Source organism: Nonomuraea sp. NPDC050202 (assembly GCF_040656115.1).
In the GTDB taxonomy this organism is placed as follows: domain Bacteria; phylum Actinomycetota; class Actinomycetes; order Streptosporangiales; family Streptosporangiaceae; genus Nonomuraea.
Genome location: NZ_JBFALF010000005.1, coordinates 339,308 through 395,393, shown reverse-complemented (window position 1 = coordinate 395,393; position 56,086 = coordinate 339,308). Strand labels below are relative to the sequence as shown.

Annotated in this window: 52 protein-coding genes (2 of these 52 cut by a window edge); 30 read left to right on the top strand and 22 right to left on the bottom strand. The window is 73.0% G+C overall.

What is annotated here, in order from left to right:
* From otnK to AB0I79_RS18510, 4 genes are all read left to right on the top strand, one after another.
* Positions 1-212, top strand: partial view of a 3-oxo-tetronate kinase gene (gene otnK, locus AB0I79_RS18525; RefSeq protein ID WP_357874120.1) — the final stretch only. Its footprint begins 1,036 nt before the window's first position; 212 of the gene's 1,248 nt are visible here — the last part of the coding sequence; the start codon falls outside the window, past its left edge; the stop codon is at positions 210-212.
* Positions 213-351: 139 nt separating this feature from the next.
* Positions 352-1,083: an ABC transporter permease subunit gene (locus tag AB0I79_RS18520; protein WP_357874117.1), complete on the top strand. Its 732-nt coding sequence runs from the start codon at positions 352-354 to the stop codon at positions 1,081-1,083.
* Complete coding sequence (locus AB0I79_RS18515; RefSeq protein ID WP_357874114.1) at positions 1,080-1,868, top strand: ABC transporter permease; 789 nt, start codon at positions 1,080-1,082, stop codon at positions 1,866-1,868. Before AB0I79_RS18520 ends, AB0I79_RS18515 begins: the two co-directional genes overlap by 4 nt.
* 122 nt (positions 1,869-1,990) lie before the next feature.
* Positions 1,991-2,914, top strand: coding sequence for an ABC transporter substrate-binding protein (locus AB0I79_RS18510; RefSeq protein ID WP_357874284.1), 924 nt, complete (start codon positions 1,991-1,993; stop codon positions 2,912-2,914).
* 29 nt (positions 2,915-2,943) lie between these two features.
* Here the strand turns inward: AB0I79_RS18510 and AB0I79_RS18505 are convergent, their stop codons facing one another.
* A complete protein-coding gene (locus tag AB0I79_RS18505; RefSeq protein ID WP_357874111.1) occupies positions 2,944-5,697 on the bottom strand; it encodes an AAA family ATPase in 2,754 nt (917 codons plus the stop codon).
* A 102-nt stretch (positions 5,698-5,799) separates the two neighbouring features.
* On the opposite strand from AB0I79_RS18505, the gene AB0I79_RS18500 reads away from it, so the two are divergent.
* From AB0I79_RS18500 to AB0I79_RS18490, 3 genes are all read left to right on the top strand, one after another.
* A complete protein-coding gene (locus AB0I79_RS18500; RefSeq protein WP_357874108.1) occupies positions 5,800-6,414 on the top strand; it encodes a LysE family translocator in 615 nt (204 codons plus the stop codon).
* A gap of 5 nt (positions 6,415-6,419) precedes the next feature.
* Entirely contained in the window at positions 6,420-6,959 is a 540-nt protein-coding gene (locus tag AB0I79_RS18495; protein ID WP_357874105.1) for a TetR/AcrR family transcriptional regulator, read from the top strand.
* Between the two features lie 157 nt (positions 6,960-7,116).
* Positions 7,117-7,962: an alpha/beta hydrolase gene (locus AB0I79_RS18490; protein WP_357874102.1), complete on the top strand. Its 846-nt coding sequence runs from the start codon at positions 7,117-7,119 to the stop codon at positions 7,960-7,962.
* Between the two features lie 4 nt (positions 7,963-7,966).
* Here the strand turns inward: AB0I79_RS18490 and AB0I79_RS18485 are convergent, their stop codons facing one another.
* The 6 genes from AB0I79_RS18485 to AB0I79_RS18460 are packed head-to-tail and all read right to left on the bottom strand — an operon-like array spanning position 7,967 to position 16,377.
* Positions 7,967-9,157 (bottom strand): hypothetical protein, encoded by a 1,191-nt coding sequence (locus AB0I79_RS18485; protein WP_357874099.1) that lies wholly within the window; start codon positions 9,155-9,157, stop codon positions 7,967-7,969.
* 9 nt (positions 9,158-9,166) lie between these two features.
* Positions 9,167-9,547: a Rid family detoxifying hydrolase gene (locus tag AB0I79_RS18480; protein ID WP_357874096.1), complete on the bottom strand. Its 381-nt coding sequence runs from the start codon at positions 9,545-9,547 to the stop codon at positions 9,167-9,169.
* A gap of 8 nt (positions 9,548-9,555) precedes the next feature.
* Positions 9,556-10,632, bottom strand: coding sequence for an alanine racemase (locus AB0I79_RS18475; RefSeq protein WP_357874092.1), 1,077 nt, complete (start codon positions 10,630-10,632; stop codon positions 9,556-9,558).
* Between the two features lie 35 nt (positions 10,633-10,667).
* Positions 10,668-12,197 (bottom strand): amidohydrolase family protein, encoded by a 1,530-nt coding sequence (locus tag AB0I79_RS18470; RefSeq protein ID WP_357874089.1) that lies wholly within the window; start codon positions 12,195-12,197, stop codon positions 10,668-10,670.
* 8 nt (positions 12,198-12,205) lie between these two features.
* The gene (locus AB0I79_RS18465) at positions 12,206-15,697 is read right to left on the bottom strand and encodes a DUF4153 domain-containing protein (RefSeq protein ID WP_357874085.1); all 3,492 of its coding nucleotides are present in this window, start codon (positions 15,695-15,697) and stop codon (positions 12,206-12,208) included.
* The gene (locus AB0I79_RS18460; RefSeq protein WP_168008205.1) at positions 15,694-16,377 is read right to left on the bottom strand and encodes a response regulator transcription factor; all 684 of its coding nucleotides are present in this window, start codon (positions 16,375-16,377) and stop codon (positions 15,694-15,696) included. The genes AB0I79_RS18465 and AB0I79_RS18460 overlap by 4 nt, the downstream gene beginning before the upstream one ends.
* Before the next feature lie 71 nt (positions 16,378-16,448).
* On the opposite strand from AB0I79_RS18460, the gene AB0I79_RS18455 reads away from it, so the two are divergent.
* The 3 genes from AB0I79_RS18455 (at position 16,449) to AB0I79_RS18445 (ending at position 18,704) form a co-directional block, all read left to right on the top strand.
* Positions 16,449-17,303 carry an arylamine N-acetyltransferase gene (locus tag AB0I79_RS18455; RefSeq protein ID WP_357874080.1) on the top strand — a complete coding sequence of 285 codons (855 nt, stop codon included), beginning with the start codon at positions 16,449-16,451 and terminating at the stop codon, positions 17,301-17,303.
* A gap of 18 nt (positions 17,304-17,321) precedes the next feature.
* Entirely contained in the window at positions 17,322-18,389 is a 1,068-nt protein-coding gene (locus AB0I79_RS18450; RefSeq protein WP_357874077.1) for a protein kinase, read from the top strand.
* Positions 18,390-18,512: 123 nt separating this feature from the next.
* A complete protein-coding gene (locus AB0I79_RS18445; RefSeq protein ID WP_357874074.1) occupies positions 18,513-18,704 on the top strand; it encodes a hypothetical protein in 192 nt (63 codons plus the stop codon).
* A 28-nt stretch (positions 18,705-18,732) separates the two neighbouring features.
* Here the strand turns inward: AB0I79_RS18445 and AB0I79_RS18440 are convergent, their stop codons facing one another.
* Together AB0I79_RS18440 and AB0I79_RS18435 are read right to left on the bottom strand one after the other, a co-directional pair.
* The gene (locus AB0I79_RS18440) at positions 18,733-19,044 is read right to left on the bottom strand and encodes a DUF3817 domain-containing protein (protein WP_225271828.1); all 312 of its coding nucleotides are present in this window, start codon (positions 19,042-19,044) and stop codon (positions 18,733-18,735) included.
* A gap of 2 nt (positions 19,045-19,046) precedes the next feature.
* Positions 19,047-19,832, bottom strand: a complete 786-nt coding sequence (locus tag AB0I79_RS18435; RefSeq protein ID WP_357874071.1) for an SURF1 family protein — start codon at positions 19,830-19,832, stop codon at positions 19,047-19,049.
* A 105-nt stretch (positions 19,833-19,937) separates the two neighbouring features.
* On the opposite strand from AB0I79_RS18435, the gene AB0I79_RS18430 reads away from it, so the two are divergent.
* The gene (locus AB0I79_RS18430) at positions 19,938-20,111 is read left to right on the top strand and encodes a hypothetical protein (RefSeq protein ID WP_357874068.1); all 174 of its coding nucleotides are present in this window, start codon (positions 19,938-19,940) and stop codon (positions 20,109-20,111) included.
* A gap of 102 nt (positions 20,112-20,213) precedes the next feature.
* Positions 20,214-21,662, top strand: a complete 1,449-nt coding sequence (locus AB0I79_RS18425; RefSeq protein WP_357874065.1) for an NAD(P)/FAD-dependent oxidoreductase — start codon at positions 20,214-20,216, stop codon at positions 21,660-21,662.
* On the opposite strand, the gene AB0I79_RS18420 is transcribed toward AB0I79_RS18425, so the two are convergent.
* A complete protein-coding gene (locus tag AB0I79_RS18420) occupies positions 21,652-23,400 on the bottom strand; it encodes a gamma-glutamyltransferase family protein (RefSeq protein WP_357874063.1) in 1,749 nt (582 codons plus the stop codon). The two genes, AB0I79_RS18425 and AB0I79_RS18420, sit on opposite strands and share 11 nt — an antisense overlap.
* A 95-nt stretch (positions 23,401-23,495) precedes the next feature.
* Between AB0I79_RS18420 and AB0I79_RS18415 the strand changes: the two genes are divergently transcribed.
* A complete protein-coding gene (locus AB0I79_RS18415; protein ID WP_357874060.1) occupies positions 23,496-24,602 on the top strand; it encodes a histidine kinase in 1,107 nt (368 codons plus the stop codon).
* Positions 24,599-25,246, top strand: coding sequence for a response regulator transcription factor (locus AB0I79_RS18410; RefSeq protein ID WP_357874057.1), 648 nt, complete (start codon positions 24,599-24,601; stop codon positions 25,244-25,246). Before AB0I79_RS18415 ends, AB0I79_RS18410 begins: the two co-directional genes overlap by 4 nt.
* Here AB0I79_RS18410 and AB0I79_RS18405 read toward each other — a convergent pair.
* The gene (locus AB0I79_RS18405) at positions 25,227-26,750 is read right to left on the bottom strand and encodes an FAD-dependent monooxygenase (RefSeq protein WP_357874054.1); all 1,524 of its coding nucleotides are present in this window, start codon (positions 26,748-26,750) and stop codon (positions 25,227-25,229) included. The genes AB0I79_RS18410 and AB0I79_RS18405 overlap by 20 nt on opposite strands.
* 99 nt (positions 26,751-26,849) lie before the next feature.
* Between AB0I79_RS18405 and AB0I79_RS18400 the strand changes: the two genes are divergently transcribed.
* The 8 genes from AB0I79_RS18400 to AB0I79_RS18365 all read left to right on the top strand — a co-directional run bounded on the left by AB0I79_RS18400 (position 26,850) and on the right by AB0I79_RS18365 (position 31,695).
* The gene (locus AB0I79_RS18400) at positions 26,850-27,005 is read left to right on the top strand and encodes a helix-turn-helix domain-containing protein (RefSeq protein WP_091081925.1); all 156 of its coding nucleotides are present in this window, start codon (positions 26,850-26,852) and stop codon (positions 27,003-27,005) included.
* An 11-nt stretch (positions 27,006-27,016) separates the two neighbouring features.
* Entirely contained in the window at positions 27,017-27,472 is a 456-nt protein-coding gene (locus AB0I79_RS18395; RefSeq protein WP_357874050.1) for a Clp protease N-terminal domain-containing protein, read from the top strand.
* Between the two features lie 46 nt (positions 27,473-27,518).
* Positions 27,519-28,283: a class I SAM-dependent methyltransferase gene (locus AB0I79_RS18390; RefSeq protein ID WP_357874047.1), complete on the top strand. Its 765-nt coding sequence runs from the start codon at positions 27,519-27,521 to the stop codon at positions 28,281-28,283.
* Complete coding sequence (locus AB0I79_RS18385) at positions 28,267-28,638, top strand: VOC family protein (RefSeq protein ID WP_357874044.1); 372 nt, start codon at positions 28,267-28,269, stop codon at positions 28,636-28,638. Before AB0I79_RS18390 ends, AB0I79_RS18385 begins: the two co-directional genes overlap by 17 nt.
* Positions 28,639-28,776: 138 nt before the next feature.
* Entirely contained in the window at positions 28,777-29,079 is a 303-nt protein-coding gene (locus AB0I79_RS18380; protein ID WP_357874041.1) for an SHOCT domain-containing protein, read from the top strand.
* Between the two features lie 92 nt (positions 29,080-29,171).
* Positions 29,172-29,372, top strand: a complete 201-nt coding sequence (locus AB0I79_RS18375) for a hypothetical protein (RefSeq protein ID WP_357874038.1) — start codon at positions 29,172-29,174, stop codon at positions 29,370-29,372.
* A gap of 2 nt (positions 29,373-29,374) precedes the next feature.
* Positions 29,375-30,256, top strand: a complete 882-nt coding sequence (locus AB0I79_RS18370; RefSeq protein WP_357874035.1) for a sulfite exporter TauE/SafE family protein — start codon at positions 29,375-29,377, stop codon at positions 30,254-30,256.
* A gap of 53 nt (positions 30,257-30,309) precedes the next feature.
* Positions 30,310-31,695, top strand: a complete 1,386-nt coding sequence (locus tag AB0I79_RS18365) for a sel1 repeat family protein (protein WP_357874032.1) — start codon at positions 30,310-30,312, stop codon at positions 31,693-31,695.
* On the opposite strand, the gene AB0I79_RS18360 is transcribed toward AB0I79_RS18365, so the two are convergent.
* Genes AB0I79_RS18360 through AB0I79_RS18350 form a run of 3 tightly spaced genes read right to left on the bottom strand, consistent with a single transcriptional unit; the run spans position 31,696 to position 34,667 of the window.
* Entirely contained in the window at positions 31,696-32,064 is a 369-nt protein-coding gene (locus AB0I79_RS18360) for a VOC family protein (protein WP_357874029.1), read from the bottom strand.
* Between the two features lie 58 nt (positions 32,065-32,122).
* Entirely contained in the window at positions 32,123-33,232 is a 1,110-nt protein-coding gene (gene ald / locus AB0I79_RS18355; protein ID WP_357874026.1) for an alanine dehydrogenase, read from the bottom strand.
* A 52-nt stretch (positions 33,233-33,284) separates the two neighbouring features.
* Complete coding sequence (locus AB0I79_RS18350; RefSeq protein WP_357874023.1) at positions 33,285-34,667, bottom strand: aspartate aminotransferase family protein; 1,383 nt, start codon at positions 34,665-34,667, stop codon at positions 33,285-33,287.
* A gap of 253 nt (positions 34,668-34,920) precedes the next feature.
* On the opposite strand from AB0I79_RS18350, the gene AB0I79_RS18345 reads away from it, so the two are divergent.
* Positions 34,921-36,276, top strand: coding sequence for a dipeptidase (locus AB0I79_RS18345; protein ID WP_357874020.1), 1,356 nt, complete (start codon positions 34,921-34,923; stop codon positions 36,274-36,276).
* A gap of 92 nt (positions 36,277-36,368) precedes the next feature.
* On the opposite strand, the gene AB0I79_RS18340 is transcribed toward AB0I79_RS18345, so the two are convergent.
* Complete coding sequence (locus AB0I79_RS18340) at positions 36,369-36,854, bottom strand: carboxymuconolactone decarboxylase family protein (RefSeq protein WP_357874017.1); 486 nt, start codon at positions 36,852-36,854, stop codon at positions 36,369-36,371.
* A gap of 258 nt (positions 36,855-37,112) precedes the next feature.
* On the opposite strand from AB0I79_RS18340, the gene AB0I79_RS18335 reads away from it, so the two are divergent.
* From AB0I79_RS18335 to AB0I79_RS18325, 3 genes are all read left to right on the top strand, one after another.
* Complete coding sequence (locus AB0I79_RS18335) at positions 37,113-37,991, top strand: RNA polymerase sigma-70 factor (RefSeq protein ID WP_357874282.1); 879 nt, start codon at positions 37,113-37,115, stop codon at positions 37,989-37,991.
* A gap of 104 nt (positions 37,992-38,095) precedes the next feature.
* Positions 38,096-39,196 (top strand): MerR family transcriptional regulator, encoded by a 1,101-nt coding sequence (locus AB0I79_RS18330; protein WP_357874015.1) that lies wholly within the window; start codon positions 38,096-38,098, stop codon positions 39,194-39,196.
* Positions 39,193-40,434, top strand: a complete 1,242-nt coding sequence (locus tag AB0I79_RS18325; RefSeq protein WP_357874012.1) for an MFS transporter — start codon at positions 39,193-39,195, stop codon at positions 40,432-40,434. The genes AB0I79_RS18330 and AB0I79_RS18325 overlap by 4 nt, the downstream gene beginning before the upstream one ends.
* On the opposite strand, the gene AB0I79_RS18320 is transcribed toward AB0I79_RS18325, so the two are convergent.
* A complete protein-coding gene (locus tag AB0I79_RS18320) occupies positions 40,373-41,266 on the bottom strand; it encodes a methyltransferase domain-containing protein (protein ID WP_357874009.1) in 894 nt (297 codons plus the stop codon). The genes AB0I79_RS18325 and AB0I79_RS18320 overlap by 62 nt on opposite strands.
* Positions 41,267-41,403: 137 nt before the next feature.
* Positions 41,404-42,183, bottom strand: coding sequence for a polyprenol monophosphomannose synthase (locus tag AB0I79_RS18315; protein ID WP_357874006.1), 780 nt, complete (start codon positions 42,181-42,183; stop codon positions 41,404-41,406).
* 146 nt (positions 42,184-42,329) lie between these two features.
* Between AB0I79_RS18315 and AB0I79_RS18310 the strand changes: the two genes are divergently transcribed.
* Entirely contained in the window at positions 42,330-42,635 is a 306-nt protein-coding gene (locus AB0I79_RS18310) for a hypothetical protein (protein ID WP_357874003.1), read from the top strand.
* A 197-nt stretch (positions 42,636-42,832) separates the two neighbouring features.
* Here AB0I79_RS18310 and AB0I79_RS18305 read toward each other — a convergent pair whose 3' ends face one another.
* The 3 genes from AB0I79_RS18305 to AB0I79_RS18295 form a co-directional block, all read right to left on the bottom strand.
* Positions 42,833-44,140 (bottom strand): ferric reductase-like transmembrane domain-containing protein, encoded by a 1,308-nt coding sequence (locus AB0I79_RS18305; protein ID WP_357874000.1) that lies wholly within the window; start codon positions 44,138-44,140, stop codon positions 42,833-42,835.
* Positions 44,141-44,503: 363 nt separating this feature from the next.
* Positions 44,504-45,007: a pyridoxamine 5'-phosphate oxidase family protein gene (locus AB0I79_RS18300; RefSeq protein WP_357873997.1), complete on the bottom strand. Its 504-nt coding sequence runs from the start codon at positions 45,005-45,007 to the stop codon at positions 44,504-44,506.
* Positions 45,008-45,060: 53 nt separating this feature from the next.
* Entirely contained in the window at positions 45,061-45,591 is a 531-nt protein-coding gene (locus tag AB0I79_RS18295) for a cysteine dioxygenase family protein (protein ID WP_357873994.1), read from the bottom strand.
* Positions 45,592-45,701: 110 nt separating this feature from the next.
* Between AB0I79_RS18295 and AB0I79_RS18290 the strand changes: the two genes are divergently transcribed.
* The 3 genes from AB0I79_RS18290 (at position 45,702) to AB0I79_RS18280 (ending at position 54,327) form a co-directional block, all read left to right on the top strand.
* A complete protein-coding gene (locus AB0I79_RS18290; protein ID WP_357873991.1) occupies positions 45,702-46,562 on the top strand; it encodes a LysR family transcriptional regulator in 861 nt (286 codons plus the stop codon).
* A gap of 64 nt (positions 46,563-46,626) precedes the next feature.
* Positions 46,627-47,253, top strand: coding sequence for a LysE family translocator (locus tag AB0I79_RS18285; protein ID WP_357873988.1), 627 nt, complete (start codon positions 46,627-46,629; stop codon positions 47,251-47,253).
* Positions 47,254-47,352: 99 nt separating this feature from the next.
* Entirely contained in the window at positions 47,353-54,327 is a 6,975-nt protein-coding gene (locus tag AB0I79_RS18280; protein ID WP_357873985.1) for a hypothetical protein, read from the top strand.
* An 11-nt stretch (positions 54,328-54,338) separates the two neighbouring features.
* On the opposite strand, the gene AB0I79_RS18275 is transcribed toward AB0I79_RS18280, so the two are convergent.
* Together AB0I79_RS18275 and AB0I79_RS18270 are read right to left on the bottom strand one after the other, a co-directional pair.
* The gene (locus AB0I79_RS18275; RefSeq protein WP_357873982.1) at positions 54,339-55,199 is read right to left on the bottom strand and encodes an alpha/beta hydrolase; all 861 of its coding nucleotides are present in this window, start codon (positions 55,197-55,199) and stop codon (positions 54,339-54,341) included.
* A 39-nt stretch (positions 55,200-55,238) separates the two neighbouring features.
* Positions 55,239-56,086 carry the 3' portion of an acyl-CoA synthetase gene (locus tag AB0I79_RS18270; RefSeq protein WP_357873979.1) on the bottom strand. It continues 751 nt past the right edge of the window, so the window shows 848 of its 1,599 coding nt (coding positions 752-1,599); the start codon falls outside the window, past its right edge; its stop codon occupies positions 55,239-55,241.

Sequence of the window (56,086 nt, the reverse complement as noted above, 5' to 3'; positions counted from 1 at the left end):
GGGGCGTCACCCGGCTGATCACGGCGGGCGGCGAGACGTCCGGCGCGGTCGTGAGCGCGCTCGGCGTGCCCGGCGGCGTGATCGGGGCCGAGGCGGCGCGCGGCGTCCCGTGGATCTTCACCCCGTCCGGGCCGGCGCTGCTGCTGAAGTCCGGCAACTTCGGCGATCCCGACCTGCTGCTGCGGGCCTCGCTCGCCGATCCCCGTAATTGATCGTTACGCTGGCTCCATATTCGCCGTCTCGAAGGAATATGGAGAGCTTCATGGCGTTTCTCCTCACCGGGGCGATCTTTTGATCCCCCGGCTGTTTTCCCGCCCCTTCGACAGCGCGTTATTCTGCGGATTTCTCGGCGTGGCCGGTCTGCTCCTGCTCGCGGAGGCGGCCGGCCGGCTCGGGCTCGTTTCCACCGTGCAATTCCCGCTCGCCTCCACCGTGCTGGTCACCGCGGCGGGGCTGGCGGCCGACCAGGAATTCCTGGTGGACGTCGGCGCCACCTTCGCGGCGTGGGCGCTGGGGTTGTCGCTGACCGTGGCGTTCGCCGTACCGGCCGGGCTGCTGCTCGGCAGCGTGCCGGCGGTGGAGCGGGCGCTGCGGCCGGTGATCGAGTTCCTGCGGCCGATCCCGTCCGTGGCGCTCATCCCGCTCGCGGCGTTCGTGTTCACCGAGCGGCTGGACATGAAGATCGCGATGATCATGTACGCGTCCACGTGGCCGATCCTGATCAACACCATGTACGGCCTGAGAGAGGTCGATCCGCTGGCCAAGGAGACCCTGCGGGCGTTCGGGTTCGGCCGGACGGCGGTGCTGCTACGGGTCTCGTTGCCGAGCACGGCCCCGTTCATCGCGACCGGGGTGCGGGTCGCCGCCACGATCGCGCTCATCCTGGCCATCAGCACGGAGCTGCTCGCGGGCGGCTCCGACGGGATCGGCGCGTTCATCATCCTGGCCGGCAGCAGCCCTGACGGGCTCACGCTGACCGTGGCCGCCACCGTCTGGGCCGGGCTGCTCGGCATCGCCACGAACGGCGCGTTCGTCCGGGTCGAGCGGCGCCTGTTCCACTGGCACCCGGGAACGGCCACATGACCATGATCCGGCACGTGCCGGCCCGGCTGGCCAGGCTGTGGGTGGTGCCGGTCGTGCTCCTGGTGTGGGAGCTCGCCACGCGGGCCATGGAGCACCCGTTCTTCCCGCCCCCGTCGGTCATCGTCGTCCACATGCGCGACCTGTGGTTCACCGGTTCCCCGGCCCGGCTCTGGCTGAACGACACCGCCCTGGCCAACTTCCCGCAGAGCCTCGGGCGGCTGCTGGCGGGATGGGTGCTGGCCGGGGTGGGCGGGGTGGTGATCGGCGTGGCGATCGGGCGTTCCCCGCTGCTCTACCGCTTTCTCGACCCGATCATCCAGTTCGGCCGGGCGCTGCCCGCGCCGGCGCTGCTGCCGATGTTCCTGGCGCTGTTCTCGACGGGCACGCGCATGCAGATCGCCACGATCACGTTCGGGATCGTGTGGCCGGTGCTGTTCAACGCGGCCGACGGGGCGCGCAGCATCGAGCCGCTGCATCTGGAGACCGCGCGGGTGTTCGGGCTCACGCGTGGGCAGCGGCTGCTGCGGATCGTCCTGCCGTCGGCGGCGCCCAAGATCTTCGCGGGGCTGCGGCTCAGCCTGTCGCTGGCGCTGATCCTCATGGTCATCGCCGAGTTCTTCAGCACCGAGGGCATCGGGTTCCAGCTCCGGGCCGCGCAGCGGGCGTTCGACCTGCCGGGCGTGTGGGGAGCGATCGTCCTGCTCGGAATTCTCGGCTATGTGCTGAACCAGGCCTTTCTGCTCCTAGAGAAAAGGGTGCTCACCTGGCATGACGCAAAAATGTAGCGAATCTGGCACGCACTACGAGTTAAGCTCGCAGATCGGCCTTATCGGACGCATTTACTCCCTGAGGAGCGTTCATGTTAGGTTTCCGGCGTTTGTCCGTCCTCTGTATCGCGGCATTACTCATCACCGCTTGTGGCGGAGGAGGCGATTCGGCCCCGCCATCCAACGGCCCGGAAAAGACCGAAATCAGGATCGGGATGTTGCCGCTCCCGGAGGTGGCGCCCATTCAGCTCGCCATCGACAAGGGCTATTTCGCCGCTGAAGGGCTCACGGTCCAGACGGAGCTGATCTCGGGCGGGGCGGCGGCGATGCCCGACCTGGTCTCCGGCAAGATCGACATCCTGCACAGCAACTACGTCTCCGCCCTGCTCGCCTCGGCCAGCGGCACCGTCAAGATCAAGATTGTCGGCGACGCGTACGCCGCCCAGCCCGGCAACTTCCTGCTCATGACGAAGAAGGACTCGCCGATCACCGAGATCGCCGACCTCAGGGGCAGGACGATCGGCGTGAACACCCTCAACAACATCTCCACCCTTTCCGTGAGCGCCCTGCTCAAGCCCGCCGGGCTGCGGCCGGAGGACGTCAAGTTCGTCGAGCGGCCGTTCCCGGAGATGGCCGGGGCGCTGGAGAGCGGCCAGGTGGACGTCGCGCTCCTGCCCGAGCCGTTCCACCAGGCGGCGGCGAAGACGCTCGGCGCGGTGACCCTCAGCGACCTGTTCACCGGGCCGCTGGCCGACTTCCCGATCGCCGGTTACCTGGTCACGGAGACCTTCGCCCAGCAGCACCCGAAGGCCGTCGCCGCCTTCCAGCGGGCCCTGCGCAAGGCGGCCGAGCTGGCCCGCTCGGATTCCGCCGAGGTCACCGCCGCGCTGCAGAAGTACACCAAGATCGACCAGGCCACGGCCTCGACGATGAAGCTCGGCGGCTTCTCCACGGCCGTGGACCCCGCGCGGGTGCAGCGGGTGGCGGACCTCATGCTCGAGTTCGGCTACCTGAAGCAGAAGTTCGACGTGGCCTCGATCGTGGCCGGAGGCGCCTCCGGCTGACCTTCGTCCGCCCCGCCCGCCGCCGGCGGCTAGCCCAGCAGCCCCAGCCGGCGGGCGGCGGCCGCTGCCTGGGTGCGGGTGGAGACGTCGAGCTTGCCGAGGATGTTGGACACGTGCACGCTCACCGTCTTCTGCGCGATGAACAGCCGCTCCGCGATCTCCCGGTTGGTCAGCCCCTCCGCCACCAGCCGCAGCACCTCGACCTCCCGCGCCGTCAGCCCGCCGTCTCCGTGACCGCCGGAGCCGGCGGTGCCGCCGAAGCGGGCGCGGCGGCCGAAGTCGAGCAGCGCGTTCTCCAGGGGCACGGCGCGCAGCTTGCCCGCCACCTCCCGGGCCAGCTCCCACTCCGTCTGCGCCGCGTCCCGCTCGCCCGCCGCCAGGAGCGCCTCGGCCAGGCGCCACCGGGCACGCGCGGCCTCGTACACGAACCCGTAGCCGAACGCCTCCACCACCCGGCGCCACGACGCCACGTCGAGCCGCCCGTGCACGCGGTGCCACTCGGCCTCCACGCGCAGCGCCCACGCCTGCCCCTCGGGCCCGAGGTGGCCGCCGTCGCCCGTGGGGCCGGCCTCGACGGCCAGGCGCGCGTGGGCGCGCAGCTCGTCGGCGCCCTCGGTGGTGCCGAGCTCGGCCAGCGCCCACAGCCCGATGGCGGCCATCCGGACGTTGCCGGACTCGCCGTCCATCTGCCCCGCGAGGACCGCACGTACGTGGTCGAGCGCGGTGGCGGGGTCGCCGTGCCACAGCGCGTGCTCGGCCGCCAGACCTCTCGACATGTAGGAGGCCAGCGGGTCGGACCAGAAGGGCCGCAGCCAGCTCAGCCGGGACTCGACCGCGGGCAGGCCCCGCGCCACCTCGATGAACAGCGCGAACGACGACAGGATCGCCTCCGGCACCGTGCCGACCCTGGCGCCGAAGCCGCTCGCCACCGCCTCCGCCTGATCCCACTCGCCCGCCACGTAGTGGATGAGGAAGCGCAGGAACCGCAGGTCGGTGCCGTAGGTGCTCCACTTGAGCCCGGTCTCGGACGCCATGCGGATGCCGTCGTCGGCCACCTCTGCGGCGTGCGCGAGCAGCCCCTGCTCGTAGTGGATGCGGGCATGGTGGAAGCGGGCCCGCAGGTCCATGGCCAGGTCGCCGGTGGGCTCGGACATGGCCGCGTCGACCAGCTCGTGTGCCCGGTGCAGATCGCCGCGCAGCTCGACGAGCGTGGCGAGCGTGAGCATGGCGCCCACCTCGGCGTCTCTGACCCCGGCCGCGCGAGCGGTCTCCAGCGCCCTGGTGGCCAGGGCCTCGACCTCGTGATGCCGCGGGCTCCACAGCAGCGTGCGGGCGTGGGTGGCCATGGCGCGGGCGAGCGTCGCCTGGTCGCCGGCGCTCTCCACCGCGCGCTCAGCCGCCGCGATCGCGCCGTCCGGGTCGTCCGACTCGTACAGGTAGTAGGCGAGCCGCTCGCTCACCTCGGACGTCTGCGGCAGCACGCGGAGCTGCACCACGGCCCGGTGCTTGTCGCCGCTGTCGGCGGCCATGACGGCACTGCGGAAGGCCAGCTCCACGCGGCTCTCCCCGGCCAGCCGCTCGGCGTCGTCCACCCGGTCCCACAGGCCGAGCGCGCGGTCGTAGTGGCTGTGGGCCTCGGCGGGCGCGCCGACCCGCTCGGCCTGCCTGCCCGCCTCGGCGGAGGCCGCCAGCGCACCGGCCAGGTCGTGGCCGGCCAGGTAGTGGTGGGCCAGCTCGGCGGGCGAGGTGAGCAGGCGGGCGAAGGCGGCGTGCAGCCTGGTGCGCTCGCCGGGCAGCAGGTCGGTGTAGACGGCCTCCTGCAGCAGCGCGTGGCGGAAGGCGTAGCCGTGCCCCCGCACCTTGAGCAGCCCGCGCGAGACGATCTCCCTGACCGCCTCCTCGAACTCGGCCAGCGGCAGCCCCGCCACCTCGCGCAGCAGCTCGTCCTCGACGCGGCGCCCGGCCACGGCGGCGGCCCGCAGCACCCGCTGCCCGGCCTCCGACAGCACCTCGACCCTCGACATGAGCAGGCTCGCCAGCCCGTCGGGCAGGCTGTCGCCCTCGGCGATGGCCGCGAACAGCTCCTCCGCGTAGAACGGGTTGCCGTCGGCGCGGGAGACGATGAGGCCGAGCCCCTGGGCGTCCACCTCGCCCAGGGTGGCGACGTAGTCGGACATCTCGCCCGGGTGCAGCGGCCCCAGCTCCAGGCTCATCACGGTGGGCAGGCGCTTGAGCTCGGCCAGCACGGACCGCAGCGGATGGCGGCGGTGCAGGTCGTCGGTGCGGTAGGTGCCGACGACGCAGACCCGCTCGCTCTGCACCATGCGGCTGAGGAAGACCAGCAGGTCGCGGGTGGAGCGGTCGGCCCAGTGGAGATCCTCGATCACGAACAGCACCGGCTGCACGTCGGCGAGCAGCCCGAGCAGCGAGCCGAACAGCCGCTGCTGGGTGAGCCCGGTCGAGGGCGCGCTCTCCGTGCCCGGCAGGAGCTGGCCCAGCATCGGGTGGCCGGCGGCCGCCTCGCGCACGGCCGGCTCCGCGCCGCGCAGGGCGTCGGCCAGCGGAAGGTACGGCAGCGCGTCGCCGAGCTCGGCGCACTGCCCGACCAGCACGTTGAACCCGCGCTCGCGGGCCTCGGCAGCCAGCTCGGTGATCAGCCGGGTCTTGCCGATCCCGGCGTCACCGCCGACGAGCGCCACCCCGGCCATGCCGTCGCCGGCGGCGGCCAGCACCCGCACCAGCCCTGCCAGCTCCGCGGATCGCCCGACGAGAAGACCGTTCACGCCTGAAACTATGCCAGAGCCCGGTGACAACCCATTGGTCCGGGAAACTGGCGGGGAATTGGCCCTCTTCGACATACCAAAACCATCCTACGCTGCTCTTTCGTGATATCTCCCACCACGTTCGCCCTCTTCCTGACAACCTCGGCCGTCCTGGTGCTCATCCCCGGGCCGAACCACCTCTACATCACCGCCAGAGGGCTCTCCCAGGGCCGGGCGGCGGGCCTCGTCAGCGCGCTCGGCGTGGAGATCGGCACGCTGATGCACATCGCGGCCGCCGCCGCGGGCCTGTCGTACGTGATCGCCCAGTCGGCCACGCTCTACACGGTGATCAAGTGGGCGGGGGTCGCCTACCTCGTGTACCTGGGGATCCGCGCGTTCACCGGCAAGCAGGCCGAGGCGGGGCGGCCGGAGCCGCAGCCGCTGCGCAAGGTGTTCCTCGAAGGCGTGCTGGTCAACGTGTTCAACCCCAAGACCCTGCTGTTCTTCCTGGCGCTCCTGCCGCAGTTCGTGCGCCCGGAGTCGGGCTCGCCCGCGCTGCAGGTGGTGCTGTTCGGCTGCACGCTGCTGCTCCTGGGGTTGATCTCCGACATCGTGTACGCGCTCACCGCCGGCGCCCTGGGCCGCCGCCTGAACCGCGCGGCCGGCGGCCTCCGGTACGTGAGCGGCGTCGTCTATCTCGGGCTCGGCGTGCTCACGGCGTTCACCGGGAGACAATGAGCGGCATGGCGCCGAGGAAGCAGCAGGAGATCTTCGATGCGACGTTGCGGCTGGTCGCCGAGAAGGGCTACGACGGGCTGACCGTGGAGGGGGTCGCCGAGCGCTCGGGCGTCAACAAGACGACGATCTACCGGTGGTGGCCGTCGAAGGCGGCGCTGCTGGGGGCGGCCCTGATCGAGTCCGACGTGCTCGGCTTCGACGCTCCCGACACGGGGAGCCTGCGCGGCGACCTGGTGGCGCTGGTCGAGGGGGTCAGGCGGCTGCTCACCGAGCCTCCTGGCAGCGACATCGCGGTGGCCGCGCTCGGCGCCGCCGTACGCCATCCCGAGCTGGACGCGCGGCGCTTCTTCGCCGACCGGTTCGCCAGGGAGCGGGAGATCTTCGCGCGCGCGGTGAGCAGGGGCGAGCTGAAGGCCACGGTGGACCCGATGCTGATCGTCGACCTGCTGGCGGGCGCCGTGTGGATGCGGGCGGTCTTCCGCGGGTCGCGGGTGGACGACGACTTCGCCACCGACGCGGTCTCGGCCCTCCTCGACGGCGTCTGACCCGCCACCGGCCAGGGCTCGCAGCCCCGCTGATATCCGACTGTTTCCATGACGCTCGGCATCGGTAATATCACCAGTCATGCTCGTGATCCATTGATCCCGGTCACCCCCTGTGCGAAGGTCGCGGCACCGAGTCGAGCGACCCCCAGGAGGATTCATGAAGCTCGGGCAGCTCATCCGACGCCTCACCGCGGCCGGGGCCGGGATCGTGATGGCCGGCGCGATCCTGACCGTGCCGGCCGCTCCCGCGCACGCGGCCCCGGGAGGCTCCGGACCCTATCCGGCCGACTACGAGACCACCCTGCGCCTGCCCCGCCACACGGTCTACCGGCCGGCGACCCTGCCCACAGGCGTGCTCCTGCCCATCGTGGCCTGGGGCAACGGGGCCTGCCGCGCCGACGGCACCTGGTTCGAGAACTTCCTCAAGGAGCTGGCCTCCCACGGCTTCCTGGTCATCGCCAACGGCCGCCCGGGCGGCACCGGCTCCACCGACGCGGACATGCTGATCGACGCGATCGACTGGGCGATCGCCGAGAACGGCCGCCTCGCCAGCAGGTTCCGCGGCCGGATCGACACCACGAAGATCGCCGTGATGGGCCAGTCCTGCGGCGGGCTGGAAGCATACGAGGTGTCGGACGACCCGCGCGTCACGACAACTGGTATCTGGAACAGCGGCATCATGAGCGCCCTGGACAAGGCCCAGCTCGCCCGCCTGCACGCGCCCATCGGCTACTTCATCGGCGGCCCCAGCGACATCGCCTACGAGAACGCGCTCGACGACTGGAACCGCCTGCCCGCCGGGCTGCCCGCGTTCATGGGCAACCTGGACGTGGGGCACTTCGGCACCTACTCCCAGCCCAACGGCGGCGAGTTCGGCCGGGTCGGGGCGCTCTGGCTGAAGTGGCAGCTCAAGGGCGACGCCGCGGCCAGGGCCGCGTTCGTGGGCCCGAACTGCGGGCTCTGCTCCGGCCCTTGGCAGGTCAGGCAGAAGAACCTGTCCTGAGCGGCTAGAGCGACAGCGCGGCCGGGATGCGGTCGAGGACGGGGTGCGGCACCAGCCCGTACGCGTAGAAGTCCACCGCCAGCGCCCCGGCCGCCTTGGCCCCCCGCGCCTTGGCCACCAGCCGGTCGGTGGAGTCGCTGTCGGGGTAGCCCGGCCGCAGCACGGCCCGCACCTCGCGGTCCTTGCCCACCGACCGCAGGTAGGCCCCCACGTCGTCGGCCACCCGCGCCGCGTCACGCGCGTAGGCCAGCACCCCGAACGCGGGCACGAGGTCACCCAGCGCCACCAGGTCCACCCCGAGCTGCCAGGCGTCGTGCGCGGCCAGCCCGGGCGTGGGCAGCCCGTCGGTGTAGCCCTTGACCGCCCCCGTCGAGTCGATGAACACCAGCTTCGAGCCCTCGTCGGCGACCGCCGAGGCCACCTCGGACACCAGCGTCGTCACCGTCTCGGAGCGGGCGCGGGCGTAGGCCACGACGTCCGGCCCCGCGTACGCGGTAAGCGCCGCCCTGGTGACCTCGCCCTGCGCCGGCGGGTCGCCGTCGAAGACGCCGCCCACGATCCGCGCGCACTCCTCGCGCGCCACCTCGGCGTTCACGCCCAGGTCGGTGGCCCGGCGCATGCAGTAGTCGCAGAAGCACAGCGCGAACAGGTAGGCGTCCATCGGCCCGAGCGGCACGAACGAGCGCTGCGGCTTGAGCGGCCTGAAGTGCAGCGACTCGGCCACCACGCTGTCGACCCCGAGCCTGGCCACCGCCCTGGCCAGCGCGACGGCGTAGTCACGCACGTCGGGGTGGGCGGGGCACAGGTCGGTGAGCGAGCCGCGGTCGCCGAAGCAGTCGCGTACGGTCACGTCGGGATGTTCGGTGCCGAGCGTGGCGTTGCGCAGGAAGACGGTCCAGCCGTGGAGCTTCATGGACCGTTTCGCGCAGGCCTCGCGAAGACCGTCGAAGGCGTCCGCGTAGCCAGGCACGGGAGCCAGCCGGAGCCCGTCGAACAGCTCCGCCGGCGGGGTGAAGTGCGCCCCGTCGTGGCGCAGCGTCAGCCGGGACAGCCCGTGCGGGGTGACGTCGCGGGAGGCGTGATGCACTGCGCCGACGGTGATGCCGGACACGCCGTAACCGCTGATCCTGTCGAGCACCCGCTCGACGCCCTCGCCGCGCAGGTCCTCGACGAAGACGTACACCGAACTGTCCACAGCCGCACCTCAAGCGCTCTTGTGCGCGACGAAGTCGATCTCCACCAGGATGTCCATCAGGTCGGACCCCACCGTGGTGCGCACGGGGTAGGGCTGGTTGAAGTACGACTTGTACACCTCGTTGAACGCGGCGAAGTCGCGCTTGAGGTGCTGCAGGTGGACCGTGGCCTTGACCACGTCGTCGAAGCCGAGCCCGTGGGCGGCCAGGATGGCGCCGAGGTTGCGCATGGTCTGGTGCGTCTGGGCGGCCACGTCGTCGCCGACGACCTCGCCGCTCTGGGGGTCGAGCGGGCCCGCGCCGGAGGTGTAGACGAAGTCGCCCACGACGAGTCCCTGCGAGTAGGCGCCGATGGGGGCGGCGCCCTCCGTGGTCCGGAGCTCCTTTTTCACTGAATCTCCTAGAAATTCGTGCTTATCGTGCCAACGACACGGTAGTCCCGGTCCACCAGCGGCAGAACTCGCCACTTGTCGAACGCCGTGCAGGGATGGGAGATGCCGAACGCCAGCAGGTCACCGGGCTTGAGCCCGGTGGCGCGGACCACGGTGTGCTGATCCTGCATCTTCACGATCGTGACGCCGCCGCGGCGCGGGATCGGCAGCCCCTCGTCGTACGGCGCGTCACGCTTGCCCATGCCCACGATGGCCAGCCCCGGCTCGGGCACCGACAGCACGTGCGCCCACACCTCCAGGGCCGGGCGCAGCTCGCCGTCGATGCGGTTGAACGGCGTGCGCTCGCGGTAGTAGCCGTCGTCGTGGGTGACGTAGGCGCCGCTGCGCAGCAGGATCCTGGCCTGGGTGGCGACCAGCTCGCGGCCGATCACGTCGAACCACTGGCTGCCGCCCACGGTGAGGACGGGGTTCCTGACGCGGACGTGCTCCACGGCCTCCTGCAGCGCGGCCAGGTACTTGCGCACGTCGTCGCCCGAGCGCAGCCCGCCCTCGTACCCGGCCACCCCTGCCAGCTCGACGCCGGGCGTCGACTGCGCGTACGAGGCCACCTCCAGCAGCTCGCCGAGAGTCCTGCAGCCGGCCCGCCCGCCTTCGTGCCCCAGCTCCACCAGCACCCTGAACGGCCGGGAGCCGGCGTGCGCGGCGAGGATGTCGATCCCCGTCGTGGAGTCGGCGAAGCTGAGGAGCTCGAAGCCCGGATCCCGCTCCAGCTCGTGGGCGGCCCAGGTGAGGCCGGCGGGATCGACGACCTGGTTCGCCACCAGGATCCGGTCCACCCCGAACGCCCTGACCGTCGCCGCCTGGCGGGGCGTGGCGACCGTGAGCCCCCACGCGCCGGCCGCGAGCTGCATCGCGGCGATCTCGGCGGACATGTGCGTCTTGGCATGGGGCGCCAGCTCCATGCCGTGGTCGCGGACGAAGCCCGCCATCGTCGAGACGTTGTGCTCCAGCGCGTCTCGGTGCACCACCATGGCGGGAAATTCGAGCCCGCCGTCGAAGACCGACTGGCCGAGGATCGCCGGCACAACACCCCCTCTGATTCCGGCTCCGACCTTATCGCTCACGAGGGCCGCAGCGCGCGCCCCGGCGTGGCACCCGTGAGCTCGCCGCCGGCCAGCACGCGCACGCCGGACACGAGCACGTCGTCGATCCCTTCCGCGAGCGTGCGCGGCGCGGGATAGGTGGCCAGGTCGCCCACCGTGGCCGGGTCGAACACCACCACGTCCGCGGCGAACCCGCGCCGCAGCAGCCCCCGGTCCGCCAGCCCGAAGCGCCTGGCGGGATGCGCGGCCAGGTGCACCGCGGCCTGCTCCCACGTCCAGTCGCCCAGCTCCCTGACGTGCCTGCCCAGGAACCTGGCGAACGCGCCGAACCCGCGCGGATGCGGATGGCCGCCCACGTAGATGCCGTCGGAGCCGCCGGTCTGCGAGGGGTGGCGGAGCATCCGGCGTACGGACTCCTCGCCCTGCGGCCCCTCGTCGGGGCGGGCGATGACGACCCCCGCCTCCAGCCGCGTCTCCGTCAGGAGGCGGCGGCAGAGCGCGGCCGGCTCGGCCCCGGCCCGCTCGGCCGCGGCCACCATCGTCAGCCCTTCGGCCCACTCCAGGCCGGGCGCGTGCGAGATCGTCAGCCGGGGCCAGAGCGCGCTCTGGGCCTGCCACCACTCCTCCAGCGCGTCCGAGGCGATCATCTCCAGCGCGGCGTCCTGGTCGGCGCCCGGCACGGACGGCGGCAGCGCGACCATCGCCAGGATCGTGTTGCCGCGCAGGTAGGGGTAGGTGTCGAAGGTGAGGTCCACCCCCTTGCCCAGGGCGTCCTCGACCAGCGGCAGCAGCACGCCCGCCGGCCCGTGCAGGTGCGAGACGTGCACGGCCGCGCCCGAGCTCCCGGCGATCTCCACCACCTCGGCCATCCCCACGCCGGCCCGCTCGCCGTAGGCCCGCATGTGCGTGACGTACGGCAGGCCGCCGAGCGGCGCGCACAGGGCGGCCAGCTCCTCCGCGTCGGCGTAGCGGCCCGGCAGGTACTCCAGCCCGGTCGACAGCCCGACCGCGCCCTCGGACAGCCCGCGCTCCACGCGGCGCAGCATGCCCGCCACGTCGCCGGGCCCGGCCCGATCGGGCGAGGGGCCCATGACGTCGTAGCGGATGGTGCCGTGGGGCAGCAGGTACGCGGTGTTCAGCGCCACCGCCCTGTCGTAGCCGGAGAGCAGGTCGGCGACGGTCAGCGGCCCGTCCACCAGGGCACCGTTGACCGCCGCGAAGTACCGCGAGGCGTAGGCCACGGTCGCGGCGGATCCGGGCGCGAACGACAGCCCGTCCTGCCCCAGCACGAACGTCGTGACCCCCTGCCGCAGCGCCGCCCGCTGCACGCCGGCGTCGAACACGGCCGCGTCACCGTGCGCGTGGCAGTCCACGAAGCCCGGGGCGACGAACCGGCCCGTCGCGTCGATCACCGTGCCCGCCCGCGCGCCGCCGAGCCTGCCGACCGCCGCGACCCGGTCGCCCGAGATCCCCACGTCCGCCCGGTACGGCGGGGCGCCCGTGCCGTCGAGCACCCGCCCACCGCTGATCACTATGTCGAAGGTCACTCCTGGATTTAATCAGGGACGGGAACGACCGCCCTGGGGCCGCAGGCGCCCTGCTCGCGCACGGGCCGCTCGGCCAGCACGTCGCGGGCCTGCGAGCGGGCCAGGTTCCAGCCGTTCCACGGGTCGGGGCGGTCCAGCTCGTTGGCCTCCACCACGGCCGACAGCACGCAGCTGCGCTGCGGCTCCGGCAGCCGGTCGAGGGCGGGCACCGCCTCCGCGCCCAGGTCGCCGAGGTAGTCGGAGTCCATCTTCGCCGGGCCGCGCACCTCCACCTGCGTCTGCGCGACGCGCAGATCGGGGTTGACGAGCGCGAACGCGCCCAGGCTGAGCCCGGTGACCAGCACGATCGTCCGGGGCAGCCAGCCGGAGCCGCGGCCCATGAGCCGCGCCGCGCCCGCCAGCAGCACCAGCGCGAACAGCGCGCCCAGCCACCACACCGTGGCCTGCACGGACAGCCGCAGCCGGGACAGGCCGTAGGCGTCGGTGTAGAGATTCATGCGGTGCAGCGCCGAGGCGAGCACCACCATCGTCAGCCCGCACAGCACGCCGAGCAGGACGGCCAGCAGCCAGCGCTCGCGCCGCTCCACCCTGAGCAGCCCGGCCGCCACCGCCACGATGGCCAGCACGAACACGCTGACCACCACGAGCTGGAAGAAGCCCTGCCTGGCGTACTCGGCGTAGGTCAGCCCGGCCGTCCGCAGCACCAGGGTGTTCCCGCCGAACAGCGCCGTGATCTGGACCGCCACGAATGCGGCGAACAGCAGGTTCACCGCGGACAGCGGCAGCGCCCAGATGCTCGTGCTGACCCTGAACCTCGTCTCCGGCCCCACGGGGTCGACCACGGGCCGCAGCGCGACCAGCACGACCGCGGCCAGCAGCACCGCGAACAGCGCGAACAGGAAGATCCGCACCGGCGCCGACTCGGCCCAGTCGGGGGTGGTGGTCAGCCGCTCCACGTACGAGGCGAACACCGCGTCCGCCGAGGCGAACAGCAGCCCGAACACCATCAGCAGCACCGCCGTGATGCCCAGCGCGATCACCATCGGCAACACCCGCCGCCTGGCCGTCAGCCGCTTGAGCGGCTTCGCCAGGAACCACGGCACGGGGCCGAGCGCGAGCAGCACGGAAATGCCGCCCCTGATCACGCCCAGCCAGCCGGCGCCCGCGCCGGAGACGGCCAGCGCGCCCAGCCCGGCCCCCGCCACGAGCAGGATCCCGACCAGCCAGTCGGCGTCGCGCACCGCCGCCATCGAGATCAGCCAGTACGCCGTCGCGCCGAACGCCACCGTCCACGGCGTCATCCGCCGCAGCACGGCCGGCAGCGCCGCCGCGCCCACCACCATCGCGACCAGCACGATCCCGAGCCCCACCTGCGCCTCGGGCAGCGCCACCGCGGCGAACACGCCGGCCCCCGCCGCGGCCGGCAGCAGCCATCCGGGCGGGTCGGGCAGCTCGGGCCTGGGGAACAGCGGGGGCGGCACGTAGGGCGGGACCGGCCCCGACTGGCTCCGGTACGGCACTGTCGCCTGGTACGCCGCGGCCGCCGCCCTGCGTCCGGAACCGGCGCCCATGGCCGCGCCCACGGCTCCCAGGACCGCGGTGCAGCCGACGAACGTCAGCAGCGCCATCCCGTCGCCCAGGGTCACGCTGACGAGCACGGCGGCGAACATGCCCACCATGAACCCGACCAGGAGCCCGATGACCCCGCCCCCGATCATCCTGGCCAGGTTGCCGCCGGGGCTCGGCGGCTGGGGCGGCACGTACATCCCCGCCCCCGGCCCGCCTGCCCCGGCCCCACCCGGTCCCGGCACACCCACACCGATACCGCCCGCTCCCTGGCCGACCAACCCGGGTCCTCTCGCCCCCGGCCCCGCCGCACCGACGCCACTCAACGCGGCGCCGCCGGCGCCGGCACCGATGGCGGTTCCCCCGCTCGTCACGGCGCCGCTCGCTGTGATGGCCGGGACACTCTCGCCGGCCGCCAGATGGGCCGCGCCGCTCTTGCCAGGCGCCGCATCGGCGACAGCCGCATCGGCGGAGGCCGCCTGCGCCGCGACGGCCGCCGCGTCGGCCGGAACGCCCGTCCCGGCCGCGACGTCCTCCCCGGTGGGCGATCCCGCCGCGCCCTCGCCGGGCGCCCGCGCGGCCACGGCGGTGTCACCGGACGCCGCCTGCGCTGCGAGGGTCTCGGCGGACGCGCCACCCGTCACCGGGCCACCGCCCACCGCAGTGCCACCCACCGCAAGGCGGTCCCCCGCAGTGCCGCCCATCACCGGGCCCATCACCGGGCCCATCACCGGGCCCATCACCGGGCCCATCACCGGGCCCGCGTCCGGGGCGGTGCCGGTCGCGCCGGCCCCGAGGACGGGCATGGCCCCCGCCGCGAGCCCAGGCGCGACGTCCGCGGAACCGCCCGACGCGCCCGCGCCGCGCGCGTCGTCCGCGACCACGCGCTCCGGCCGCCCGTCGTCCCCCGTCCCGCGCCCGACCTCCAGCGGCATGTCCCCCATCGTCATCCTCCCTGGTAAGTCGACGACCATCCGGCACCCGGCACAGTCATCGATCCGAATGGATCCCCCGTGCAGCTCGACGATCTCCTTCACGATGGCCAGCCCCAGCCCGGCGCCCCCCGCGTCCGCCGCGCGCCCGGAGTCCAGCCGGGAGAAGCGCTCGAAGACCCGCCCCCGGGCAGCGGAGGGGATGCCGGGCCCCTGGTCGGAGACGACGATCCGCACCCCGGATCCCTCCGCCGCGCCGCCGATGGTCACCACCCCCTCGGCAGGGCTGTGGCGTACCGCGTTGTCGAGCAGGTTCGCCAGGACCTGGGCCAGCAGGTCGGGGTCGGCGCGGACCACCAGGTCGCCGGGGACCGACCGCCGGATCAGCACGTCCTCGCGCGCCAGCGACGCCTCGAGGACCGCCTGCTCGATGAGCGGCGCCAGCTCGACGGCCTCGGCCTCGATGAGGCGCGCGCCGGAGTCGAGCCGCGACAGGTCGAGGAGCTGGGCGACCAGGCGGCCGAGCCGCTCGGTCTGGGCGAGCGCGGTGCGCATGGTGACGGGGTCGGGCGCGGAGACGCCGTCCACGACGTTTTCCAGGACGGCCCGCAGGCCGGTGATGGGGGTGCGCAGCTCGTGGCTGACGTTCGCGACGAGCTCGCGCCGCTGCCGGTCCACCTCGCCGAGGTCGGCCGCCATCGCGTTGAACGCCCTGGCCAGCTCGCCCACCTCGTCCCGCGAGGTGGCGCTGACGCGCAGCGTGTAGCTGCCCTTGGCGATGGTCTGGGCGGCGCGGGCCATCTGGCGCAGCGGCTTGGTCATGCCCATGGCCAGCACCTGCACCATGATCAGCGCCAGGATGACGGCAACCGCGATCCGCACCTCGCGGGAGAAGCCGGAGTTGATGCCAACCTCGTTCACCACGAACGCGGTGCCCACGGCCAGCACGATCACGATGCCGAGCTTGACCTTGATCCGGCCGAGGAAGTCCAGAGGGTTCATCGCCTCACCAGGGCGTAGCCGACGCCGTGCACGGTGCGTACGACGTCGGAGCCCAGCTTGCGGCGCAGTGCCCGGACGTGGCTGTCCACGGTCCTGGTGGCCGCCGCCTCGGAGAAGCCCCAGACGTCGGACAGCAGGCGGTCGCGCTCGAAGACCTGCCCCGGCCGCTCGGCCAGGCGGCGCAGCAGGTCGAACTCGGTCCTGGTGAGCTGCGCCTCGGCCCCGCGCACGAACACGCGGCGCGCGGCGGTGTCGATCTCGACCTCGCCCACCCTGATCACCGTGTCCTCGGCGGCGAGCTGGGCCGCCCGCTCCACCCGCCGCAGCAGCGCGTGGATCCTGGCCACCAGCTCGCGCATGCTGAACGGCTTGGCGAGGTAGTCGTCGGCCCCGACGCCGAGCCCGACGAGCACGTCCGTCTCGTCGCCGAGCGCGGTCAGCATGAGCACGGGCACCGGCCTGGCGGCCTGCATCCTGCGGCACACCTCCAGGCCGTCGAGCCCGGGCAACAGCCGGTCGAGGATCACCAGGTCCGGTTCCGCGTTGCCGTACTGGACGAGGGCGTCCTGCCCGTCACCCGCCACCCTGACGTCGAAGCCTTCGGCCGCCAGGCGGTTGCGTACGGCCAGCGCGATCGTCACGTCGTCCTCGACCACGAGGATGCGTCGCTGCTCTGCCACGTACGCAGCCTAGAAGCACGCTGTGCAGACGACACTCCCAAATTCGTGCACATACCGTGCAGACTTGGCAGGTGAACACCGCCGCATACCTCCGCCGGCTCGGCCTGCCCGGCCTGCTCACCGCCCCCATCAGCGCAGAGACGCTGCGCGCGCTGCACGCCGCACACGTCGAGAGGGTCTCGTACGAGGCGCTGGAGATCTGGCTCGGCCGCGCCACGACCGTCGATCCCGTGGAGTCCGCCGAGCGCATCATCGGGGGCCGCGGCGGCTACTGCTACCACCTGAACGGCGCGTTCTCGCAGCTCGCCCTGGCCCTCGGCTTCGACGTGACCCGCCACTACGGCGGCGTGCAGGGCCGCGGCAAGGATCCCGGCGTCACCGGCAACCACCTGGTGCTCACCGTGCGCGGCCTGCCCTCCGACGGCAACCCGGGCGGCGAGTGGCTGGCGGACCTGGGGCTCGGCGACGCGCTGCACGAGCCGCTGCCGCTGGTCGCGGGCGCGTACCGGCAGGGGCCCTTCACGTACGTGCTGCGGCCGTCGGAGGTGGCGCCCGGCGGGTGGCGGTTCGACCACGATCCGAGTGGCTCGTTCGAAGGCATGGACTTCGGGATGGCCCCGGTGGAGATGTCGGCGTTCGCCGACAAGCATGTGGAGCTGACCACGTCCCCCACGTCGGGGTTCGTGCGGGTGGCGACGGTGCAGCGGCGGGACGCGTACGGCGTGGACAGCCTGCGCGGGCTGTCCCTGACGCGCCTGGGCAGGGGCGCGCACTCGGTCACGCTGGGCACGGCGCGCGACTACTACGCGGCGCTGGCGGACGTCTTCCTGCTGCCGCTCGACGACGTGAGCGACGGGGAGAAGGACAAGCTCTGGCGCAAGGTGTACGACGCGCACGAGAGCTGGCTGGCGGGCGGCTCGGCATGATGTCGGCGTGCGTGTCCCATGGGTGAGACCAGGAAGCTGAGCGGTCGCTACCGGCTGCTGAACCCGCTGGGCGCCGGGTCCGTGCGCCTGGCCTTCGACGAGGCGGAGCACCGCGACGTCGCGGTGAGAGAGCTGCGGGTGCCGCCGGAGCTGCGTGATTCCGCCCTGTTCGAGGCGCGCAGGGCCACCGGGCTGCGGCACCCGTCGATCGTGCGGGTGCTCGACGTGCTCATCGAGAGCGGCGTGCCGTGGCTGGTCATGGAGTTCGTCTCCGGGGTGTCGCTGGAGCAGGCCGTGCGCTCGCGCCGCCCGCTGCCGGTCCCGCAGGCGGCCAGGGCCGGCGTCTGCGTCCTGTCGGCGCTGGCCGCAGCGCACGGGGCGGGGATCGTGCACGGCCGGGTCGATCCCGGGAACGTGCTGCTCACCGCGACCGGGCGGGCGGTGCTGGCCGGGTTCGGCGCCCCCAGCCTCAGCACGCTGCCCTCGGCCGACCTGTGGTCGCTGGCCGCCACGCTGCACTTCGCGGTCGAGGGTCGGCCGCCGGGTCAGGTGCCGGCCGCGGGCGCCGACCCGTTCAGGTCGCTGATCAGGGCGATGCTGCATCCGGCGGGGCCGCCGCCGGTGGAGGTGGTGCGCGAGACGCTCGAGCGGCTGGCCGTGGACCGGCCGCTGGACGCGGTGGTGGAGGCGTCGGGCCCGCTGCCGCCCGCGCGGGTGGCCGCGATCGGGCTGGCCGTGCTCGACCGGCTGGTGGCGGGCGGCGCCTTCCACGGCGGGGTGCAGCCGGGGAACGTGCTCGTCGACGGCTCGGGGCAGGCCCGGCTGACGCCGCTGCTGAGGTCGGGAACGCTCCCGGCCTACACGGCTCCGGAGGGCGCCGCGACCCGGGCCGCGGATCTGTGGTCGCTCGGTGCCACGCTCTTCGCCGCGGTCGAGGGCTCGCCGCCCGCGCCGGGAGCCCCGCTGACCAGGGCGGGAGCGCTGGCTCCCGTGCTGTTCAGGCTGCTGTCGGGCGACCCGGCGCACCGCCCCACCGTGGACGAGCTGCGCCGGGAGCTGCTCGCCGTCGCCGGCGAGCGGGCTTGACGACCCGCACAACAATTGCGATACATCGCGACATGGAACCTCGTGGCGGGTTCACACGTTGGACAGGCGACGCACAATGTGGGAGAGGCGGGGCGCGCGCTCCGCGTTCGGAGGATGTTGAGGATGTCGCCAATACAGAAGTACGCGATTGGCGCAGGCGTCGCGGTCCTGCTCTCGTGGATCATCTTGCCCGGTTGGGTCACCCTGCTGGTCGTCCTCGGCGTGATCGCCGCCCCGGTGGTCGGTTACCTGATGCTCGACCCGTCGCAGCGTGAGCGGCTCAAGAGGGCCCGCAGGCGCGGCATCGGCCACTGAGCCCTGCCTCGCCCTCGCGGCGGGGGCCTCAGGCCTCCGCCGCGGCCAGCGCGGCCTGCACGCGCTGGGTCACCCTTCTCTCCACGTAGAAGGACAGGAACGGCACCGTGCCGCCCAGCATGATGCCCGCCATGTACGGCCACGACCAGCGCGCCTTCATGCCCAGGTTCATGACCGCGATCAGGTAGATCATGTAGAGCCCGCCGTGGATGGGGGCGATCGTCTGCGACAGGGACGGCTCACCGAAGCCGTACCTCAGGACCATGCCCACGCAGAGCACGAGCAGCATGACCCCGACCACGTACGCGAGCGCCCGGAAGGGCTTGAGAGCCGATTCCACCGTTAACCTTCCAGAACCATCTCAGGGGACGACTTGCCGCGGTCCCGGTCGCTTCGCACGGCGTCGCGTACGAAGTGGAACCACATGAAGACGGCGAATCCAGCGAAGATCCACCAGTTGGCGGCATAAGCCAGGTTACGCCACGTCAGCGTGCCGCCGACCACCGGCGGATCCACCTTGACCTGCGTCAACGAGCCCGAGGCCGGCTGCGCGACGAGGTAGCCGGTGCGGACCTGCTGCCCGCTCCACAGGTTGACCAGCTCGCCCGTGGACACCGTCTGCACCTGGCCGGCGGGCAGGCCCTCGGCGCGCCGCTGCACGCTGTCGGTGCCCTGCTGCGGTCGCAGCCGCCCGGACACCGTGACCCGGCCCTCCGGCACGGCCGCGACGCCCGGGTCGTCGGCCTCGGCCACCCAGCCGCGCACGACCGGCACGAGCGTGCCGTCGTCGAGCCTGATCGGGGTGAGCACCCAGTAGCCGTCGCCGTGCGAGGCCCTGCCGCCGGGGGCGTCGACGTCGGCCCGCCGGTCGGCGACCAGGAGCTGGCGATCGGCCTCGTAGACGCCCTCGGCCGTGACCCTGCGGCCCACGAACTCACCGTCGAGCTGAGCGCCGGGCCTGGCGAGCGTGGCGACCGCGACGGGCTCGGGGTCCGTGGAGACGCGCGGCTTTCCTGAATCCTGGAAGACGCCGAGCTGCCAGCGGCCGAGCAGGATGAACGCCACGAGGACCCCGATCGTGAGCAGGTGCAGCCCCATGAGGCGCGCGGAGAACAGGGTCCTGAGCATGCCTCAAAGCTATCCGGCCGGTGGGGTGGTCCCCTAATCAGCCCATCACTATGGATCCCGCCAAAAGACGCAAACGTCGCAGGCGAGCACGCTAGGCTGCTGCCCATGTCTGACCAGCACATTGACCCGGCGGGCAACACCCAGGCCTTCCGCGCGTTCGCCAACGCGCGCGAGCAGGAGGCCTCGGCCAAGCCGAAGAAGTCGCCCCTCGTGCCCATCATCGCGGTCGTCGCCGCCATCGTGATCATCGGCGTCGCCGCCTTCCTGCTGCTCCAGTAAGACAGCCGACTGCTTCACCCGCCGCGGGGGCCGTGGCGGGTTTTCGTCGTTCCCGGCAACGGATACATTGGACTTAGCGTCCAATAAGACCGGGAGGAGCCCGTGGGTGAGCCAGGGATCGTGATCGTCGGATCCGGATTCGCCGGCATCTGCATGGCCATCAAGCTCAAACAGGCCGGTCACCACGACTTCGTCATCCTGGAGAAGGCCGGGGAGCTGGGCGGCACCTGGCGCGACAACAGCTATCCCGGCTGCGCGTGCGACGTGCCGTCGCACATGTACTCGTACTCGTTCGAGCTGAATCCGGACTGGTCGCGGATGTTCGCGCCGCAGGAGGAGATCCAGGCGTACCTGCGCGCCTGCGCCGCGAAGTACGGCATCACCCCGCACATCCGGTACGGCAAGCACGTCGTCTCGATGGAGTACGACGACGCCGCCCGGGCCTGGACGGTCACCACGGAGGACGGCGACACCCTGCGCCCGAAGGCGGTGATCTCCGCGATCGGCGCCCTCCACATCCCGAAATTTCCGGAAATACCCGGGCGCGAATCGTTCGCCGGCCCCGCCTTCCACTCCGCCGAATGGGACCACTCCGTGGACCTGACCGGCAAGCGCGTGGCCGTCGTCGGCACCGGCGCCTCCGCCGTCCAGTTCGTCCCCCAGCTCGCCCGCACCGCCCGCCACGTCACCGTCTTCCAGCGCACGGCCCCCTGGCTGCACCCCAAGCCGGACTTCGCCTTCCCCTCCGCCGCCCGGCGGCTCCTGCGCCTGCCCGGCGCGGCCAGGACCCTGCGGGCCGGCCTGTACTGGGCCCTGGAGACCAGGGCGCTGGGCTTCGCCGTGGACCCCCGCCTGATGAAGGCCCACGAGCAGCTCGCGCTCCGGCACCTGCGCGCCCAGGTGCCCGACCCGGAGCTGCGCCGCGCGCTCACCCCCGACTACCTCATCGGCTGCAAGCGCATCCTCGTCTCCAGCGACTACTATCCGGCCCTGACCAGGCAGAACGTCTCGCTCGTCACCGACGGGATCACCGAGATCCGCGAGCACTCCCTCGTGGCAGGGACGGAGCACGAGGCCGACGCGATCGTCTACGGCACCGGCTTCAGGGTGACCGACGCGCTCACCGAGCAGCGGATCATCGGCAGGGGCGGCCTGAAGCTCCAGGAGGCCTGGCGCGACGGGATCGAGGCCTACCTCGGCATCACCACCGCGGGCTTCCCCAACCTGTTCTTCCTCCTCGGCCCCAACACCGGGCTCGGCCACAACTCGGTCGTCTTCATGATCGAGTCGCAGGCGCGCTACGTCGTCGAGTGCCTGCGCCTGCTCTCCCGCACCCAGGCCAGGGCCGTGGACGTGCGGCCGCAGGCGCAGCGGGCGTTCAACGACCGGCTGCGGGCCCGGCTCGACCCGCTGGTCTGGAACGCGGGCGGCTGCCGCTCCTGGTACCTGGACGAGCACGGGGTGAACCGGACGATCTGGCCGGGCTTCACCTTCGAGTACTGGGCGCGTACCCGGAGGGTGAAGCCCGGCGCCTACGAGCTCATCTACTAGGGGCGACCACCATCGCGCTGCCGCCGCCGCGGCGGGACGGCTCGGCCACGGCCTGGACCCGGTTCCTGCTCAGGAACTCCAGCGCCGTGGCGGCCCCGATCTCCGGGTTCAGCGCGAAGCTGTGCCCCCTGGCCTCCAGCTCGGCGCGGTGCCGGTCCAGGAACGCCTGCTCGGCCTGCGTCTGCGCGGTGTTGCGCTGGGTGGCGCGCGGCGCGGCGAGCGCGTCGGGCAGGCTCATGCCGAACTCGTACCGGTTGATCAGGATCTGCAGCACGGTCGTGATGATCGTGGAGCCGCCGGGCGAGCCGGCCGCCAGCACCGGCCTGCCGTGGTCGAACACCAGCGTCGGCGCCATCGACGAGCGCGGCCGCTTGCCGGGGCCCGGCAGGTTCGGGTCGCCGGGGGCGGGGCCGAAGGTGAAGTCGGTCAGCTCGTTGTTGAGCAGCACGCCGCGGCCCGGCACCACGATGCCGTTGCCGCCGGTGGACTCGATGGTCAGGTTGTAGGCGATCACGTTGCCCCAGCGGTCGGCCACGACCAGGTGCGTGGTCTCGGGGCCCTCCTGGGCGACCGGGGTGGCGGCGCCGGTGGGCGGAGCGCAGCCCTCGTACGAGCCGTCGGGCTCGCCGGGCGCGGCCGGATGCGGCATGGCGGCGCCGCCGACCAGGCAGGCCCGCTCCTTGGCGAAACCGTCGGACAGCAGCTCGCGCAGCGGCACGCCGGGGATGTCGCCGACGTACTTGCCGCGATCGGCGAAGGCCAGCCTGGACGCCTCCAGGTACTCGTGCAGGCCGACCTGCGGCAGCGCCTCCAGGATGTTCAGCGCCTCGCCGACCGTGGAGCCGCCGGAGGAGGGCGGGGCCATGCCGTACACGTCCATGCCGTTGTAGGAGACCTTGGTGGGCTCGCGCATGATGGCGCGGTAGGCCCGCAGGTCGGACAGCTCCATCAGGCCCGGCCGGACGTTGCGGGTGCTGCCCGGGGTGACCGGCGGGTTCTTGACCGTGGCCACGATCTCCTGGCCGAGCCGGCCGCCGTACAGCCAGCCGGGGCCCCGCTTGCCCAGCTCGCGGTAGGTGTCGGCGAGTTCGGGGTTCCTGAAGATCGAGCCGACGGGCGGCGGGGCGCCGTTCGGGAGGTAGAGCTGGGCCGTGGAGGCGATGTCCTTGAAGCGGCCGACGTTGGCGGCGGTCTGGTCGTAGAACGTCTGGTCCACCACGAAGCCCTTGGAGGCCACCTCGATCGCCGGCTGGAGCGCCTGCTTGAGGGAGATCGTGCCGAACCTGCGCAGGGCCAGGTCCCAGTTCGCGACCGTGCCCGGCACGCCCGCCGACAGGCCGCTGGTGACGGCCTCCTCGAACGGGATGCCCTCCAGCGAGGTGGCGGTCATGGCCCGCGGGGCGGTCTCGCGGCCGTCGATCGTGAACACCTCGCGCCGCCTGGCGTCGTAGTAGACCATGAAGCCGCCGCCGGCCAGGCCGGCCGAGTACGGCTCCGTGACGCCCAGCACCGCGCCCGCCGCGACCGCGGCGTCCATGGCGTTGCCGCCCTTCCTCAGCACGGAGATGGCGGCCTTGCTGGCGTCGAGGTCGACGGTGGCCACCGCGCCGCCGTACCCTTCGGCGACGGGGACCTTCTGTGTGTGGGCCTGCTGTGTATGAGTCTGCTGTGCGAGCGCGGCGGGCGCGGGCACGAGCGAGACGAGGACTGCTGCTGCGGGAATGATCGCACGGCGCATGGTCCCACCATGGCCCAGGTACGCCCCGCGTGGTAGGGCCTCCTCACACAAAGGGATGATGTGCTGGTCAGGAGGGGTGATCTAGCGTGGGTGGCGTGCGCAGGAAGAACGGGTTCGACCCCTATCTCGCCCTGATCGTGGCGGTCGCCCAGATGGTGATCGCCAAGGGCGCCTCCTGGGGGCAGCGGCTGGATCGGGAGGCGCTCGACCCCTACGCGTACGTGCTGCTGCTGATCGGCCCGCTCGCGGTGCTGCTGCACCGCCGCTTCCCGCTGCTCACGACCGCCGCCGCGCTGGCCGCCTGCGACCTGTTCCTGATCGGCGGGTACGCCTACGGCCCCACCTTCATCAGCCCCGGCGTCCTGCTGGTCCTCCTGGTGCTGCGCGGCAGGAGGCTGATGGCCTGGGTGATGGCCGGGATGACGCTGCTGTCGTTCCTCACCTACGCCTGGATGGTCGGCAACCGCGACCTGTTCCACAGCGTGTGGATCCTGACCTCCATCATGTTGCTCATGGTCGTGGCCGAGCTGGTCAGGACCGTCAGGGAGCGCAGGGCCGAGCGGGAGCGCACCGCCGAGGAGGAGGCCAGGCGGCAGGCCAGCGAGGAGCGGCTGACGATGGCGCAGGAGCTGCACGACGTGCTGGCGCACAACATCTCGCTCATCCACGTGCAGGCCTCGACCGCGCTGCACCTCATCGACGCCAACCCCGAGCAGGCCAGGACCGCCCTGGCCACGATCAAGACGGCCTCCAAGGAGGTGCTCGGCGAGATGCGCTCGGTGCTGAACGTGCTGCGCGAGGGCGCGCCCCGCTCCCCCACGGCCGGGCTCGACCGGCTCGACGAGCTGATCGAGCGCTGCGGGGTGGACGTGACGCTCAAGCGCGTCGGTTCCCGGCCGCTGCCCCCGCAGGTGGAGCGGGCGGCGTACCGGATCGTCCAGGAGTCGCTCACGAACGCCGCCAGGCACGCGCCCGGCGCGGCGGTGGACGTGCGGCTGGAGTACGGCGAGCAGGAGCTGATCCTGCGGGTCAGCGACACCGGCTCCGGCACCACCGGCGCGCTGTCCGAGTCGGGCAGCGGCAACGGCATCCCCGGCATGCGCGAGCGGGCTTCCGCGCTCGGCGGCACGCTGGTCGCCGGACCTTCCGGCGCCGGCTTCGAGGTCGAGGCCCGGCTGCCCCTACCCGAGGAGACGTCATGATCAAGGTTCTGCTGGCGGACGACCAGGCGCTGGTCCGCGCGGGCTTCAAGGCGCTGCTCGACGCCCAGCCTGACATGACCGTGGTGGCCGAGGCGTCCGACGGCGCGCAGGCCGTCCGGCTGGCGGGCGAGCATCAGCCGGACGTCGTGCTCATGGACATCCGCATGCCGGGCACCGACGGCCTCACCGCCACCCGCCAGATGCCGCCGGGGCCGCACATCATCATCCTGACGACGTTCGAGCTGGACGAGTACGTCTTCGAGGCGCTGCGCGGCGGCGCCAGCGGCTTCCTGGTCAAGGACACCGAGCCGGCCGAGCTGATCCAGGCGGTGCGGGTGGTGGCGGCCGGCGAGGCGCTGCTGTCGCCCAGCGTGACCCGGCGGCTGATCGCCGAGTACGCCTCCCGCGCCAAGGAGCCGGTCGCCGCCGACGGCCTCGACCAGCTCACCGAGCGCGAACGCGAGGTGCTCGCCCTGGTCGGCACCGGGATGACGAACGACGAGATCGCGGCCAGGCTGTTCATGTCCCCGGCGACCGCGAAGACGCACGTGAGCCGGGCCATGATGAAGCTGCACGCCCGCGACCGCGCCCAGCTCGTCGTCATCGCCTACGAGTCGGGGCTGGTCAGGCCCGGCTGGCTGTGACGCCCACCCCGAACCACCGCTCGGCCGCCTCGGCCAGCCCGTCGGCGCCCGCCCAGGCCACGTAGCCGTCGGGGCGGATCAGCAGCGCGCCGGCGGGCGGGTCGTCGCAGCGGGCGCGCACCACGTCGATCCAGCCGCCGTCGAGGTCCGCCCCGAGGTCCGCGCCGAGGTCCGCGCCGAGGCCGAAGTCGAGCAGGACGGGGCGGGCCGCGCGCATCAGCTCGGCCACCCGGCCTCCGCCCGCCAGCTCCAGATCGGGCACGAACCGCCCGACCAGCGGATGCTCCGGCGCCCTGGACACGCCGTCAGCCGGACGGTCCGGCGCCCCGGACGCGCCGTCAACCGGACGGTCCGGCGGCCCGTACGCGACGCCGGAGTCCTGCAGCAGCCGGGCCAGGTGCCGCGCCGGCTCCGGGAAGGCGAACACCTCGCCGAGCAGCTCGCGCAGCGCCAGCCCGTCCTCGCCCTCGACGCGGTCGATCGCCGCCTGCGCGCGCGTCTGCATGAGCGTGCGCGCCCCGACCGGCCGGCGCTCGGCGTCGTACGTGTCGAGCAGTTCGTCCGGCACGCGCCCCAGCAGCACGCCGGCCAGCTTCCAGGCGAGGTTGACCGCGTCCGTCATGCCCACGTTGAGCGCCGAGCCGCCCGCCGGGAACAGGTGGGCGGCGTCCCCCGCCACGAACACCCGCCCGGCCCGGTACCGTTCGGCCAGCCGGGCCTGGGCGACCGTGCTGGACAGCCAGATCGGCTCGCCGAGCGGGAGGTCCCTGCCCAGCACGCGGCGCACGGCCGCGCGGAAGTCGGCCAGGGTGACGGGGCCGTCGGGCAGCACGGCCGGCTCGCGTACGCCGGCGATGAGCACGCCGTCCTGCAGGGATGTGAGCAGCACGCGGCCGCGCGGCGTGCGGTTCCAGCCCGGCTGGAGGCCGTCCGACTCCAGGCTCTCGAAGACCTTGATGTCGGCCTTGAAGTGGCCGACCAGCAGCCCCTCCTCGTCCGTGGTGCCGGGGAAGCCGATCCCGGCCCACTCCCGCACGCGGCTGCGCGCGCCGTCGCAGCCGACGGCGTACCGGGCGCGGATCGGCGTGTCCGCGACGCCGAGCGTCACCCCTTCCTCGTCCTGCGCCAGCGAGCGCACCTCGCAGCCGCGCCTGATCTCGACGCCGAGCTCGCGCGCCCGCTCGGCCAGCAGCCGCTCCAGCCTGGGCTGCTGGATGAGCAGCAGCCGCAGCGGCATGTCGTCGATCCCCTCGAAGCTCAGCGGCACCCCGGCGAACGGGAAGCCGGCGGCCCGGCCCGCGAACGGGCTGCCCTCGCTGAAACGCTCCAGCAGCCCCCGGTGGTCGAGCAAGTCGACGATCTGCCCGCCCAGCCCGTTGGCCTTGGGCAGCTCGCTCGGCTCGGCTCTCTTCTCCAGCACGACGGGGCGCACGCCGGCCAGGCTCAGCTCGCACGCGAGCATCAGCCCGACGGGGCCCGCCCCCACGATCAGCACATCCTCCATGCCTGTCAGGCTAGATTGACAGAATCCCCGCTGTCAATCTAGCCTGACAACGTGGACGTTACAGAGCTGACCGAGCGGATCCGCGCCAACGACCCCGCGATGGGGCTCCGCGCGGTCGGGGCGCTGCACCGGCTGGCCGAGCAGGTCGAGGCGGTGTCCGTGGCGCTGGCCAGGGAGCAGGGCTGGACCTGGGAGCAGATCGGCGACGCGCTCGGCATGTCGCGGCAGTCGGTGCACGCCAAGTACGGCAAGTGAGGGGGATGACGATGTTCGGCAGACAGAAGAGCCCGGTGACGGTGATCGTCAAGGCCGCGTTCGAGGAGGCCAGGCTGCGCGGCGACCGGCGGCTGGGCACCGAGCACATGCTGCTCGGCCTCCTGCACCACGACGAGTCGGCCAGGGCGCTCGGCGTCGAATTGGAGGCCGCCCGCGCCGCGCTGGAGGAGCTCGACCGGGCCGCGCTGCGCATGCTGGGGCTCGAGGTGGGCGAGCTGCCCGACACGCCGCGCAAACACCCGGCGGTCCCCGCCACCGCGCTCACCTCCAGCGCCAGGGCCGTGCTCAACGACGCCATCAGGGCCACGAAGGCGAGGACCAGAGATGCCGAGGTGCCCCGGCACCTGGCGCTCAACCTGCTGGCGCGCAAGCGGCCCGACCCCGTCGCGCAGCTCATCGACCAGCTCGGCATCGACCGCGCGGCCGTGCGCCACCGCATCGCCTGACGGAATGTGGTTGATCTCCTGGCCCGGCCGCTGACAAGGTCGGAGGATGCGGCGCACGTACGACGACCTGGTCCGCGAGGCCGACACCGTTTCCGTGGCCGGCTGGGACTTCTCCTGGCTCGACGGCCGGGCCACCGAGGAGCGGCCGTCCTGGGGTTACTCCCGGCTCCTGGGTGAGCGCATGGCGCGGGCGCGGGCCGCGCTCGACATCCAGACCGGCGGCGGCGAGATCCTCGCCGGCCTGCCCACCCTGCCCCCGATGACCGTCGCCACCGAGTCGTGGCCGCCCAACCTGCGGCTGGCCGCCTCCCGGCTGCGCCCGCGCGGCGCGTGGGTGGTGCACGACGACGAGGAGGCGCGCCTGCCGTTCGCCGGTGCGGTCTTCGACCTGGTGAGCAGCCGCCATCCCGTGACGACGTGGTGGCCGGAGATCGCCCGCGTGCTGCGGCCCGGCGGCTCCTACTTCTCGCAGCAGGTCGGCCCGTGGAGCGTCTACGAGCTGTCCGAGTACTTCCTCGGGCCGCACGAGGGCGGTCACCGCGATCCCGCGCACGCCCAGGCGGAGGCCGAGGCCGCCGGGCTGGAGGTCGTGGATCTGCGGTCCGAGCGGTTGCGGATGGAGTTCCGCGACATCGGCGCGGTGATCTACTTCCTGCGGAAGGTGATCTGGATCGTGCCGGGCTTCTCGGTCGAGCGTTTCCCTGACAAGCTGCGCTCGTTGCACGAGCGGATCGAGGCGGAGGGGCCGTTCGTGGCCCACTCCGCCCGGTTCCTGATCGAGGCGAGGAAACCCGATGGCCCGACTGCATGACGTGGTGGTCGACTGCCGGCATCCGGCCTCGCTGGCCCGGTTCTGGGCGGCGGCGCTCGACGGGTACGCCGTGGCGCCGTACGACGAGGCCGAGCTGGCCCGGCTGCGCGAGCTGGGCGTCGAGGACCCGGAGGACGACCCGACCGTGCTCGTCGAGGGCGGGCCCGTGCGACTGTGGTTCCAGCGGGTGCCGGAACGCAAGATCGTCAAGAACCGGCTGCACCTCGACCTGCGGGCCGACGACGTCGACTCGGAGATCGACCGGCTGGTGGACCTGGGGGCCGAGCTGCTGCAGACGCACGACGACTGGGTCGTGCTGATCGACCCCGAGGGCAACGAGTTCTGCCTGGCCTGACGGACGGCGCCCTACCCCCGCTGTCGTACGGCGGGCCCGCCTGAAGCACTCCCTCGGGAGCAGCGCGAGCAGAGCCCGCCGTCCGATTCGCCGCGCGGCTCCTCCGGCGACCCTGGAGGCACACGTCAAGGAGGAGACATGAACACTCTGATCATGGCGGGCCCGCACTGGGGCGCCGCCGGCGGCATCGCCCCGATCTTCCCGATCGTCTGGGCCCTGCTCTGGGCCGGCTTCATCGCGCTGGCCGTGGTGAGCTGGCGGAGGGGCTGGTGGGGGCCGCGCCGGGCGCACGCCGCCGCCTCGCCGACCGCGTCCGCCGCTTCGGCGGCCTCGCCGACCGCGTCCGCCGAGCGGATCCTCGCCGAGCGCTACGCTCGCGGCGAGATGACGGACGACGAGTACTTCGAAAGGATGTCTGTGCTCAGGGGCGGTTCATCCTAAACATCACTATCAGTGCGACAACTGTCACTGGCCGCATCCAAGAGGTCGCGTTACCTTGCGAGTAACCGGCCCGAGAGAGAGTGAGGACGAGGATGCGGTCCATCGCCAAGTTCTGCGGCCAGTGCAGTTGCGGATGCCCCGAGCTGTTCGTCGACGAGACGGCTCCCGCCGAGCGCCAGGTCGTCATCGTCGACGACTTCGGGCAGCGCGTCGAGATGAGCCTCGACCAGTTCGGCTCCATCGTCGAGGCCGCCAGGAGCGGCTCGCTCGACGACCTGGCGTCCGCCCGCTGACCGTGCAGACCCTCACCCTGCTGGCCGGCGGGGTGGCCGCCGGGCTGCTCGCGGGGACCGCCACGTGCACGGCGGCGCAGGGCGGGCTGCTGATGGGCCTGGCCGACGGCCGCGGGGGGCGCGACCCTTCTCTGGTGGGCTGGTTCCTGGCGGGGCGGCTGGCCTCGTACACCGCGGCGGGGGCGCTGCTCGGGCTGCTCGGCTCGGCCGTCAGCCTGCCGCCGCAGGCCAGGGCGGTGCTGCTCGTCGTGGCCGGGGTCACGGTCGTCGGCTTCGCGATCCGGCTCATGCGGCGTACGGACTGCTCGGCGCCCGAACCGCCGGCTCCGTCCCGGTTCAAGGCGCCGCTGCTGGGCGCCGCCACCATCCTGGTGCCCTGCGGTGTGACGCTCGGCGTCGAGATGGTCGCCGTCTCCAGCGGCTCACCGCTGGCGGGCGCGGCGGCCATGGCGGGGTTCGTGGTCGGCACCGCGCCGGCGTTCGCGCTGCTCGGGTACGTGCTGCGGCGGGTCTCCCGGACCCGGCTGGCCCGGTGGGCCGCGATCGTGGCCGTGGGCGCCGGCCTCTGGACCGCCGGGGCCGGCGTCAGCCTCGGGGGCTGGCTCGCCCAGGCCGGAACGCCCGTCGCGGCGGGGCCGGGAGCGGAGACGGTCACCGTGTGGGCCATGCGCGACGGCTACCGGCCCGCCATCGTGACGGCGCGGGCCGGGGTGCCCGTCGAGGTGGTCTTCGAGCTGGTGGACCGGGGGTGCACCGGCACCGTCTCGATCGGCGGCCGCGACGTGGCGCTCCCCGCCACCGTACGGCTGCCGCCGCAGCCCGCGGGCTCCCTGCGGTACGTCTGCGGCATGGGCATGTACGCGGGCTTCATCCACTTCTCCTAGAGGCTTCGGCGATTACGGTTCGCGATCGGGTGATCACGTGTCAGTCTGTCGCCATGTCCTGGCTAGGAGAGGTGGCGGTGCCGTCCGTACCGGCGCCGCGCGTGGGAGACGAGCACGAGCTGATGGCCGCCGCGCAGGCGGGCGACGTCCAGGCCGCGCACCGGCTCGGCAAGCTCTTCGCCCAGCACGGCGACCGCGCGGCCGCCCGCCACTGGTGGGAGCGCGCCGCCGCGGGCGGCAACGTCGACAGCGCCTACAACCTGGGCATCTGGCACGAGAAACACGGCAGCCTTGAGGACGCCGTCACCTGGTACGAGGCCGCCGCCGGCGCCGGCGACGCCGAGGCCGCCACGAACCTGGCCCTGCTGCTGCTGGAGCAGCGCGGCGACGTCGGGGCGGCCAGGGTCTGGTTCGAGAGCGCGGCCGCGGCCGGGTCCAGGACGGCCGCCCGCCGGCTGGCGCTGATGTGCGAGGACGCGGGCGAGCTCGGCGTGGCCCGCGAGTGGCACCGCAGGGCCGCCGAGGGCGGTGACGCGGCCTCCGCGCACGACCTGGGGTTCCTGGCGTACTGCGCGGGCCAGGACGCCGAGGCCGTGCACTGGTGGGAGTGCGCCGCCAGGGGCGGGCACGCCGACTCCGCGTACTGCCTGGGCCTCTACCTGCACGCCAGCCGCGACCCCGAGGGCGCCGAGGCGTACTACCGGCTGGCCGCCAGGAGCGAGCATCCCGGCGCCGCCTCGCGGCTCGGCGGCGTGGCGCTGTCCAGGGGCGACCTGCGGGCCGCGCGGGCCTGGTTCGAGCAGGCAGCGAACGCGGGCCGGGCCTACGACCAGCGGATGGCCGGGTTCGTCTGCGTGGAGCTGGACGACACCGCGGCGGCCAGCCACTGGTTCGGGCGGGCCGCGGCCGGCGGCGACGCCGAGTCGGCCTTCAACTACGGGCTGCTGCTCATCGCCGAGTTCGGCGACCTGGCGGGCGGGCAGCACTGGTTCAGGCAGGCGGCGCGGGCCGGGCACCACAGGGCCGCCGTCGAGCTGGGCGGGCTGCTGTCGGTGGCCGGGGAGCACGGCGAGGCACAGGAGTGGCTGGCCGACCCGCCGCCGCCCTCCTGGGCCCGGCCCGCCGAACCCGAGCTGACCGCCCGCGCCGAGCTGGCCGCGGCGGCCACCGGGCGGCGGGACGGGGTCCAGCTCGAGGTGGCCGACCTCGCCGAGGTGCTGGCCACGTGGGACCTGGTGACCCGGCCCCTGCACGATCATTCGGACGTGCTGGCGTGGCTGGTGGAGCGGAGCGGGGCGCACGCCAGCGCGGTGGAGCACCTGGCGTCGGTGCGCGGGGCCCTCGTGCGGCCCGGCAGCGCGCCGTGGCCCAGCCCCGGCGAGCTCCAGCACGTCCTGGTGACGGCCCGCGACCTGCGCTGGCGCCTCGGCATCCGCTGACTAGCGCTGCCCCAGGTGGAACAGGTGGCCGTCGTCGTCCTTGAAGACGGCCGACCAGCCCCACGGCTGCTGGTTCGGCGGCTCGGTGAACTCGACGCCGCGCGCCGCCAGCTCCTGGTGCGTCTTGACGATGTCGTCGGCGTGGAACATCACGTAGTTGGGCAGGCCCTCCACCAGCGCCGGCCACTTGGGGTCGGCCTTGGCGATGACCAGGCGGGTGCCGCCGGCGGGCGGCTCGACCTCGATCCAGCGGTGCTCGCCGTACGGCATGTCGCGCACGATCTCGAAGCCCATCTTGCGGCTCCAGAAGTCCGCCGCGCGCTGCTGGTCCTCGACGTAGACGGTGACCTGGCTGATGCCGAGCGTCATCGCTCCTCCTCAGGTGGCCTCAGGTGAGGGGCACGACCGTGCCGTGCCCCTCACCCCATCACACCACCTCGGCGACCGGCGTGTACGGCAGGCCGAGCGCCTGGGCGACCGGCTCGTTCGTGAGCTTGCCGCCGTGCGTGTTGAGCCCGCCCGCCAGGCCGGCGTCGGACTTGACCGCGTCCCGCCAGCCCAGGTTGGCCAGCTTCACCGCGTACGGGAGGGTCGCGTTGGTCAGCGCGTACGTGGAGGTGTTGGCCACGGAGCCCGGCATGTTCGCCACGCAGTAGAAGACCGACTCGTGCACCTTGTACGTCGGCTCGGCGTGCGTGGTCGGGCGCGAGTCCTCGAAGCAGCCGCCCTGGTCGATGGCGATGTCGACGAGCACCGAGCCCGGCTTCATGCGCGCGACCAGGTCGTTGGAGACGAGCGTCGGCGCCTTGGCGCCGGGGATCAGCACCGCACCGATGACCAGGTCGGCCTGCAGGACCTCCTGCTCGATCGCGTACGCGGTGGACACCAGCGTCTTGAGCCGCCCCTGGTAGACGGCGTCGATGGAGCGCAGGCGGTCGATGTTGGTGTCCAGGACGGTGACGTCGGCGCCCATGCCGACGGCGATCTGCGCCGCGTTCAGGCCGGAGACGCCGCCGCCGATCACGACCACCTTGGCGGGGGCCACGCCCGGCACGCCGCCGGGCAGGATGCCCCGCCCGCCGTTGAAGCGCATCAGGTTGTACGCGCCCACCTGCGGCGCCAGGCGTCCGGCCACCTCGGACATGGGGGCGAGCAGCGGCAGCGCGTTGCCCACCTGCACGGTCTCGTAGGCGATGCCGGTGGTCCTCGCGCTGAGCAGCGCGTCGGTGCAGGGCCGGGAGGCGGCCAGGTGCAGGTACGTGAACAGCACCAGCCCCTCGCGCAGCCGGTGGTACTCCTCGGCGATCGGCTCCTTCACCTTGAGCACCATGTCGGCCTCGGCCCAGACGGCGTCGGCGCTGTCGAGGATCTTGGCGCCGGCCGCGAGGTACTCCTCGTCCGTGATCTGCGAACCCAGGCCCGCGCCCCGCTGTACGGTGACGTCGTGCCCGTTGCGCACCAGCTCGTGCACGCCTGCCGGGGTGACGGCGACGCGATACTCGTGGTTCTTGACCTCGGCTGGAACGCCGATCTTCATGGCGGTGGATCCTTTCGGGAACCGGCACTCCGTCGTACCGGATTGAGGGGTGTCAGAGCTGAGCCCAGGCTTCGGCGAGCACGCCGCGGAGGATCTCTCCGATCTCGTCGAACTCCTTCTGCCCGGCGATCAGCGGTGGGGCGAGCTGGATGACGGGGTCGCCGCGGTCGTCCGCGCGGCAGTAGAGGCCGGCGTCGAACAGCGCCTTCGACAGGAACCCGCGCAGCAGCCGCTCCGACTCGTCGGCGGAGAACGTCTCCTTGGTGGCCTTGTCCTTGACCAGCTCGATGCCCCAGAAGTAGCCGGAGCCCCGCACGTCGCCGACGATCGGCAGGTCGCGCAGGTCGTCGAGGGTCTGCTTGAAGCGCGGCTCGTTCGCCGTCACGTGGCCGAGGAGGTCCTCGCGCTCGAAGATGTCGAGGTTGGCCAGCGCCACGGCGGCGGAGACGGGGTGGCCGCCGAACGTGTAACCGTGGGCGAACATCGTGTCGCCCCCCTTGAACGGCTCGAACAGCCGCTCGTGCGCGATCATCGCCCCGATCGGCGAATAACCGCTGGTCATGCCCTTGGCACAGGTGATGATGTCCGGCACGTAGTCGAACTTCTGGCCGCCGAACATGGTGCCCAGCCGGCCGAAGGCGCAGATGACCTCGTCGGAGACGAGCAGGACGTCGTACTCGTCGCAGATCTCGCGCAGCCGCTGGAAGTAGCCGGGGGGCGGCGGGAAGCAGCCGCCCGCGTTCTGGACGGGCTCGGCGAAGACGGCGGCCACGGTGTCGGGGCCCTCCATCTCGATGGCGCGGGCCACCCGCTCGGCGGCCCAGAAGCCGTACTCCTCGGGCGTCATGCCCTTGACGCCGGTGATCTCGTCGGCGCGGTAGTGGTTGGTGTTGGGAACCCGGACGGAGCCCGGCACCAGCGGCTCGAACATCTGCTTGAAGGCCGGGATGCCGGTGATCGACAGAGCGCCCTGCGGGGTGCCGTGGTAGGCGATCTGGCGGCTGATGACCTTGTGCTTGAGCGGCTTGCCGATGAGCTTGTAGTACTGCTTGGCCAGCTTCCAGGCGGTCTCGACCGCCTCGCCGCCGCCCGTGGTGAAGAAGACGCGGTTCAGTTCGCCGGGGGTGTGGGCGGCCAGGCGCTGGGCCAGCTCTGCCGCCTTGGGGTGGGCGTAGGACCAGAGCGGGAAGAACGCCAGCTCCTGGGCCTGCTTGGCGGCGGCCTCGGCCAGCTCCTGCCGCCCGTGGCCCACCTGGACCACGAACAGGCCGGCCAGACCGTCGAGGTAGCGCTTGCCGTGGATGTCGTAGACGTAGGACCCCTCACCGCGCACGATGGTCGGGATCTCGGACTGCTGGTACGCGCTGTGCCTGGTGAAGTGCAACCACAGGTTGTCCTGCGCGGCCTTCAGGACGTCGTGTTCCGGCTGCGTCATGGTTATCTTCCCTCGTGTCTGAACTAGCCACAGTGTGACGCTTCACCTGCGAGTTTGCCAAGCGAATCGGTCGCAGCACTATGCAAGAAAATCGGGATCCGCAGAAGCGGTATGTAACAACAACGAAATCCGCAGGTAGATTAGCGCGCGGGTCAAGGCCGCCCCAGCATCTCGTTTCCGCAGCACAGGGCCGGTTGTGATCCAATGGACGAATCGCTGTGAATAGGTGAAGAACGACCCCGGGGGACCCTCCGTGACTCCAGACCAGATCGAGAGCGCCGTCGCCGCCGCGATGCCACAGGCCGTAGAGGAGCTGAAGCGGCTCGCCGCCATCCCCTCCGTGGCCTTCCCCGGGCACCCGGAAGAGCCCGTGTTCGCCGCCGCCGCCATGACCGAGGAGCTGCTGCGCTCCACCGGCCTGCCGCGAGTGCAGCAGGTGGCCGTCGAGGGCAGCTTCCCGGCCGTCTTCGGCGAGGCCCCCGCGCCTCCCGGCATGCCCACGGTGCTCCTGTACGCCCACTACGACGTGCAGCCGGCGGGGGACCCGGCCGCATGGCGCACGCCGCCGTTCGAGCCGACGCTCATCGACGGCCGCCTGTACGGGCGCGGCACCGCCGACGACAAGTCGGGCATCATCTCCCACATCACCGCCCTGCGTACCTTCCAGGGCCGGTTCCCCGTGGGCATCAAGGTCATCATCGAGGGCCAGGAGGAGTACGCCGGCGACCGGCTGGAGGCGTTCGTCGAGCGCAACCCCGACCTGCTGCGCGCCGACGCCATCGTGGTGGCCGACACGGGCAACCCGCGCGTCGGCGACCCGTCCGTCACCACGTCGCTGCGCGGCATGGCCGCCTTCACCATCGAGGTCCGCACCCTGAAGGAGGCCGTGCACAGCGGCTCCTTCGGCGGCGCCGCCCCCGACGCGCTGGCCGCGCTCATGCGCATGCTGACCTCGCTGCACGACGACAACGGCGACATCCGCGTCCCCGGCCTGCCCCGAGGCTCGTTCCTCGGTCAGGGGCCGTCGGAGGAGGAGTTCAGGCGCACCGCCGGGGTGCTCGAAGGGGTGTCCCTGGTCGGCTCCGGCTCGCTCGCGGACCGGCTGTGGTCCTCGTACGCCATCACCGTCACCGGCCTGGACGTGCCCACGGTCTCGGGCGCGGTCAACGCGGTCCAGCCCGCGGCACGCGCCCGCGTCACCGTCCGCGTCCCTCCGGCCGGCGACCCGAAGACGACGGTCAACGCGGTCGTGGAGTTCCTGCGCCAGGTGGCGCCGTGGGGCGTGCAGGTGGCGTTCGGCGACTTCACGGTCGGCTCCGGCTACCAGGCGGACTCGGGCGGCAAGGCCCGCGCCGCGCTCAACCGCGCCATGGAGCGCGCCTTCGGCCGCCCCCCGCGCGACGTCGGCGCCGGCGGCTCGATCCCGCTGGTCAACACGCTGCTCCGGCAGTTCCCCGCGGCCGAGATCCTGCTGTTCGGGGCGGAGGACGAGGAGGCGGCCATCCACGCGCCCAACGAGCGCGTGGACCTGGAGGAACTGCGCAGGGTGGCCACCACGGAGGCCCTGTTCCTCCAGGAGCTCAGCCTCCCGTCAGCCCTCGGCGTGTAACCACGGCTGTTCGCGGGGTTACCGGGGTGAGCCGCCGGCGCCCGCCCCGGCCCCGGATCGGGATGACCCTGGGCCGGGATCGCGCCGCCGGCTCAGCTCGACGCTCCGCTGAACATGCCGGGCTCGTAGGAGCCGCCCTGGTTACGCGTGATCACGTTGAGCCGGTTGGCCGCGTTGATCATGGCGATCAGGCCGATCAGCCCGGCGATCTGGTCGTCGTCGTAGTGCTTGCGGGCCAGGTCCCAGGTCTCGTCGGACACGCCGAGGTGGGCGTCGGCGAGCCGGGTGCCCTCCTCGGTGAGCGCCAGCGCGGCCCGCTCGGCCTCCGTGAACACGGTGGTCTCACGCCAGACGGCGACCAGGTTGAGCCGGACCGAGCTCTCGCCGTCGGCCGCGGCGTCCTTGGTGTGGGCGTCGAGGCAGAAGCCGCAGCCGTTGATCTGGCTGGCGCGGATCATCACCAGGTGCTGCGTGGTCTTGGGCAGCGACGACTGCTCGATCGCCGTGCTGACGTTGTAGATCCGCTTGAGGATCTTGCTGCCGACCTCGTTGGCGAACAGGTTGAAGCGCGGTTCCATGACATCGTCCTCGCTGCTGGACTCGTGCGCCACGCGGATCGTTCGCGCGGCGTTCTGACGCCAAGGAGACGCCGGCCGCCCGGTGCTTGTGACAGCGCGGTTCCTGTGAGGTACGCCACCGGCCGGGGATGTCACGAAGTGGCCGGTGCCGGCGTCTGGTGTGCGTGACGGTCGAAGCGAGACAGGCAGGAAACAGCCATGAGTGAGCCCACCGAGCCCGCCGTCGACGCAGCCGAGGCCCCCGTTCGCGGTAGCCGGATGGAGAGCGCCACCGAGGCGTTCGTCGCCCACCGCAGCCTGCTGTTCACCGTCGCCTACGAGATGCTCGGCTCGGCCGCCGACGCCGAGGACGTGCTGCAGGAGACCTGGCTGCGGTGGGTGGGGGTCGAGCTCGGCGAGGTGCGGGACCAGCGGGCGTACCTGGTGCGGATCACCACCCGGCAGGCGCTCAGCCGGCTGCGGACGCTCGGGCGGCGCAAGGAGTCCTACGTGGGCCCCTGGCTGCCGGAGCCGCTGCTGACCGCCCCCGACGTGGCCGAGGACGTCGAGCTGGCCGAGAGCGTGTCGATGGCGATGCTGCTGGTGCTGGAGACGCTCACGCCGACCGAGCGGGCGGTGTTCGTGCTGCGGGAGGTGTTCGACCTGCACTACGACGAGATCGCCGAGGCCGTGGACAAGAGCGCGGTCACGGTCCGGCAGATCGCCCACCGGGCGCGGGCGCACGTCGCGGCGCGGCGGCCCCGCGGTGTCGCCTCCCCCGCCGAGTCGCGCGACGCACTGGCGGCGTTCCGGCGCGCGATCGAGACGGGCGACCTGCAGGGGCTGCTCGACATCCTCGCGCCGGACGTCGTCCTGCTGACCGACGGCGGCGGGGTCGTGCAGGCCGCGCCGCAGCCCGTCGTGGGGGCCGGCAAGGTGGCTCGCCTGATGGAGGCCGGCCTGCCCAGGCTCAGCGGCCGGGTCTCGCTGGAGCCGGTGCAGGTCAACGGCTGCCCGGCGCTGATCGTCCGGATCGACGGGGAGATCGACAACGTGGTGGCGGTACGGATCGACGACGGGCTGGTCACCGGGCTCTACATCGTGCGCAACCCCGAGAAGCTGTCGCGGGTGCGGCAGGAGACGGCGGTGCGCCGCTGAACGGGCGGCGTTCTTCCGGGGCTGCTGCCTTGTGTTGACCTTCCCCCTGGGTGAAGCCGCACCATCGTCCGTACCGGTCGTGGTGGCCGGGGCGAGGAGGCGCGGTGCGGCTGCTGACGATCGGGGCGTTCGCCCGGGCGGCGCGGTTGTCGCCGAAGGCGTTGCGGCTCTACGACGAACTCGGGTTGCTGCGGCCCGCCGCGGTGGACGGGGAGTCCGGGTACCGGTTCTACGATCCGGCGCAACTGGAGCGGGCCCGGCTGATCGCCTGGCTGCGGCGGCTGGGCATGCCGCTGGCGCGGATCCGGCGGGTGTGCGACCTGCCGGCGGACGCGGCGGCCGGCGAGATCGCCGCCTACTGGGAACAGGTGCTGGCGGAGACCGCCGCCCGCGGGGAGCTGGCCACCTTCCTCGTCGACTACCTGTCGGGAAGGGGAAGCACCGTGGAGGAGACGGCGGCCCTGCTCGGGATCCGTTACGCCGCCCGGTCGGAGTCCGGGCTGGTGCGGACGAGCAACGAGGACACCGCGTACGCCGGCCCTCGCCTGCTGGCGGTGGCCGACGGGGTGCGCGGGTCGGGCGGTGACCTGGCCAGCGCGGCGGCCGTCGAGGCGCTCAAGCCGCTGGAGACCATGACCGTCCCGGCCGAGGACCTGCTCGGCGCGCTGGCCGACGCTGTCGGCGACGCCGATCGGGCCGTCGGGGAGATCGCCGCGTCGGCGCCGTCGGGTGAGGCCGTCACCACGTTGACGGCGCTGCTGTGGTCGGGCTCCCGGCTGGCACTGGTGCACATCGGTGACACCCGGGCGTACCTCGTGCGTGACGGGGAGCTGTTCCAGATCACCCACGATCACACGTACGTGCAGGCGCTGGTGGACGAGGGACGGCTGACGGCGGAGGAGGCGGCCTCGCACCCGCGGCGCTCGCTGCTCGCGCGGGCGCTGACCGGTACGGGCGGCGTCCGGCCGCAACTGGCGCTGCACGACGCGGCGGCCGGTGACCGGTACCTGCTCTGCTCCGACGGGCTGTCCGCCGTCGTGCCGGCAGAGTCGCTGCGCGAGGTGCTGACCGGGCCCGGGGCTCCCCAGGAGGTGCTCGACGAGCTGGTCGCGCGGGCGTACGCCGCCGGAGCGCCCGACAACGTCGCCTGCGTGGTGGCCGACGTGGTGAGCTTGGAGACGCCCGCCCCGGGGGCCGCGTCGTGATCGCGTCGCTCGGTGCCTGCACCGTCGATCGCCGCCCGCTGGCCGTCGCGGCCTTCCGGCGGCTGTGGATGGCCTCGGCCGTGGGCGCGGTGGGAGGGTCGTTCGGCGTGGTCGCCGTGCCGGCGCAGCTGTTCACCGTGAGCGGGTCATCGGTGGTCGTGGGTGCGGCGGGGGCGGTGTCGTTCGCGGCGCTGGCCGTGGCCTCGTTGCGGATCGGCGCCCTGGCCGACGTGCGGGACCGGCGAACGTTGCTGCTGACCGCCCACTGCGGTCTCGCGGCGACGTACGCGGCCCTGTGGGCGCAGGCCGCGCTGGGCGTGGGCTCCGTCCCCCTCCTGATGGTGCTGGTCGCCTGCCAGGGTCTGTCCCTGGGAGCGATCATGACCACGATGGGGGCCGCGGTGCCCCGGCTGGTCCCAGCGGAGCTCCTTCCGGCGGCGAACAGCCTTGCCTCCCTGAACCGCTACGCCGGCTCGATCGTCGGCCCGGTGCTGGCCGGCGTCCTGATCCCGGTGGTCGGGCTCGGCACGCTGTACCTCTTCGACGCCGTCGCCCTCCTGGCCGTCGTGCGGGCGGTCGTCAAGCTGCCGCCGCTGCCGCCCCAGCCCGGCAGCCGCGAGCCTTCGGCCGGGCTCCGGTACCTGGCGGCCGGCCGGTTACTGGTGGCGGTGCTCCTGGTGGACCTCGCGGCGATGGTCTTCGGCATGCCGGTCGCCCTGTTCCCCGAGCTCGCCCAGCACACCTTCGGCGGGCCCGCGGGAGGCGGCCCTGAGCTCGGGTTGCTCCACGCCGCCTATCCGACCGGGGTCGTCGCGGCCGGGCTGCTGTCGGGCACGTTCACCCGTGCCCGCCGCCACGGCGCCGTCATGGCGGGGGCCGCCGCGGCGTGGGGGCTGACCGTCGTGCTCCTCGGGCTGGCCGCGCAGCTCTGGCTCGCCCTGGTGGCGCTCGTCCTCGGCGGCGCGGTCAACTTCGTGCTCAGCACCCTCCGCAACGCCATCACCCAGGCGCACACCCCCGACGCCCTGCGCGGCCGGATCCAGGGATCGCTCACCGTCGTCCTCTTCGGCGGGCCGCACCTGGCGAACCTGCTGCACGGGGCCGCCACCTCGGTCCTCGACCACCGGCTGGTGATCTGCGCCGGCGGCCTGCTCACCACCGTCACCGTGGCGGCCGTCACCTGGGCGGTTCCTGAGCTGCGGCGGCTCCGGCCGGTGGCCGGCGGAGATGCCAGATGATCAGGGCCGGGGTGTCCTCGTAGGCCGCGGCCGCCGCTTCCGGGCAACGCTGCTGGGCGAGCGGGCCGCCGTGACCGCCGGGCACCTTGCCGCAGCGGGGCTCGTGGCAGCTCAGGATCTCCAGGCCCGCCTCATGGATGGCGGTGATGTAGTCGCTGGCCAGGAAGCGGGCGGCCGGCATGGCCCGTACGCCGTCCCGGCCGGCCACCGTCGGCACCCCGCCCAGGTAGAGCAGCAGCGGGTGGATGTCCGACAGCACCACGTGGCCGCCGAGCCGCACGACCCGGGCGAACTCCACCAGCGCCGGCCCGAGAGCGGGCTGGTGCGTGAGCGCCAGCGCGCAGACGACCACGTCGAACCTCCCGGGCTCGGCCGGGAGGTCGTGCAGATCGGCCTGGTGGAACACGCCGTCCGGGATCTTGGCCTTGGCTCGGGCGAGCATCTCCGGTGACGTGTCCACGCCGACGACCTCGTGCCCGAGGCCCGCCAGGAACGCGGCGTGGCGGCCCGTGCCGCAGGCGGCGTCCAGGGCCCGGCCACCCGGCGGGAGCGCGGACAGGATGCGGCGTACCAGTGGCTGCTCCACCGCGATCAGCGGGTTGTCATCGGAGTCGTAGTGCTCGGCCCACCGCGCGTACCCCTCCTCGGTGGTGGCGTGGCCGACCGCGGTGCCCGCGCTCCGCGTCAGGTCCGGGTCGGTGACCAGGCTGCGGATCTCGGCGATGCGCTGCTCGACGTAGGCCGCGTCGCCCAGGTCGCCTGCCTGGGTGCGCAGCAGCGCGGCTCCTTCCAGACCCAGGAGGAAGGCCAGGGGGTGGAGGTAGGAGGGCATGCCGCCACCATAGGATCATGCCGTCTCGGCCCGCGACCCGATATTTCCGAAGGGACGCGACCCGACTTCCGAAGCGACGCGACCCGACTTCCGAAGCGACGCGACCCGTACCTCGCCCTGGCGACCCCAGCGATCCGTCACCGCCGCCGTTGCCTGCCGAACCGGAGAGCGAACGGCGTGAGCATCGACTCCACCTGCACCGCGAAGCTGATCTTGCTGGAGCCCGCGTTGCGCTCCTCGAAATGGATCGGCATCTCGACGATCGCCCGGCCCAGCCGCTTGCACCGGTAGTTCATCTCCACCTGGAAGCTGTAGCCGTCGCTGCGGATCGCGTTCAGGTCGATGCCTTCGAGCACGTCCCGGTGCCAGATCTTGAAACCGCCCGTGGGATCGCGTACGGACAGGTGGAGGATCGTGTTGACGTAGAGGCCGGCGAACCGGCTCAGCAGCCGCCGGTGCCAGCCCCACTGCGTGGACAGGGAGCCGCCCACGACGTACCGGCTGCCGATCACCACCCCGGCCTGCGTGGCGAGGATCGTGCCGAGCAGGTGCGGGATGTACTCGGGGCGGTGGCTCAGGTCGCCGTCCATCTGCACCACGTACTCGTCGCCGCGCCCGAGCGCCTCCTGCATCCCGGCGATGTGGGCGCGCCCGATGCCCTCCTTCACCTTGCGGTGCAGCACCACCATGCGGCCGGGGCGCTCCTCGTTCGCGTGCTTGGCGAGGTCGTCGGCGAGCGCGCCGGTGCCGTCGGGCGAGTCGTCGTCGGCGATGACCAGCCGGAGGTTGGGCAGGTCCAGCGCGAAGACCCGCTCCGTCAGCTCGCCGAGGTTGCCTGCCTCGTTGTACGTCGGCACCACGACCGCGACGCGCGCCTCCCGCCAGGGCGACGGCAGCGACCAGGCTCCTTCGTTCACGACGCTCTCCTTGTCCGGGCACGGTGGCCCCAACACCCTACGGGGCCGCAAGATCCGCCGCCGCCGGGATCGGCTCAGCGGGTGGCCACCGGCCTGATCGGAAATTCATGGAACCGCCGCCCCCGCCCGTGGCAATTACTGCTGTCATGACGGCAAGCAGGTACATGAAGTACGGGCCCATGATCCCGCCGGACACGGTGGCGGGGATGTACCGGGCGCTGGCCAAGCTCCCGCGCGTGTCGATCGAGGACGGCGCCACCGACGCGGACGGCCGCCCGGGGATCAGCGTGGTGTTCGACGCCGGTGACGGTGTCAAGGCGTACTACATCCTCGATCCGGACGACTACCACCACATGGGGCTGAAGGTGGTGGACGCCGACGGCGGGGCCGTGGGCCTGTCGGTGCTCGGGTCCGGGATCATGGACAAGGCGGGCGACGTCCCCCGCTCATGAGCCCCGGTTCACGAGTGACAGCAGCCGTTCGGCCTGGCGCCGGTCCCCCGCGGCCAGGGTGAGCAGATCGGGCGATCCTCCTCGGTCAGTTCTGGACGGCCGCGAAGGCCAGGCAGGCGAGCACCAGGATCAGGCCGGCGACGACCGTCATCCGGGTCATGTAGGCGTGGCGCACGGCTTCCTCCGGATCGGGCGGCTCAGACCCATGCGAAACGTTCGGTGTGGATGCGGTCGGCGGGTATGCCGATCTCCGGGATGGCCGCCTCCATCGCGTCGAGCATCGGGTTCGGCCCGCAGATGAAGAACTGGAAACGCGGGTTGGCGGACGGCAGGTGCCTGCGTAGCGTGCCGGCGTCGATGTAGCCGCTCTCTCCCGTCCAGCCGGGCGGCGGTTGTTCGAGTACGTGCACGACCCGCAGGTCCAGCCGGCCGGTGAGTTCGTCGAGCTCCTCGCGGAACGGGATGCTGTCCAGGTCGCGGTGGGCGGAGAACAGGACGACCGGCCGCGCGTCGGCGCGATCGGCGAGGGTCCGGAGCATGCTCAGCGCGGGGACGATGCCGACTCCGCCGGCGATCAGGCAGAACCCGGCGCCCTCGTACTGGTCGATGGAGAACACCCCGTGCGGGCCGTCGACATAAACGGTGGTGCCCGGTCTCACGGCGCTGACGCTGGAGGTGAAGTCGCCGAGCGCCTTGATGGCGACGGCGACCGTGCCGTCCGCCTCGGCGCTGGAGGAGAACGAGAACGGGTGCGAGGTCACCGAGAACGGCGACCTGCCGACAGTGATCCAGGCGAACTGTCCCGGCTGGAAGCGCAGCCCCTCGTGCCCGCGCGGGCGCAGCACGAGCACGGTGGTCCGGCCACGTTCGGGGACGACCTGTTCGACCACCCACGGACGTCGCCACAACCGCAGTGGCCGCACGATCCGGATCCAGAGGAGCAGCCCTACGAACGCCGCCGACATGACCGCCCACAGCACCTGCTTCCACAGGCTGTCGACGTAGTGGTTGACCAGCAGCACGTGGACCAACGCCGCCGTGACCGCGAGCGTCGCCGTCACCGTGTGCAGGACCTGCCACACCTCGTAGGACAGTCGCAGGCGTCGTCGCCACACCGAAGTCACCATCAGCACCAGCAGAGCCAGCACCGCGAGCACGGCGAACCGGGCTCTCCACGGCAGCTCGGTCAGGGGGAAGGCGGCGATCACGCCCGGGCCCGACAGCGCCGTATGCGTCAGGACGAACGCCAGGCCGACGTAACCGATTTCCCGGTGGAACTGGATCACCGCATCGGTGCCGAACGGCTCCGCCACGGCACGAACCCGTGCGACGAGGGCGAACTCGATGCCCATCAGGGCCAGGCCGACGAACCCGAGGGCCACCGAGAAGTCGGTCCAGAAGCCCTGCCCCAGACGGCTCACGCCCATCAACGCGAACGCCAGCGGCGCCACGCAGACTCCCAGGAACACGCCGACCCAGACGATCCCCTGTGCCGCCGCTCTCATCCCGGACTCCCCGCGGCCTTACGGACGCACGCCGGAGGGCCCCGGCCGCCGACGTGGCCCGGGCCTGCCGCCGCGGCCCTCAGCGGAGTCGCCGGTACGGGCCGCCATCGGGCCCTCTCCGTGTCCGCGACGCACGCCGATCCACCGTCAACACCGCTCACACCCCCGATGAGCTGCAACAACTACGCCGTGCGTACCCGTGCGCGCCAGGCCGAAACCGCTCCCGGACGGACCGGAGAAGGCCGGGTCGCGTCAGCCGCCGCTTCGCGTGGCCTCATGGGCAGTCCGGCGTACCCGGAGCCAGGGGCCCGGTGGAGCGGGCGGCGCCGCGCCCGGGGGTCGGGGAAGCCCTCGTCGGCGGCTTCAGCGGAACCGCCACCTGGTCTGGGCGTAGTCGCCCTTGCGGAAGCCCAGCACCTTGGCCGGAGCCACCGCGAACACCAGGGCCTCTCCCCCGGCGACGTTGACGAACACCCCGTCGCCCACGTCGAAGTGCCACTCCTCGGTGTACTTGGCCTCCCACGCGTCGGCCAGCCGCTTGAGCCTGCCCGGGTCCGTGACGCGCTCGGCCACCCCCTCCACCACCAGGTCCAGCCCCGCATGCAGGGAGCTGGCGCCCGTGGTGAGCACGCAGTTGGGGTTGGTCTCCAGGTTCCTGGCCTTCTGCTCCTCCGCCCCCGTGCAGAAGTGCAGCGCGCCGTCCTGCCAGACGGCCAGCAGCGTGGTGACGTGCGGGCGGCCGTCGGCGCGCACGGTGCTCAGCCAGTACGTCTCAGCGTTCTCCAGCTGCTCGCGGGCCTCGGCCCACGGGGTGGCGGCGGCGTTCTCGGCGCTGAAGCGGGTGTCCAGCTCCGTCGTGGGTTCCATGGTCGCTCCCTTGCATCGGCTGTCGAGGGACAGACCCGCGGGGCGCGCGGAACTCATCGGACCGGCAGGTCGTACGTCCGGCGCACGCTGCTGCCGAGCCTGCTCACGTCGGCCCCGTACACGTGCAGCGACACCCCCGTCTCCGAGCTGGTGTTGCGTACCTTGTGGATGTCGCCGGGCGGCGCGAACCCGCTGACCTCGCCCGGCCGGTTCTCGGCCCGCCCGATCCGCACCAGGTGGTCGCCCATGTCGCGGTAGAGCGTCTCGTCCTCGATGCCGCTGAGGATGCCGAACGTGCACCACGACACGTGGTCGTGGATCACCGTGTCCTGGCCCGGCCGCCAGACGACGCCGACGACCGAGAAGCGTTCCTCGGCGTGGAGGATGTGGGAGACGTACCGCTCGGGCGAGCCCGCGCGCTCCTGCGGCGTGAGGATGTCGAGCCCGGGAAGGTACTTGCGGAGCAGTGCGGCGACGGCCAGCGCGGTCGCGTGGCCGTCGAGCCGGCGGTCGACGATCCGCGACACCCCCGAGACGATCGGCTCGAGGCCCGGCCTGGTGACTGTGGTGGCGGCCATATCCATGGGATTCCCCTAGGGAAAATCAGTAATTTGCCTTCCCCTCCCACGGTCCTGCATTTCCACCGATAGGTCCAACAGAAGTCTTCTGGTCGATCAATAGATATGATTGATGAATGCTGGATGTCGCGCGTCTGCGGGTGCTCGTGGCCGTCGCCCGCAGGGGCTCGCTGACCGCGGCGGCCAAGGAGTTGCACTACTCGCAGCCCTCCGTCAGCCACCATCTGGCCCGGCTGGAGGCCGAGACCGGGGCCAAGCTCATCCAGCGCGCCGGGCGCGGCATCCGGCTCACCGAGGCGGGCCGGCTGCTCGCCGAGCGGGCCGCCGACATCATCGGCCGGCTCGACGCCACCGCCGAGGAGCTGGCGGCACACGTCGGGCTGCGCTCCGGGCGGGTGCGGCTGGCCGCCTTCCCCTCCGCGCTGGGGACGTTCATCCCGAAGGCCGCCGGCCTGCTGGCCGGCGCGCATCCCGGGCTGCGCCTGCAGCTCACCGAGACCGAGCCGCCGGAGGCGCTGCGGCTGCTGCGGGCCGGGCGGGTGGACGTGGCGGTCATGTTCCGGTACGACGACACCGCGCCCGAGGACAGCGGCATCCACATGGTCCACCTCCTCGACGACCCCAGCTACCTCGTGTCGGGCACGGCGCCCGGCGAGCTGACCGACCATGCCGAGTCCGCCTGGATCGCCGGGTGCGACCGGTGCCGCAGCCACCTGCTGGACGTCTGCGACAAGGCGGGCTTCGAGCCGCGGATCGCGTTCACCAGTGACGACATCGTGGCCGTGCAGGCGCTGGTCGCGGCCGGGCTGGGGCTGACCATGCTGCCCGGGCTGGCGCTGGCGGCGCACCGGCATCCGGACGTGGAGGTGGCGGTGGTGCCGGGCTCGACGAGGCACGTGTACGCGGCGGTCTACGGCGAGCCGCCCTACCCGCCCGCCACCGAAGCCCTGCTCACGGCCCTCCGGCAGAGCCTCTGACGCCCGCGCCCGCGGGTTCGCGGAGGGCCGGTAATGCCGTTGACGCCGGTCCTACGATTGCCCCATGCCGGATATCTCGACACTCGCTGTCTTCTGCGCGGCCACGCTCGGGCTGCTGCTCGTGCCCGGCCCCGCCGTGCTCTACATCGTCACCAGAAGCGTCTCCCAGGGACGCACGGCCGGCCTGATCTCCGTGCTCGGCATCCACACCGGCTCGATCGTCCACGTCGCCGCCGCGGCGCTGGGCATCAGCGCGCTGCTGGCGGCCTCGGCCACGGCGTTCACGATCGTCAAGTACGTGGGTGTGGCGTACCTGCTCTGGCTCGGCATCCGCAAGCTGATGCAGAAGGGCGGCGGCGAGGAGATCGTCGAGCTGAAGGTGCAGTCGAAGCGGCGGCTGTTCTGGGAGGGGTTCGTGGTGAACGTGCTCAACCCCAAGACCGCGATCTTCTTCCTGGCGTTCCTGCCCCAGTTCACCGACCCCGCGGTGGGGCCGGTCGGGCCGCAGATCCTGGTGTTCGGCCTCGTGTGGCTGCTGCTCGGCATGGCGTCGGACGGCACGTACGCGATGCTCGCCTCCGCCCTGGCCGGCCGCCTTCGGCACTCGGCCCGCGCGCGGCGGCGGCTGGACGTCGGGAGCGGTGTCGTGTACCTCGGACTGGCCGCCTGGCTCACGACCGAGAAGGCCTGACAAGCCGGGAAATTTCCCGTCCTTGATGCGATAGTGAGTAGGAGATCAGGCGCTGATCGGGGGCTTATCTTCCGTACGTAGCTGACAGGTAGCGGACCCATGGACACGCCACCACACCGCCTCGGGCTCGAACGGGTCGTCGAGGTCTTTTCCGGTCATGACGACCTCGTCGGCGTGACCGGCTCCGGGTACGCGATCGGTGCCGACCTGGTGCTGACCTCCGGGCAGGTGGTGGACCCCGGCGCGCCCTGTCACGTACGGCCCCCGTGGTCCGGCCGGTGGCTCGCGGCGGAGCCGGTGTGGCGCGGGCGTGGCGGCGCGGACGCGGTGCTGCTGCGGGTGTCGGAGGCGGCCTGGGCCGGATTGCCCGGGATCGAGCACAACCGCTGGGCCAGGGTGGCGAGCGGCGGCTCCTATCGCGTGCGATGCGTGGCCCGGGGCTTTCCGCAGGTCGGGGAGCGGGACGGGCTGCGTGGCGGGGAGCTGGGCACCCTGCGGGCCGGGGAACTGGGCAGCCTGCGGGCCGGGGAGCGGGGCGGGCTGCGGGAGGTGGAGACGCTGTCCGGCCTGGTCAGCCCGCCGACCGGCGCGGTGTCGAAGGCGCTGGCGGTGAGCGTGCTCTCGCCCGAGCTCGACGCGACGCCGCCCGCGCTCTGGCACGGCATGTCAGGAGCCGCGCTGCTCGCCGAGCCCGCCGGCCAGCTCATCGGCGTGGCGACCCCTGGCCCCGGCGGGTACGCGCGGCGCCGTCTGGAGGCCGTGCCCGTGACGGCGCTGCTGAGCGACGCGCGCTTCCGCGAGCTGGCAGGCGTGCCACCGGGGCCGCTGGAGACCGTGTCCGAGCGCGACCGCTCGGTGGCCCTGCCCGCGCTGCTCGGGCCGGCGCGCGAGCGGCTGCCGGAGGACTGCCCGGACTGGACGCTGCTGATGGCGCGGCACGCGGTGGTTCCGTTCCTGGGGCGGAGCGAGGAGCTGGACACGCTGCGGGCCTGGGCCGCCGAGCCCGTCCCGTTGTCGATCGCGGTGCTGAGCGGGCGCGGTGGGACGGGGAAGACGCGGCTGGCGGGCGAGCTGTGCGTGGAGCTGGCGGAAGCGGGGTGGGATGCCGGGTTCCTGCCCCTGGACGCGGTGACCGCCCTGCTGTCGGGCGAACGTGCCTCGTTCGATGCGTTGAGGCCCACTCTGGTCGTGGTCGACCGGCCCGAGCGGTCCTCGCCGGTGGTCGGCGAGCTGGTGCGGCGGCTGGCCAAGCACGGCCACAACGCCCGCGTACGGCTCCTGCTGCTGGCCCGCGAGCCCGGCGAGGCCGAGTGGTGGCGGCGGCTGGACACGGCGGCGGGCGGCTGGCTCAGGCGGCTCAACACCACGACCGTGCAGCTCAACGCCCATCCACTCACGCTCGCCGAGCGGACCGAGCACGCGCTCGCGGCCATGAAGGCGTTCGCGCCGAGCCGGGCCGCACTCCCCTCCCCGCCGCGTCTCGACGACCCGGAGTACGGCCTCCCGCTCCACGTCCACCTGGCCGCGCTGCTGCGGCTGCGCGACGGGGAGGAGGAGTCCGGCGGGGAGCCGGACGGGGTGGCGGGCGAGGCAACAGGCCAGCTCCCGGACGGGCTGATGGGCGGGGCAGCGGACCAGCTCCTGGACGGGGTGACAGGCAGGGCAACAGGCCGGCTCCCGGAGGGCGTGTCAGGCGGGGCAACAGGCCGGCTCCCGGACAGGGTGACAGGCGGGGCAACGGACCGGCTTCCAGACGGGGCTGCGAGGCAGGTTGCGAGCGAGACTGCGGGCCGGTTTCCTGGCGAGGCCGCAGGTGGTCGGGTCGGTGGCGGGCTGATCGGGCGGTTCCTGGCGCGTGAGCGGGGTCAGTGGGCGCGCGTCTGGCCGGACGGCGAGGAACGTCTCAGTGAGGCGACGGCCCGGCAGGCGGTGGCGGTCCTCACGCTCACCGCGCCGGCCCCGGCCGAACTGCCCGTCCTCCTGACGTCGGTCCCGGGACTCCGCGCCCGCCCCCCGGGCCCGCCGAGCGACGCCGGGAAACCGGCGGCCTGGCTCCGCGCCCCGAACGACGTGCCACCTCCCCATGAGGGAGGTCCGAGCGACGTGCCGCCCCATGAGGGCAGCCCGAACGACACGCCGCCTCCCCACCCCAGCGCTCCCTCCCCCACGCCGCCTCCCCACGCCGGCGCTCCGGACCGCACGCCTCCCCACCCCGGCACTTCGGACCGCACACCGCCTCTCCACCCTGGCGTCCTCGCCGCGGCCCGCTGGTTGGGCCGCCTCTTTCCGAGCTCTCCCGGCTCTCACGGTGGGCGGGCGGCCCCGCTCGGGCCCGACCTGGTGGCCGAGGAGCTGCTGGCCGAGACCGAAGACCTGGGCGCGCTCGTGCTGGCCCTGCACGACCACGAGGGCCGCACGGTCCACCACCTCGTACGCATGCTGGACGCCCTGCGGCTGTCGGCCGGCAGGGAACCTGTCAGGCAGGCGCTGTGGTCGCTGGTCGCCAGCCGGCTGGGCAAGCTGGTCTCCGAGGCCGTGGCGAACCCCGCCAGCGGGCTCGGCGACGCGCTCAACGCCGCACTCATGCTGTTCTCCGGCGACCGGCAGCTCGCCGAGACAGCGGCCGGGCTGCCCGACTGGCCGACGAGGCAGGAAGCCAGGCTGCGGGCCGGGCCAGCGGTGCGGGAAACCGGGCAGCCGGCCGGGCCGGAGAGGCGGGAAGCCAGGCTGCGGGCCGGGCCAGCGGTGCGGGAAACCGGGCTGCCGGCCGGGCCGGAGGGACGGGAGGCGGGACTGCTGGTCGGGCCGGAGGGGCGGGAAGCCGGGCTGCTGGTCGGGCCGGAGGACGGGCTGGGATGCCGGGCGCTCAACGTGACGCTGGCCGAGCTGGCCGTACGACATCGGCGCGGCGGCGGTGGGCGGCTCGCGCTGGCCGGGGCGTTGACGTGGCTGTCGGCCGCGCTTGCGGCCGTGGGCAAGACCGGGGAGGCGGTCGTCGCGGCGGCCGAGGCCGTGGAGACCTACGCGGGCGCTCCCCCGTACGAGGAGGCGGCCGGGCGGGCGGAGGCGCTGTTCGGACTGGGGGCGTGCCTGCTGGCCGGCGGTGAGGCGGGCGGGGCGTTCAAGCCCGCGCAGGAGGCGGCGGCCCGGTACCGGATCCTGGCGGAGGAGGATCCCCGCCACGCGGAGCACGCCGCCAGGGCTCACTACAACCTCGCCTGCGCGTTGCTGGAGCTCGGGCGGCTGGACGAGGCGGTGGAGGCGTTCGAGACGGCGGGCGGGAGCGCCGGGTTCGCGTCCCAGGTGCGAGGGGTTCTGTCCGTGCTGCCCGGCACGGTCACCGTTGTCCCGGGCAGGACCTCGCGGCCGGCTGTCCCGAGCGAGACCGCGCAGGCGCTTGTCCCGGGCGGGACCTCGCGGCCGGCTGTCCCGGGCGAGACCTCGCAGGCGCTTGTCCCGGGCGGGACCTCGCGGCCGGCTGTCCCGGGCGAGACCTCGCAGGCGCTTGCCCCGGGCGAGGCCTCTCGGGCGGCTGTCCCGGGCGAGGTCTTGCGGCCGGCGCCGCTGACCTCTTTCGACGGCATCGACGCCGCCGCCGTGCTGCCCGACCTGGCCGCGGGGCTGGCCGCCGCCGTCGTGTCCGCCGTCAGGAACGCCGCCCCCACCAGCAGGGACGTGGCCCACCACCTGCACCTGGCCGCCACCTGGCTGGAGCGGCACGACCGGCCGGCCGAGGCCCGCGCCCCGGCCGCCGAGGCCGTCGCCCGCCTGCGGACCCTGGCCGCCGAGGAGCCGGGGCTGCGTGCCATGCTGGCGTCGGCCGCGGCCGTGCTGTCCAGGCTGCACGCCCGCATGGAGGACCTGGACGCCGCCGCGCGTTCCGCCGCCGAAGCCGTACGGAACCTGCGCGCCCTCGTCACGCTCGAACCGGACGAGCACCGCCCCGCCCTCGCCGACCAGCTTCTCGACCTCGGCGAGCTGCTGCTGATGGACGACCGCCCCGAGGAGGCGCTGGCCCCGCTGCAGGAGGCGATGGCCGTGGTGGCCGAGCGGCGCACGGCCACCACGGCGAGAGGCAGGCGGCTGCTCGGCCTCTGCCTGGACGAGCTGGGCAGGACCGCGGACGGCCTGGCGCACCTGGAGATCGCCGCCGAGCTGTACGACGTGCTGTGCCTCGAAGACGGCTCCTCCTACCTCGCCCACCGCGACGAGGCACGCATTCGGGTGGAGTCCGCCCGGCAGCCCGCCCGCCCCGCCCAGGAGCCGTGGTTGCCGTGGTCGCCGTGGTCGCCGTCGATGGCCCAGCCGGAGGAGGCCGTGGACCGGGAGGAGGCCGTGGGCCGGGCGGAGCGGCGGCTCGCCGAGTGCAGGAAGGCCGTCGAGAGCGCCGGTACGCCGGGGATCGAGCAGGTTCATGCGTACCTGTCCGCGCAGGCCACGCTTGCCCGGGCCTGGGCGGACGCTGGGCGGGCGGGGGACGGGTTCGCGCTGGCGATGCAGGCGGCCGAGCTGCTCCAGCGGCACGCCGCCCCCGACGGGCCGCACGCGATCGCCGTCGGCATGGTCGCCGCGGCCCTCGGGCGCTCCCTCGTCGGGCTCGGACGGCCCAAGGAGGCCATCCCGCACCTGCTCACGGCCATCGAGTCGTACGAGCCGCACGCCGAGGCGAGCGCGGAGTTCCGTACGGAGCTGGCCCGGCTGATGGTTCTGGAGACCGTCGCCCTGTCGCACGCCGCCTGCCCGTCCGACGCGGAGGAGGCCGCGGACCGGGTCGTCGAGCTGTACGAGCGGCTCGTGGCCGAGCACGCCGAGCACCCCGCGGCCCTGGCCGGCGCGCTCCGGCTCCAGGGCGGGATCCGCTTCGCCGGGCAGAACCCGGACGGAGCGCTCCGGTCGGTCACCCGCGCGCTCGGCCTGGTCCCGTCCCCGTCCACGCAGCAGGAACGGCTGCTCGCCGCGACCTGCCTGGAGCTGGCCGGGCTGTGCCTGGCGGAGCTGCACGAGAGCGACGCCGCCCGCGACCGGCTGGCGGCGGGGACCGCGGCGATGGCGCGGCTCGGCAGCGTCCCGCCCGATCTCGCCGGGGTGCATCTGCTGGCGCTGGTGCGGCTGGCCAGGATGCGGGTGGAGGAGGAGGGGCCGGTCGCGGGGACCGCCCTGTACGCCCAGATCCTCGGGCTCCGGCCGCTTCCGGGGCCGCCGGTGCTCGACGCCGTCGTGGACGAGCTGGCCAGGTTCGCGGGCGAGGGCGGCGCCCGGCTCGCCGGGGGCCTGGCAGGGCTGGTGGGACCGCTCACGGCGTTCACGGAGGCGATGGAGCGAGAGGTACCGCTGAGCGGCGCGCCCGAGACGTACGACCGGTTCGGCCGGTGCCTGGCGAGGCTCGGTGCCGCTGCGGCGCGGGCGGGTGACGCCGCGAGCGCTGTCCGGATCGGCGAGCTGGCCGTGCGCGTCTACCGCGGTCTCGCCCCCGTCTCGCCCGCCTACCGCGAGCCACTCGCCTCGGCCCTGGCCACGCTCGCCGCCCTGCCCGCCACCCTGCCCGCCACCCTGCCTGCCATCCTGCCCGCCGCCGTGCCCGCCGCCGTGCCCGCCGCCCAGGACGGCGCTCAGGGCGGCTCCCTGTACTCCGCTCCGCCCGGCGCCCTGCCCGGCATCCAGGACAGTGCCGGCCCGGCAGCGCTCCCTGTGGGCCCGGCAGGGCTCGCCGTGCTGGAACAGGCCATCGACCTGCTCACCCAGCACCAGGACCGCGCGACCGGCCTGGACGGTGAGCGCCTGGGCCGGTTGCTCGCCGGAACCCTGAACCGCTACGCGGCCGAGCTGCTCGACCGGGGCCGCGCCGTCGAGGCGCTGGCCCACTGCGAGCGAGCCGCCGACCTCTGTGACGAGCTGGAGGACCCGGCCGTCGCCGCCGTCACCTACGCGCAGCTCGGCTCCACCCTGGCCGCCCTGGATCGCCCGCAGGCGGCCCTGGAGGCCATCGCCTGGTCACTGGCCGAGCTGGACCGCGCCGAGCTGGAGCGAGGGGAGCGCGGCGCGGAAGCCTGGCACGAGATGCCGGCCGGGATCGATCCGCGGCGGGTGCGGGCGCAGGCGATCCAGGTCAAGGGGCGGGTGCTGCGGACGTTCGGCCGGGCGCAGGAGGCGACAGCGCACCTGGTGGAGGCCCTGCGCCTGTTCACCGAGCTGGGCGAGCCGCTGCCCGCGGCCGAGACCGCCGCGCTGATCGCCGACGACCTCCTGGCCGACGGACGCCCGCAGGAGGCCGCCGAGTACGCGCAGATCGCCACGACCGGCCACGAGCCGGGCACCGTGAAGCACGCCCTGGCCACCCAGCGCCTGGCCAGGTGCCACATGATGCTGGGCGAGCTGGCCGCCGCGAACACGCTCGTCGAGAGCCTGATCCCGCTGGCCAGACGCTCCCCGGACGACCTGACGCACCGGGCGATCCTGGCCGACTCCCTGGCGCAGAGCTCGGAGCTGATGCCGCTGCTGCGGCTGGACGGCGGCGCGGAGGCCGAGGCGCGGGCGCGCGAGGCCATCGCGATCTACGACGAGCTGCTGACCACGGGCATGAACGCGCAGGCCCTGCACACCAGCCGCGCGGGCGCCTGCCTCACGCTGGCCTCGGCGCTGCGGATGCGGGACCTGGCGGCCGAGGCGATCCAGCCCCTGCGGGAGGCGGTGGCGGCGCTGGAGCGGTTCTCGCCGGGCACCCCGATGCAGGGCGGGCTGCTGTCGCGGGCGATGCTCATGCTGGGCGACGCGCTGATGGAGGCGGGCCGGGCGCTGGAGGCCGGGCTCGTCTTCCACCGCAGCACCCAGGTGACGCGGGACGAGCTGACCAGGGCGGTGGCGCACGCCCGGCTCGGCTTCTGCCAGCAGGAGCTGGGCAGGGACGACGCCGCCGACGCCGCCCTGCGTGTCTCCGCCGACCTGCTGCGCGAGCTGCCGGTGGCCGAGCCGGACCTGCTGCGTGACGTGCTGCTCGGCCGGCTGAAGCTGCTGGAGAAGACCGGCAGGACGCACGACGCGAAGGCGGTGGAGGCCGAGCTGCGCCGCCTGAGCTGACGGAAGCCCGGTCACCGACGGAGGAACGCCAGCAGCGCGGCCGCCACCTCGTCCGGGGCCTCCTCGGCCATGTGGTGCCCGCTGTCGATCGCGTGGCCCGTCACGTCGTCGGCCCACCCGCGCCAGATCGCCAGCGGGTCACCGTAGAGATCCTCCATGTCGTCCTCGGCCGCCCAGAGGAACAGGGTGGGGCAGGTGAGGCGGTGGCCCGCGGCGCGGTCGGCGTCGTCGGCGGCCCGGTCCACGGTCAGGCCGGCGCGGTAGTCCTCGCACATGGCGTGGACGGTGGCCGGGTCGTGGATGGCCCGCCGGTAGTCCTCGTGGTTCTCCCGGCCCATCCGCTCGGCCGTCCCCCGGTACCACGCGTCGGGGTCGGCGTTGATGACCCGCTCGGCGGGCTTGGCGATCTGGCCGAGGAAGAACCAGTGCCACCACGCCGCGGCGAACCTCGCGTCGGCGCGGGCCAGCGCCTCGCCGATGGGGATGCCGTCCATCACCACCAGGTGCGTGACCGCGCCGGGGTGGTCGGCGGCGAGGCGGTGGGCGACGTACGAGCCGCGGTCGTGGCCCGCCACGGCGAAGCGGTCGTGTCCGAGGGCCCGCATGAGGGCCACCATGTCGCGGGCCATGGCGCGCTTGGAGTAGGGCGCGTGGTCAGGTGTGGTGCGCGGCTTGCCGGAGCGTCCGTAGCCGCGCAGGTCCGGGCAGACCACCGTGTGGTGCGAGGCGAGGAGCGGGGCCACGCGATGCCAGGTCGCGTGCGTGCGGGGGTGGCCGTGCAGGAGCAGCAGTGGGCTGCCGGAGCCGCCGTGCCGGACGAACAGCTCCGTCTCGCCCACGCCGATCATGCCGCTCTGGAAGTCGTCGAACATCCGCTCGCCCCTACCCGGAGCGGATGTCGATCAACCAGGTCAGCCGTCCGCCTCCGTCTCCGCCTGCTCCGCCGTCTCCCTGGCCCACCGGTAGTCGGCCTTCCCCGCCGGTGAGCGCACCATCTGGGCGACGAACGCGTACGTCCGCGGCACCTTGTACCCCGACAGCAGCTTCCTGCAGTGCGCGTCCAGCTCGGCGGAGGTGAGCTCGACCCCGGGCCGGGGCTCGATCACGGCCGCCACCCTGCTCCCCCAGCGCTCGTCCGGCACCCCGGTCACCACCGCGTCGAACACGGACGGATGCCCCTTGAGCACCGCCTCGACCTCCTCGGGGAACACCTTCTCCCCGCCGGTGTTGATGCACTGCGAGCCGCGCCCGAAGACGTTCACGGTGCCGTCGGCGTCCACCGTGGCGAGGTCGCCGGTGAGCAGCCACCGGGTGCCGGTCTCGTCCGTGAGGAACGTGCGGGCGGTCTTGGCGGGGTCGTTGTAGTAGCCGAACGCCACCCGCCCCGACCTGGCGACCGTGCCGAGCTGACCGGAGCCGGGCTCGACCGGCCGGCCCTTCTCGTCCAGCACGGCCAGCTTGACGACGGAGTTCGGCTGGTAGCGCAGGCCCTTCTCGGGTGAGGAGCCGGCCACGCCCGAGGCGGTGTAGCCGGACTCGGTGGAGCCGAAGCTGTCGATGATCATGACGTTCGGCAGCAGCTCCTGGAGGAGGTCGCGGACGGCGCCGCTCAGGATCGCCCCGGTGGAGCTGATCGCGAACAGCGAGGAGACGTCGTGCTCGCCGCCCTCCAGGGCTTCGGCCAGCGGCCTGGCCATGGCGTCGCCGGTGATGCTGATGGTGTTCACGCGTTCCCGGCCGACCGCCTGCCACACCGCGC

What these genes read in the sequence shown, in the direction of transcription:
- AB0I79_RS18360 (WP_357874029.1), bottom strand. Translation starts at nt 32,064, where the DNA reads ATGACGCTCGGCATCAGCCAGGTCACCGTCTACGTCGAGGACCAGCAG.
- AB0I79_RS18435 (WP_357874071.1), bottom strand. Translation starts at nt 19,832, where the DNA reads ATGCTCAGGACCCTGTTCTCCGCGCGCCTCATGGGGCTGCACCTGCTC.
- AB0I79_RS18405 (WP_357874054.1), bottom strand. Translation starts at nt 26,750, where the DNA reads ATGGAGGATGTGCTGATCGTGGGGGCGGGCCCCGTCGGGCTGATGCTC.
- ald (WP_357874026.1), bottom strand. Translation starts at nt 33,232, where the DNA reads ATGAAGATCGGCGTTCCAGCCGAGGTCAAGAACCACGAGTATCGCGTC.
- AB0I79_RS18465 (WP_357874085.1), bottom strand. Translation starts at nt 15,697, where the DNA reads ATGAACCCTCTGGACTTCCTCGGCCGGATCAAGGTCAAGCTCGGCATC.
- AB0I79_RS18495 (WP_357874105.1), top strand. Translation starts at nt 6,420, where the DNA reads ATGGCGCCGAGGAAGCAGCAGGAGATCTTCGATGCGACGTTGCGGCTG.
- AB0I79_RS18295 (WP_357873994.1), bottom strand. Translation starts at nt 45,591, where the DNA reads ATGGATATGGCCGCCACCACAGTCACCAGGCCGGGCCTCGAGCCGATC.
- AB0I79_RS18300 (WP_357873997.1), bottom strand. Translation starts at nt 45,007, where the DNA reads ATGGAACCCACGACGGAGCTGGACACCCGCTTCAGCGCCGAGAACGCC.
- AB0I79_RS18400 (WP_091081925.1), top strand. Translation starts at nt 26,850, where the DNA reads ATGGGGCTCCGCGCGGTCGGGGCGCTGCACCGGCTGGCCGAGCAGGTC.
- AB0I79_RS18450 (WP_357874077.1), top strand. Translation starts at nt 17,322, where the DNA reads ATGGGTGAGACCAGGAAGCTGAGCGGTCGCTACCGGCTGCTGAACCCG.
- AB0I79_RS18340 (WP_357874017.1), bottom strand. Translation starts at nt 36,854, where the DNA reads ATGGAACCGCGCTTCAACCTGTTCGCCAACGAGGTCGGCAGCAAGATC.
- AB0I79_RS18390 (WP_357874047.1), top strand. Translation starts at nt 27,519, where the DNA reads ATGCGGCGCACGTACGACGACCTGGTCCGCGAGGCCGACACCGTTTCC.
- AB0I79_RS18305 (WP_357874000.1), bottom strand. Translation starts at nt 44,140, where the DNA reads ATGAGAGCGGCGGCACAGGGGATCGTCTGGGTCGGCGTGTTCCTGGGA.
- AB0I79_RS18385 (WP_357874044.1), top strand. Translation starts at nt 28,267, where the DNA reads ATGGCCCGACTGCATGACGTGGTGGTCGACTGCCGGCATCCGGCCTCG.
- AB0I79_RS18375 (WP_357874038.1), top strand. Translation starts at nt 29,172, where the DNA reads ATGCGGTCCATCGCCAAGTTCTGCGGCCAGTGCAGTTGCGGATGCCCC.
- AB0I79_RS18275 (WP_357873982.1), bottom strand. Translation starts at nt 55,199, where the DNA reads ATGTTCGACGACTTCCAGAGCGGCATGATCGGCGTGGGCGAGACGGAG.
- AB0I79_RS18335 (WP_357874282.1), top strand. Translation starts at nt 37,113, where the DNA reads ATGGAGAGCGCCACCGAGGCGTTCGTCGCCCACCGCAGCCTGCTGTTC.
- AB0I79_RS18285 (WP_357873988.1), top strand. Translation starts at nt 46,627, where the DNA reads ATGCCGGATATCTCGACACTCGCTGTCTTCTGCGCGGCCACGCTCGGG.
- AB0I79_RS18410 (WP_357874057.1), top strand. Translation starts at nt 24,599, where the DNA reads ATGATCAAGGTTCTGCTGGCGGACGACCAGGCGCTGGTCCGCGCGGGC.
- AB0I79_RS18280 (WP_357873985.1), top strand. Translation starts at nt 47,353, where the DNA reads ATGGACACGCCACCACACCGCCTCGGGCTCGAACGGGTCGTCGAGGTC.
- AB0I79_RS18380 (WP_357874041.1), top strand. Translation starts at nt 28,777, where the DNA reads ATGAACACTCTGATCATGGCGGGCCCGCACTGGGGCGCCGCCGGCGGC.
- AB0I79_RS18310 (WP_357874003.1), top strand. Translation starts at nt 42,330, where the DNA reads ATGACGGCAAGCAGGTACATGAAGTACGGGCCCATGATCCCGCCGGAC.
- AB0I79_RS18290 (WP_357873991.1), top strand. Translation starts at nt 45,702, where the DNA reads ATGCTGGATGTCGCGCGTCTGCGGGTGCTCGTGGCCGTCGCCCGCAGG.
- AB0I79_RS18350 (WP_357874023.1), bottom strand. Translation starts at nt 34,667, where the DNA reads ATGACGCAGCCGGAACACGACGTCCTGAAGGCCGCGCAGGACAACCTG.
- AB0I79_RS18430 (WP_357874068.1), top strand. Translation starts at nt 19,938, where the DNA reads ATGTCTGACCAGCACATTGACCCGGCGGGCAACACCCAGGCCTTCCGC.
- AB0I79_RS18490 (WP_357874102.1), top strand. Translation starts at nt 7,117, where the DNA reads ATGAAGCTCGGGCAGCTCATCCGACGCCTCACCGCGGCCGGGGCCGGG.
- AB0I79_RS18515 (WP_357874114.1), top strand. Translation starts at nt 1,080, where the DNA reads ATGACCATGATCCGGCACGTGCCGGCCCGGCTGGCCAGGCTGTGGGTG.
- AB0I79_RS18320 (WP_357874009.1), bottom strand. Translation starts at nt 41,266, where the DNA reads ATGCCCTCCTACCTCCACCCCCTGGCCTTCCTCCTGGGTCTGGAAGGA.
- AB0I79_RS18365 (WP_357874032.1), top strand. Translation starts at nt 30,310, where the DNA reads ATGTCCTGGCTAGGAGAGGTGGCGGTGCCGTCCGTACCGGCGCCGCGC.
- AB0I79_RS18445 (WP_357874074.1), top strand. Translation starts at nt 18,513, where the DNA reads ATGTCGCCAATACAGAAGTACGCGATTGGCGCAGGCGTCGCGGTCCTG.
- AB0I79_RS18420 (WP_357874063.1), bottom strand. Translation starts at nt 23,400, where the DNA reads ATGCGCCGTGCGATCATTCCCGCAGCAGCAGTCCTCGTCTCGCTCGTG.
- AB0I79_RS18395 (WP_357874050.1), top strand. Translation starts at nt 27,017, where the DNA reads ATGTTCGGCAGACAGAAGAGCCCGGTGACGGTGATCGTCAAGGCCGCG.